The organism is Pseudomonas aylmerensis (assembly GCF_001702265.1).
GTDB classification, from domain to species: Bacteria; Pseudomonadota; Gammaproteobacteria; order Pseudomonadales; family Pseudomonadaceae; genus Aquipseudomonas; species Aquipseudomonas aylmerensis.
Map to the genome: position 1 here is coordinate 171,352 of NZ_MAUE01000013.1, position 46,982 is coordinate 218,333.

The window sequence follows — 46,982 nt, forward strand, 5'->3', positions numbered from 1 at the left end:
CAGGGCCGTCAGCTCGGTCATCATGTCGTTGAAGCCGGTTTCGACTGCGCCGAATTCATCCTTGCGCTCCAGGTTCAGGCGCTTGCTCAGGTCGCCGGTACGCATGGTTTCGAGGATGTCGACGATGCGCTGCATCGGCGCCATGATCGCGCGCATCAGCAGCAGGCCACACAGGCCGGCCGCGAGGATGGCGATGATCAGCGAAACGGCCATGCTGATCTTGGCCGACAGCACCGACTCGTCGATGGCCGCCGTGGCACGGTCGGACACGTTCTTGTTTTCCGTGATGATGTCATTGAGCTTCATGCGACCTTCGGTCCAGATCGGCGTCAATTGCTCCTCGAGCAATTGGTTGGCCCCCGGCAGGTCATTGGCTTGCACGCGCTCCAGCACCTGCGCCAGGACTTTGTTGTAGTTGATGTGCGCCGCCTTGAAGTTATCGAACTCCATGCGGTCAGCCTGGCCATGAATGGTTTTTTCGTAGTTGGCCATCTGCAGTTCAATACGCGTCTCGAAGGACTTGTAGTCGTTCTTGTCGGTATTGGTGAAGGTTTTATCCTCGCGCAGGCCAATGATGTCGATGGTCTGCAAATAGCTGTCGACCCAGGCGCTGCGGATCATCGAGCTGAGGTACACCCCTGGCACCGCGTCGTCGCGGACCGCTTCCTGGCTGGCTTCGATCTTCAGCAACCGTGAGTAGGACACCACGACCATCAGCAGCATGATCGCGATAATGACCGCAAAGCTCGCCAAAATCCGTTGGCGCAAGGTCCAGTTCTTCACAGTAATTCCTCGAAGGGCCATTCAAATGGAGGGGAGTATAGCTGAGCAGAAGCCCTCATTAATCAACGGGTTTTGCTGTAGTGATCACAGAATGCAAATGTGGGAGAGGGCCTGCTCGCGAAGGCGCAGGGTCAGTCAATAGATTCGATGACTGACCAGCGCATTCGCGAGCAGGCCCACTCCCACAGTTTGATCGCTTCAGGGCAGGCGTTTATTGCGCCAGCCGCACCTGTTTTTCCAGCTCGATCTTCAAGCCAGGCTCCAGCTTGAGTTGCCGCGCCAGCTCATCGAGGTAGGCCTTCTCCATGAAATTCTCCTCATCCACCAGCATCACGCTGGCGATGTACATCTCCGCGGCCATTTCCGGGGTGCTGGCGGCGCGGGCCACATCGGCCGGGTCCAGGGGTTTGTTCAGTTCAGCGTGCAGCCAGCTGTGCAACTCGCGGTCATCGTCCAGCTTGGTGAATTCGCCTTCGATCAGCGCGCGCTCGCGCTCATCCACATGCCCGTCCGCCTTGGCGGCGGCTACCAGGGCCTTGAGGATGCCCTGGCTGTGTTGCTCGACTTGGGCCGGTGGCAAACGGTCGATGGTTTGCGGTTCGCCTTGAGGTGCGCTGGCCTGGTTTGCCTGCCAGTTGCCATAGGCTTTATAGGCAATGACGCCCAACGCGGCGAGCCCGCCGTAGGTCAGGGCCTTGCCGCCGAACTTGCGGGCTTTCTTGTTCCCCAGCAGCAGGCCCATGGCCCCGGCCGCCAGGGCGCCGCCGCCGGCACCGCCGAGCAGACTGCCAAGGCCACCACCGCCCAGCAGTCCGCCAAGGGCGCCTTTGTCGTCCGGCTTGCGCTGGCCGCCGGCCTTGTTCTGCAACATGTCCTGGCCAGACTTGAGCATTTGATCGAGCAATCCACGGGTATTCATTCGCAGCCTCCAGACACTTGGGTTCGTAGGACCAATAGGCTCCCAGCGTAAAACTAAGTGCCAAAAAGCCCCGATCTAGAGTGCTTCCAGATGTAACGCCACTGCCGTTCGCTTAAATCGATATACACTCGAATAAATCTATAAAAACACCCCACTGGTAATTCCAGCATGATGACCTTGCGTCAAATCCGGCATTTCATCGCCGTGGCCGAGACGGGCTCGATCTCCGCCGCCGCGCAAACCGCGTTCATTTCCCAGTCGACCCTGACCCTGGCCATCCAGCAACTGGAGCAGGAAATCGGCGTCAACCTGTTCAACCGCCACGCCAAGGGCATGACCCTGACCCACCAGGGCCATCAGTTCCTGCGCCAGGCGCACCTGATTCTTGCCACCGTCGACAACGCCAAGCGCAGCCTGCAGCAGAGCACCGACCAGGTTGCCGGCCAGTTGATCATCGGCGTGACCAGCCTGGTTGCCGGGTATTACCTTGCCGACCTGCTGACCCGTTTCCAGCGCGCCTATCCGAATGTGGAAATCCGCGTGATGGAGGATGAACGCCCGTACATCGAGCATTTGCTGGTCAGCGGCGAGATCGATGTGGGAGTGCTGATCCTGTCCAACCTCGAAGACCGCCACGCCCTGCAGACCGAAGTCCTCACCCACTCGCCCCATCGCCTGTGGCTGCCGGCGCAGCACCCGTTGCTGGAGCACGACAGCATCAACCTGGCCGATGTGGCGCGCGAGCCGTTGATTCAACTGAACGTCGACGAAATGGGCCACAACGCCCAACGCCTGTGGACTGCAGCCGCGCTGCAACCACGCGTGACCTTGCGCACCGCTTCCACCGAAGCAGTGCGCAGCCTGGTGGCTGCCGGCCTGGGAGTGTCGATCCAGCCGGACATGACCTACCGGCCCTGGTCCCTGGAAGGCGACATTATTGAAGCGCGGCCGATTGCCGACCTCAGCCAGACCCTCGATGTGGGCCTGGCCTGGCGCCGTGGCACCGCGCGCCCGGCGCTGGTGGACCCGTTCCTGACGGTGGCCCGCGAACAGCCGCATCCGCGCAAGCCATCTATTTAATCGAATGCTGCATTCAGTATTTAGTATTTGTTGACCTCGCGCCCGACCTCTACTCTCAGCTCATCCATAAGAGAAGGTCAGGCGCCTTGTAAGAGAACGCCCATGGCCACACAAGAAAAGAGATCGCGAAAAATGTCCGGCGCGCCCACCCCGCTGCTCACTGCGTTGCTGATCGACGGCGAACTGGTCCAGGGCCAGGGTTTTGTCGAGCCGATCCTCAACCCGGCCACCGGTGAAGTTCTCACCCAGATCGCCGAAGCCAGCACCGAACAGGTCGAAAGCGCCATCCTCGCAGCGCACCGCGCGTTTGCCGGCTGGTCGCGGACCACGCCGCAGCAACGCTCGATCATCCTGCTGGGCATCGCCGACGCTATCGAAAAACAAGCCGACTACCTCGCTCGCCTCGAATCACTCAATTGCGGCAAGCCCCTGCACCTGGCGCGCCAGGATGACTTGAGCGCCACCGTCGATGTGTTCCGCTTCTTCGCCGGGGCCGTGCGCTGCCAGACCGGCCAGCTCAGCGGCGAATACCTGCCGGGCTACACCAGCATGGTGCGCCGTGACCCGATTGGCGTGGTCGCCTCCATTGCGCCGTGGAACTACCCGCTGATGATGGCCGCGTGGAAGATCGCCCCCGCCCTGGCCGCCGGTAATACGCTGGTGTTCAAGCCGTCGGAACATACGCCGCTGTCGATCCTGGCCCTCGCCCCCGTCCTTAAAGAACTGCTGCCGCGCGGGGTCATCAACATTCTGTGTGGCGGCGGCGAAGGCGTCGGCAGCCATTTGGTCAGCCACCCCAAGGTGCGCATGGTGTCGCTGACCGGCGATATCGTCACCGGGCAGAAAATTCTGCAAGCCGCATCGAAAACCCTGAAACGCACGCACCTGGAACTGGGCGGCAAGGCCCCGGTGATCGTCTGCAACGACGCCGACCTGCAAGCCGTGGTCGAAGGCGTGCGTGCCTACGGCTATTACAACGCCGGCCAGGACTGCACCGCGGCCTGCCGCATCTACGCCCAGGCCGGTATCCACGACAAATTGGTCGCCGAGCTTGGCGCGGCCGTCAGCAGCCTGCGCTTTGCCGGCAAGCGTGATGCCGACAACGAACTCGGCCCGCTGATCAGCACGCGCCAGCGTGACCGCGTCGCCAGTTTTGTCGAGCGCGCCCTCGGCCAGCCGCATATCGAGCGGGTCACGGGTGCCGCCGTACATTCCGGTGCCGGCTTCTATTACCAGCCGACACTCCTCGCCGGTTGCAAACAAAACGATGAGATCGTACAGCGCGAAGTCTTCGGCCCGGTGGTCACCGTGACCCGCTTCGATGAACTGGAACAGGCAGTGGACTGGGCCAACGACTCCGAATACGGCCTGGCCTCGTCGGTATGGACGCAGAACCTGGACAAAGCCATGCAGGTGGCGGCGCGCCTGCAATACGGCTGCACCTGGATCAACAGCCATTTCATGCTGGTCAGCGAAATGCCCCACGGCGGCTTGAAGCGCTCGGGGTATGGGAAAGATCTGTCCAGCGATTCGCTTCAGGACTACAGCGTGGTGCGGCACATCATGGCTAGACATGGACATCAGCTATAAGCGGCAAGCTGCAAGCTGCAAGTAAAAGCGGATCTGCGTTTGCGTTTGCGTTTGCTTTTGCTTTTGCTTTTGCTTTTGCTTGCGGCTTGCGGCTTGCAGCTTGCGACTTGCAGCTCAGCCCTTAGAGCTACGCTAAAACAATAATCAACCCGTATACCTGTTTTTACTGCCCCGACCATAATTAAAGAAGAGGGAATCCCCATGTCCGCGCACAAGACCGCACTGCTCAGTGCCCTGACCACCGCGCTGCTGGCCAGCGCCAGCCTTCAGGCCGCCGAACCGCTGAAAGCGGTGGGGGCAGGTGAAGGCCAATTGGATATCGTCGCCTGGCCCGGCTATATCGAACGTGGCGAAAGCGACAAGGCCTACGACTGGGTCACCGGTTTCGAGAAGGAAACCGGTTGCAAGGTCAACGTGAAAACCGCCGCCACCTCTGACGAAATGGTCAGCCTGATGGCCAAGGGCGGTTATGACCTGGTCACCGCATCCGGCGATGCCTCGTTGCGGTTGATCGTCGGCAAGCGTGTGCAGCCGATCAACACGGCGTTGATCCCCAACTGGAAAAACCTCGACCCGCGCCTCAAGGATGCGCCGTGGTACGTGGTCGGCCAGCAAACCTACGGCACCCCGTACCAGTGGGGCCCGAACGTGCTGATGTACAACACCAACGTATTCAAGACCGCGCCCACCAGCTGGAACGTGGTGTTCGATGCGCAGAACCTGCCTGACGGCAAGCCGAACAAAGGCCGCGTGCAAGCCTACGACGGTCCGATCTACATCGCCGATGCGGCGCTGTATCTCAAGTCGACCAAGCCGGAGCTGGGCATCCAGAGCCCTTACGAACTGACCGAAACCCAGTACAAGGCCGTGCTCGAACTGCTGCGCGCCCAGCAGCCGTTGATCCACCGCTACTGGCACGACACCACTGTGCAGATGAGCGACTTCAAGAACGAAGGCGTAGTGGCCTCCAGCGCCTGGCCGTATCAGGTCAACGGCCTGGTCAACGAGAAACAGCCGATCGCCTCGACCATTCCCAAGGAAGGCGCCACCGGCTGGGCCGACACCACCATGCTGCACACCGAGGCCAAGCACCCCAACTGCGCCTACAAGTGGATGGACTGGTCGCTGCAGCCGAAGGTCCAGGGCGATGTCGCGGCCTGGTTCGGCTCGCTGCCGGCGGTGCCTGCGGCGTGTAAAGAGAGCGAGCTGCTCGGCGCCGAAGGCTGCAAGACCAACGGGTTCGACCAGTTCGAAAAGATCGCTTTCTGGAAAACCCCGCAGGCTGAAGGCGGCAAGTTCGTGCCGTACAGCCGCTGGACCCAGGATTACATCGCGATCATGGGCGGGCGCTAAGCCCTCCCAGGCGACACCGGCCCCATGTGGGAGCGGGCTTGCTCGCGAAAGCGGACTTTCAGTTGATTCATCGGTGACTGACACACCGCATTCGCGAGCAAGCCCGCTCCCACATTTCGACCGAGTCGCCCTCAACACCGTGTTAATTTTTTCAGAAGTCCAGGCCGGGCCGCTGCGACGACCCGCGCCTTTTTGGAGCACCGCACCATGACGCTTGCAGTCCAATTCACCCACGTTTCCCGTCAGTTCGGCGAAGTGAAAGCCGTTGACCGGGTTTCCATCGATATCCAGGACGGCGAGTTCTTTTCCATGCTCGGCCCTTCCGGCTCAGGCAAGACCACATGCCTGCGCCTGATCGCCGGGTTCGAGCAGCCGAGCGCAGGCTCGATCCGCATTCATGGCGAGGAAGCCGCCGGCTTGCCGCCGTATCAGCGTGACGTCAACACCGTGTTCCAGGATTACGCGCTGTTCCCGCATATGAATGTGCGCGACAACGTCGCCTACGGCCTCAAGGTCAAGGGCGTCGGCAAGGCCGAGCGCCTCAACCGCGCCGAAGAAGCCCTGGGCATGGTCGCCCTCGGCGGCTACGGCGACCGCAAGCCGGTGCAACTCTCCGGCGGCCAGCGCCAACGGGTGGCACTGGCCCGCGCACTGGTCAATCGCCCGCGTGTGCTGCTGCTCGATGAGCCGCTCGGCGCCCTCGACCTCAAGCTGCGCGAGCAGATGCAAAGCGAGTTGAAGAAGCTGCAACGCCAACTCGGCATCACCTTTATCTTCGTGACGCACGATCAGACCGAAGCGCTGTCGATGTCCGACCGGGTGGCGGTGTTCAACAAGGGCCGCATCGAACAGGTCGACACCCCGCGCAACCTGTACATGAAGCCGGCCACGTCGTTCGTCGCCGAATTCGTTGGCACCTCCAATGTGCTTCGCGGCGAGCTGGCCCAACGCCTCAGCGGCACCCCGCAGCCGTTCTCGATCCGCCCGGAACACGTGCGCTTTGCCGAAGGCCCGCTGGGCGTCGGTGAGGTCGAAATCAGCGGCCTGCTGCACGACATCCAGTACCAGGGCAGCGCCACCCGCTATGAACTGAAACTGGAAAACGGCCAGGCGCTGAACATCAGCCAGGCGAACAACCAATGGCTGGATATCAGCAGCGGCCACCAGGTCGGCCAGACCGTCACCGCGCGCTGGGCGCGGGAAGCCATGACCCCGCTGACCGACATCGCAGGCGAGGTGTGAGATGACTTCGGCCCTTTCCCAACCGCCGATGCGCAGGTTTTCCAACCTGCTGTACCGCAAGCCCAACCTGTACCTGGCAATGCTGCTGGTACCGCCGCTGATCTGGTTCGGCGCGATCTACCTGGGCTCACTGCTGACCCTGCTGTGGCAAGGTTTCTATACCTTCGACGACTTCACCATGGCGGTCACGCCGGACCTGACCCTGGCCAACTTCGCCGCCCTGTTCCAGCCGTCGAACTTCGACATCATCGTGCGCACCCTGAGCATGGCGATCGTGGTGTCGATCGCCAGCGCCATCGTCGCCTTCCCGATCGCCTACTACATGGCGCGCTACACCACGGGCAAGACCAAGGCGTTCTTCTATATCGCGGTGATGATGCCGATGTGGGCCAGCTATATCGTCAAGGCGTATGCCTGGACCTTGCTGCTGGCCAAGGGCGGCGTCGCACAGTGGTTCGTGCAGCACCTGGGGCTGGAACCGCTGCTGCAGTTCGTGCTGGGCATTCCCGGCGTGGGCGGCAGCACCTTGAGCACCTCGCACCTGGGGCGCTTCATGGTGTTCTTGTACATCTGGCTGCCGTTCATGATCCTGCCGATCCAGGCCTCGCTGGAACGCTTGCCGCCGTCCCTGCTGCAAGCCTCGGCGGATCTCGGGGCCAAGCCGCGCCAAACCTTCATGCAGGTGATTTTGCCGCTGTCGGTGCCGGGCATTGCCGCCGGTTCGATCTTCACGTTCTCGCTGACCCTGGGCGACTTCATCGTGCCGCAACTGGTGGGCCCGCCGGGCTACTTCGTCGGCGGCATGGTGTACGCCCAGCAAGGTGCCATCGGCAACATGCCCATGGCCGCCGCGTTCACCCTGGTACCGATCGTGCTGATCGCGGTTTACCTGTCCATCGTCAAACGCCTGGGGGCCTTCGATGCACTCTGAAAAAGCTTCGTGGAGCCTGAAAATAGCGGCTTGGGGCGGGTTGGTTTTCCTGCACTTCCCGATCCTGATCATCTTCCTCTACGCCTTCAACACCGAAGAAGCCGCGTTCAGCTTTCCGCCCCAGGGCTTTACCCTGAAGTGGTTCAGCGTGGCCTTCGCCCGGCCCGACGTGCTCGAAGCGATCAAGCTGTCGCTGCAGATCGCGGCCATCGCCACGTTGATCGCCATGGTGCTCGGCACCCTGGCCTCGGCGGCGCTATATCGGCGCGAATTCTTCGGCAAGCAAGGCGTGTCGCTGATGCTGATCCTGCCGATTGCGCTACCGGGGATCATCACCGGTATCGCACTGCTGGCGACGTTCAAGACGCTGGGCATCGAGCCCGGGATGTTCACCATCATCGTCGGCCACGCGACCTTCTGCGTGGTGATCGTCTACAACAACGTGATCGCGCGCCTGCGGCGTACTTCCCACAGCCTCATCGAAGCCTCGATGGACCTGGGTGCCGACGGCTGGCAGACCTTCCGCTACATCATCATGCCCAACCTCGGCTCGGCGCTGCTGGCCGGCGGCATGCTCGCGTTTGCGCTGTCGTTCGACGAAATCATCGTCACCACCTTCACCGCCGGCCACGAGCGCACCTTGCCGCTGTGGCTGCTCAACCAGCTCAGCCGGCCACGCGATGTGCCGGTGACCAACGTGGTCGCGATGCTGGTGATGCTGGTGACGATGTTCCCGATTCTCGGTGCCTACTACCTGACGCGCGGCGGTGAAAGCGTGGCCGGGAGTGGCGGTAAATAACTGACAACCCATTGCTACTGTTGAAACACGGTCAATGTGGCAGCTGGCGTGCCTGCGATAGCGGTATCAACTCAACCACCGCAATCGCAGGCAAGCCAGCTCCCACAGTCGAACCGGTTTCTCCAGAGATAGAACTGTCGCTTTGAGGAGGAATTAACCATGCAAACCAAACTGTTGATCAACGGCCACCTGGTCGAAGGCGAAGGCCCGGCCCAAGCCGTATTCAACCCGGCGCTCGGCCGCGTGCTGGTGGAAATCAAGGAAGCCAGCGAAGCCCAGGTCGACGCCGCCGTGCGCGCCGCCGATGCCGCCTTTGAAGGCTGGTCGCAGACCGCACCCAAAGACCGCTCCTTGCTGCTGCTCAAACTGGCGGACGTGATCGAGGCCCACGGTGAAGAGCTGGCCAAGCTGGAATCGGACAACTGCGGCAAGCCCTACAGCGCCGCACTGAACGATGAGATCCCGGCGATTGCCGACGTGTTCCGCTTCTTTGCCGGTGCCAGCCGTTGCATGAGCGGGTCGGCTGGCGGCGAATACCTGCCCGGTCACACCTCGATGATCCGTCGCGACCCGGTGGGCGTCATCGCTTCCATCGCGCCGTGGAACTACCCGCTGATGATGGTCGCCTGGAAAATCGCCCCTGCCCTGGCTGCCGGTAATACCGTGGTGCTCAAGCCGTCGGAACAAACCCCGCTGACGGCGTTGCGCATGGTCGAACTGGCCGCCGATATTTTCCCGGCCGGTGTCCTCAACCTGGTGTTCGGGCGTGGTCCGACCGTGGGCAGCCCGTTGGTGAACCACCCGAAAGTGCGCATGGTGTCGCTGACCGGCTCCATCGCTACCGGCGCGAACATCATCTCCAGCACCGCCGACAGCGTGAAGCGCATGCACATGGAGCTGGGCGGCAAGGCCCCGGTGATCATCTTCAACGATGCCGATATCGACGCGGCCGTCGAAGGCATTCGCACCTTCGGCTTCTACAACGCCGGCCAGGACTGCACCGCGGCGTGCCGCATCTATGCCCAGGCGGATATCTACGATGCGTTTGTCGAGAAGCTCGGCGCGGCAGTCGCCAGCATCCAGTACGGCCTGCAGGATGACCCGGCCACCGAGCTCGGCCCGCTGATCACCGCGCAGCACCGCGACCGCGTCGCCGGTTTTGTCGAACGCGCCGTGGCCCAGCCGCACATCCGCCTGGTGACCGGCGGCAAGGCGGTGGAAGGCAATGGTTTCTTCTTTGAACCGACGGTGCTGGCCGATGCACAGCAGGACGACGAAATCGTGCGCCGCGAGGTGTTCGGGCCGGTGGTGTCGGTGACTAAATTCACCGATGAAGCGCAGGTGCTCGGCTGGGCCAACGATTCGGACTACGGCCTGGCGTCATCCGTATGGACCGCCGATGTCGGACGCGCCCATCGCCTGGCCGCGCGTTTGCAATATGGCTGCACCTGGGTCAACACCCACTTCATGCTCGTCAGTGAAATGCCCCACGGCGGTCAGAAACTGTCCGGGTATGGCAAGGACATGTCCATGTATGGGCTGGAGGACTACACCACCGTACGCCATGTGATGTTCAAGCACTGACGCTTTACCCCTGTGTGCGGGCTTGCCCGCGATGGCGGCGTGTCTGTGCCGACGCTATCGCGAGCAAGCCCGCTCCCACAGGGGACCTCCTCATAACAATAAATAATTCGTAGGTTCCCATGGACATTACCCGCCGCGACTTCCTCAACGGCGTCGCCATCACTATTGCCGCCGGCATGACCCCGCTGCAAATCCTCCAGGCCGCGCCCGACGGCCGCTACTACCCGCCCGCCCTCACCGGCCTGCGCGGCAGCCATGTCGGCTCGTTCGAAGTGGCGCACCAGATGGGCTGGGAAAAGAAGGTCTTCGACACCGACAAACTGCCGATCACCGAGAACTATGACCTGGTGGTGGTCGGGGGCGGCCTGAGTGGTCTGTCGGCGGCGTGGTTCTACCGCGAGAAGCACCCCAAGGCGAAGATCCTGATCCTGGAAAACCACGACGACTTCGGCGGCCATGCCAAGCGCAATGAATTCCAGGCCGGCGGCCGCATGATCATCGGCTACGGCGGCAGCGAGGCGTTCCAGTCGCCCAACCACCTCTACAGCAAGCAAGTAAATGGCCTGCTGAAAAAACTCGGGGTGAACATCAAGCGCTTCGAGACCGCCTTCGACCGCCAGTTCTACCCGGGCCTGGGGTTGTCGCGCGGGGTGTTCTTCGACAAGGAGAACTTTGGCGAAGACAAACTGGTGACCGGCGACCCGACGCCGATGGTCGCCGACGACATCGCGCCCGACCAATTGCATGCGCGCTCCATCAGCGACTTCATCAATGACTTCCCGCTGCCACCCGCCGACCGTCAGGCGTTGATCGAGCTGCACACGGCGCCCAAGGATTACCTGCCGGGCAAGACGGCCGAGCAAAAGGCCGACTACCTGGCGGTCACCAGTTACCGCGATTTCCTGCTGAAGAACGTCGGATTATCGGAAGGCGCGGTGAAGTACTTCCAGAGCCGCACCAATGACTTCATGGCCTTGAGCATCGATGCCGTGGCATCGTCCGACGCCTATAACGTGGGATTCCCAGGTTTCGGCGGCATGAACCTGGCACCGATCAGCGAAGAAGCCGCTGCCGAAATGGAAGAGCCCTACATCTACCACTTCCCGGATGGCAACGCGTCACTCGCACGCCTGCTGGTGCGCAGCCTGGTCCCCGGCGTGGCACCCGGGCACACCATGGACGATATCGTGCTGGCAGCGTTTGACTACGCCAAGCTCGATCAACCCAAGGCGCCGGTACGGGTGCGCTTGAACAGCACGGCGGTCAGCGTGCGCAACGTGGGCGACAGCGTGCATATCGGCTACAGCCGTGGCGGACAACTCGCACAGGTGCGTGGCAAACGCTGCATCCTGGCCTGCTACAACATGATGATCCCGTACCTGCTCAAGGACCTGCCGGCCCCCCAGGCCCACGCCTTGAGCCAGAACGTGAAATTCCCGCTGGTGTACACCAAGGTGGTGATCCGCAACTGGCAATCGTTCCAGAAACTTGGCGTGCATGAGATTTACGCGGCCACCCAACCGTACAGCCGCATCAAACTGGACTACCCGGTGAGCATGGGTGGCTACGACCACCCGCGCGACCCGACGCAGCCGATTGGCTTGCACATGGTCTACGTGCCCACCAGCCCCAACAGCGGCATGAACGCCCGCGACCAGGCGCGCGCCGGGCGCGGCAAGTTGTATGCGCAGACCTTCGAGCAACTGGAAACGCAATTGCGTGACCAACTGCAACGCATGCTCGGCCCGGGTGGGTTCAACCACGAGACCGATATCCTCGGGATCACGGTGAATCGCTGGTCCCATGGCTATGCATACTTTTCCAACAGCTTGTTCGACAACGCCGGCGAGAGCGAAGCGCTGATGAACCTGGCGCGCAAGCCGCTGGGGCACGTGAGCATCGCCAACTCGGATGCGGCGTGGAGTGCGTACGCCCATGCGGCGATTGATGAGGCGTACCGGGCGGTCGGCGAGGTGAGTTGAAGGCCACGTGTGGCGAAGGCTTCCTGTGGTAAGCGGGGCGTGGCCCGCGTTGGACTGCGCAGCAGCCCCTTCGAGGCAGCGGTGCTCTTTGAGACACACCGAATGTCGGGTATTGGGGCTGCTTTGCAGCCCAACGCGGGGCAAGCCCGCTCGCCACAGGGGGACTGTCTGCTCCTGAGAAATACCTTGTTTCATATGCAACGCCATCACGCCGCTATCAATCATTTTTCCTACGTCATCGAACCGCTTAAGCTATCCGGCGTCTGTTTATTGTCCGTTGCGTTTGGCCGAAGGCATGTCCGAACCGTACTTTCTGATCCAGCACGTGCCAGGAACGGCGCGGGATTTGCTCACGACAGGTTGTCTCTATGCACCGTAGGAATTTGCTCAAAGTGTCCATGGCCATTGCGGCTTACACCGGTTTGTCGGCCAGCGGCCTGCTCGCCGCGCAGGCTTGGGCCGGGAATCGCGCCGCCGATGGCAAGGCCGTGGCGTTTGATTTTGAAACGCTCAAGGCCCAGGCCAAGCAGCTCGCCGGGACCGCGTATAAAGACACCAAACAGGTACTCCCGCCCACCCTGGCGACCATGACCCCGCAGAATTTCAACGCCATCGGGTACGACGGCAACCATTCGCTGTGGAAGGAATTGAACGGCCAACTGGACGTGCAGTTCTTCCACGTCGGCATGGGGTTCAAGACGCCGGTGCGCATGCACAGCGTCGACCCCAAGACCCGTGAAGCCCGCGAAGTGCATTTCCGCCCTTCACTGTTCAACTATGAAAAAACCACCGTCGACACCAAACAGTTGACCGGCGACCTGGGTTTCTCCGGCTTCAAGCTGTTCAAGGCACCGGAACTGGATCGCCACGACGTGCTGTCGTTTCTCGGCGCCAGCTACTTCCGCGCGGTGGATTCCACCGGCCAGTACGGCCTTTCCGCACGGGGCCTGGCGATTGATACCTACGCGAAGAAGCGCGAAGAGTTCCCCGACTTCACGCAGTTCTGGTTCGAGACCCCGGACAAGAACGCCACCCGCTTTGTGGTCTACGCCCTGCTCGACTCGCCGAGCGCCACCGGCGCCTATCGCTTCGATATCGACTGCCAGGCCAACCAGGTGGTGATGGCGATCGACGCCAACATCAATGCGCGCACCGCCATCGAACAACTGGGCATCGCGCCGATGACCAGCATGTTCAGTTGCGGCACCCACGAACGCCGCATGTGCGACACCATCCACCCGCAAATCCACGACTCGGATCGCCTGGCGATGTGGCGTGGCAATGGCGAGTGGATTTGTCGCCCGCTGAACAACCCGGCCAAGCTGCAGTTCAACGCATTCGCCGACACCGACCCGAAAGGCTTCGGCCTGGTGCAGACCGACCATGAGTTCGCCAGCTACCAGGACACTGTGGACTGGTACAGCAAGCGCCCAAGCCTGTGGGTAGAACCGACCACCGCCTGGGGCGAAGGCTCGATCGACCTGCTGGAGATCCCCACCACCGGCGAGACCCTGGACAACATCGTGGCCTTCTGGACACCGAAAAAACCGGTGGCGCCTGGCGATTCGCTCAACTATGGCTACAAGCTCTACTGGAGCGCCCTGCCCCCGGTCAGCACGCCGCTGGCACAGGTCGACGCGACCCGTTCGGGCATGGGCGGCTTCACTGAAGGTTGGGCACCGGGCGAGCATTACCCAGAGGTGTGGGCGCGTCGGTTTGCCGTGGACTTCAAGGGCGGCGGCCTCGATCGCCTGCCGGCCGGCACCGGGATCGAGCCGGTGGTGACCTGCTCCCACGGCGAAGTGAAAGACTTCAGCGTGCTGGTGCTCGACAACATCAAGGGCTATCGGATCCTGTTCGACTGGTACCCGACCAGCGACAGCGTCGAGCCGGTGGAACTGCGCCTGTTCATCCGCACCCAGGACCGCACCTTGAGTGAAACCTGGCTGTATCAGTACTTCCCGCCGGCACCCGAGGCGCGTAAATACGCGTGATGCCACCTGTGGGAGCGAGGTTGCTCGCTCCCACAGGACTCAAATGCCCGCCTCAGAACCGCGACACACTCTTCATTGCCCCAATCAGATATCGCATCGCCACCTGGTCACTCTCGTTCAGGGCGCGATACTGCGCGAGTAATTCAGCCTCGTCCGAACTCAACCTGCAGCCACGCATGAACAACCTGCGGGCCAGAAAAGACACCACTGCACCCGCAACACCATAGGACTTGGCCATGGACTGTTTCTCCTGATATCGATCAAATACTCCTGGCGCCCATCACCTGCATCCCCTTAAGCACAAGGCCTGCGCGGACAAACGGACTGACTCCCTGGGCCAGAAATCAGACTTACCCTAAGCGTAGAAACAATCTGGTCACGTGTGGGATTTTTTTAGAGCTTTCACTTAAAAAATCTCTTGAGTAACAATCACCTACGGACTTTTCCCACAGCATCATGCAAAAAAAACCCACCGATTCATGGTGGGTTTCGAGTGCGGCGCGAGGCGGATCAATCCCTCAAGTCAGACTCATGAATCGGCTGGTCTCGATGGGTTGCCCGTTGATACTGCGCCGGCCAGGTCGCCTTGCGCCCGCCGAGGTCATCATCGGCATGCAGCGGCCAGTACGGGTCCCGCAGCAGTTCACGGGCCAGGAAGATAATATCGGCCTGGCAGGTGCGCAGGATGTGCTCAGCCTGTGCCGGTTCGGTGATCATGCCCACCGTGCCGGTGGCGATGCCTGACTCTTTGCGTACCCGTTCGGCGAAGCGCGTCTGGTAGCCGGGCCCCGTCGGAATCTCGGCATTGGCGGCGGTGCCACCAGAGGACACGTCGATCAGGTCCACACCCAAATCCTTCAAGCGGCGCGCCAATTCCACGGTTTCATCAGGGTTCCAGCCATCTTCCACCCAGTCGGTGGCCGACACCCGCACAAACAGCGGCAGGTCCTGAGGCCAGGCCGCACGCACGGCTTCGGTGACTTGCAGCACCAGGCGGATACGGTTTTCAAAAGAGCCGCCGTATTGGTCCTGGCGTTGATTGCTGATCGGCGAGAGAAATTGATGCAGCAGGTAACCGTGAGCCGCATGGATTTCCACCACTTCAAACCCGGCCGTGAGCGCGCGCTTGGCGGCGGCGACAAAGTCGGCGATCACCTGTTGGATCTGCCCTTCGTCCAACTGCCGGGGCTGTGTGTGATTGGGGTCAAAGGCAATCGGCGACGGCCCCACCGGCACCCACCCGCCGTCCTCCGGGTTGACGCTGCCATGCTTGCCGATCCATGGCCGATGAGTACTGGCCTTGCGCCCGGCATGGGCCAGCTGGATCCCGGCCACGGCGCCCTGGGCTGCGATAAACCGCGTGATGCGTTGCAGCGGTTCGATCTGTTCGTCGTTCCACAGGCCCAGGTCTTCGGCAGTGATACGGCCATCGGCGGTCACCGCGGTGGCCTCGGTGAAGATCAGCCCGGCGCCGCCGACTGCGCGACTGCCAAGGTGGACCAGGTGCCAGTCATTGGCCAGGCCATCGACGCTGGAGTATTGGCACATCGGCGACACGGCGATGCGGTTGAGCAGGGTCAATTGGCGCAGGGTATAGGGTTCGAGCAGCTGACTCATGGCGCACCTCTTCTGGGCTTTTTGGGCTCTTTTAACTGAGCAGGCTTGCTCGCGAAAGACTCACCGGCGCCGCGTGTATTCAGGATCAACGCGTTTTAATTGACGTTTTTCGCGAGCAAGCTTGCTCCTACAGCCTAGTCGACAACGTTGGATTGCACAGGGTTCAGAACGAAAGCGGGAGCCGATTACCGGCTCCCGTCGTGCACAGGCTTACATCTCGACCTGGGTGCCCAGTTCGATCACGCGGTTGACCGGGAGCTTGAAGAACCGCAGGTTGCCGTTGGCATTCTTCAACATGAACGCGAACAGCGCTTCACGCCAACGGGCCATGCCCTTGATGCGCGAGGCGATCACCGTTTCACGGCTGAGGAAGTAGGTGGTGCGCATCGGGCTGAAATCCAGCTCGTCGAGGTGGCACAGCTTCAGCGCTTCAGGCACGTCCGGCTCATCGGTAAAGCCAAAGTGCAGGATCACCCGGAAGAACCCCTCGCCGTAGGCATCCACCTCGAAGCGCCGGGCGGCCGGTACGCGTGGAATATCCTCGTAGACCACCGTCAGCAGCACCACTTGCTCGTGCAGCACCTGGTTGTGCAACAGGTTGTGCAACAGCGCATGGGGCACGGCGTCCGGGCGCGCGGTGAGGAACACCGCCGTACCCTGCACGCGATGCGGCGGTTGCACACGGATGCTGCTGATAAAGATCGGCAACGGCAGGCCGCCTTCGTCGAGGCGCTCGACCAGCAACTGCTTGCCGCGCTTCCACGTGGTCATCAGCACAAAGAGCACGATCCCCGCCAAGACCGGGAAGGCGCCGCCCTGGATGATCTTCGGCACGTTGGCGGCGAAGTACAGCCCGTCGACCAGCAGGCAGCAGACCAATACCGGCACGGCCAGGATCGGTGGCCATTTCCACAGCAGCAGCATCACCGCCGACACCAGGATCGTGGTCATCAGCATGGTACCGGTCACGGCTACACCGTAGGCCGACGCCAGTGCGTTGGAGGACTCGAAGCCCAGCACCAGCAGGATCACGCCGACCATCAGCGACCAATTCACCGCGCCGATGTAGATCTGGCCCTGCTCGGCACTGGACGTGTGTTGGATGTGCATGCGCGGGATATAACCCAACTGGATCGCCTGGCGCGTCAACGAGAACGCACCGGAAATCACCGCCTGCGACGCAATCACCGTGGCCAGGGTCGACAGCACCACCAGCGGGATCAGCGCCCAACTCGGCGCCAGCAAGTAGAATGGGTTGCGCGCAGCTTCCGGATCGCCGAGCAGCATCGCGCCCTGGCCGAAATAATTGAGCACCAACGCCGGCAGCACCAGGATGAACCAGGCGCGGGCGATGGGCTTGCGGCCGAAGTGCCCCATGTCTGCGTACAGCGCCTCGGCACCGGTCAAAGCCAGCACCACCGCCCCCAGGATCGCCACGCCAATGCCGGGGTGAGCCTCGAAGAAACGCACGCCCCACATCGGGTTCAAGGCGTTGAGCACTTCAGGGTGCAGGGTGATGCCATACACACCAAGGCCACCCAGCACCAGGAACCAGGTCACCATCACCGGTCCGAACAGCTTGCCGATGCGGTCGGTGCCGTGTTTCTGGATCAGAAACAACGCCACCAACACGACCAGCGCGATGGGCACAACCCATTTATCCAGGCCATCGAATGCCAGTTCCAGGCCTTCAATGGCCGACAAGACCGAAATCGCCGGGGTGATCATGCTGTCGCCGTAGAACAGCGCAGCCCCGCACAAGCCACAGACCACGAGGAAATTGCGCAGCTTCTTGCGCTCCCCCGCCGCCCGGCGCGCCAGCGCGGTCAGCGCCATGATGCCGCCCTCGCCCTGGTTGTCCGCACGCAGTACAAACAGCATGTACTTGATCGACACCACCCAGATCAGTGACCAGAAAATCAGCGCCAGGATCCCCAGCACCCCATCATGGTTGACCTGAACCCCATACCCCCCATTGAACACCTCTTTAAGGGTGTAGAGCGGGCTGGTGCCGATATCGCCGTAAACCACCCCGACCGCTGCCACCAGCATGCCAATCGGCTTGGCGTTTGAATGCTCGGCACCTGCTGCCTGACTACTCGCGTGACCCATCAACCACTCCTGCCCTTTGACCTGAGGTCTTTTATAAACAACGCGCCTAAGCTGACCCTAGCATGCGCTGTTTTACTTCTCGTAACAGACGTTTTATTGACCCAGGGGTTCTACCCATGTGCAACGGCGCGAAGCATAGCGCAGCACTCGTCGCATTTCCCTGCTCAAGTGATAAGGGTGGCGTTTTCTGCCGTCATTAAAAGAGATCAAGGCATTTTGGGGCCTATTTGCCTGCATTGAGCGCATCACGGCCGACCGTATATTTTGGGCCCGGCTTAGTAATGCTGCCTTTAGGGGTGCAAGCGGGGTTTCCTTGACCGGCTTACCTGATCCATCAATCGTGCCCCTGCGGCGCGCAGTCGATACAAAAACTCAATCGTCGACCTGTCTCTTTTAAAGTACATTCCTTATGTACGAAGTGAAACACGTCCTGTCAGTCAACGGCGTAGACATCTACCAAGCTTGGCTGGACACCGTGCAAAACACCCGTTCAAAGGTAAGAATCACCACCAGAGTGGACCGAGCATGCCTTGGTCACTTTGGGGTGGCGGAGCCGGTGGGTGATGGGGTCTTTGAGATGAAGCTCGACTTCGGACCCGGGCTTCGCGTGTATTACGCAATCGTGGATCGAAAAATTGTTTTCCTGTTGGGTGGTGGCTCAAAGGCCAGACAGCAGAACGACATCGATCAGGCCAAGGCTCTCTGGAAATCCTACAAGGAGCAGCAAAAATGACCATTCGTACTCGTTCTCATGAAGAGAGTGTTCTTGAAATGCTCCGAGACGACGAAGCATTTGCCCTGGAATATCTGTCCGTCGCACTTGAGGAAATCGATGAAGCGGGGGGTGAGGACGCGTTCCTTGTCGCTATTCGTCGAGTGGCGGAAGCTCGTGGCGGAATGCTCAGCTTGTCGCAGAACACCGGGCTCAATAGAGCTAATCTCTACAGATCCATCGCCGTCGGCGGCGACCCAAAACTTTCCACCCTGCTGAAAGTGCTCCAGGCGTTGGGGGTGGGCCTGTCCAAAGTCGTCGCGCACCGCACGGAGCAGGACGTGCGGGCTTGAGAGCGTGGAAGGGCTCTGCGAATTACCCAACGCAGCACTCGTCGCATTTCCCTGCATAAAGCTGGTCAAGTGCGTTGCCCGTCGCTAGAATTGCGCACTTTTTGATCAGAGGCACACCAAGTGCCCGTCCGCAGCCCTGTCGTGCCCGACTGGCGGCGTCATTCAATACCGAGGTTAGACATGTCCACCACCATCGCAAAGGCCAACCCCAAGGTTGGCTTTGTTTCCCTGGGTTGCCCGAAGGCTCTGGTCGACTCCGAACGCATCCTGACCCAACTGCGCATGGAAGGTTATGACGTGGTGTCCACTTATCAGGACGCCGACGTGGTGGTGGTCAACACCTGCGGCTTCATCGACTCGGCCAAGGCGGAGTCGCTGGAAGTGATCGGCGAGGCCATCAAGGAAAACGGCAAGGTCATCGTGACCGGCTGCATGGGCGTGGAAGAAGGCAATATCCGCAACGTGCACCCAAGCGTGTTGGCCGTGACCGGCCCGCAGCAGTACGAGCAGGTGGTCAACGCCGTGCACGAAGTCGTGCCGCCGCGCCAGGACCACAACCCGCTGATCGACCTGGTGCCGCCGCAGGGCATCAAGCTGACCCCGCGCCACTATGCGTACCTGAAGATTTCCGAAGGCTGCAACCACAGCTGCAGCTTCTGCATTATCCCCTCGATGCGCGGCAAGCTGGTCAGCCGCCCGGTCGGTGATGTACTGGACGAGGCCCAGCGCCTGGTCAAATCCGGCGTGAAAGAGCTGCTGGTGATCTCCCAGGACACCAGCGCCTACGGCGTCGACGCGAAATACCGCACCGGCTTCTGGAACGGCGCGCCGGTGAAAACCCGCATGACCGAGCTCTGCGAAGCCCTCAGCAGCCTCGGCGTGTGGGTGCGCCTGCACTACGTTTACCCGTATCCGCACGTGGACGAGCTGATCCCGTTGATGGCCGCCGGCAAGATCCTGCCGTACCTGGACATCCCGTTCCAGCACGCCAGCCCGAAAGTCCTGAAAGCCATGAAACGCCCGGCCTTCGAAGACAAGACCCTGGCACGCATCAAGAACTGGCGCGAGATCTGCCCGGAGCTGATCATTCGCTCGACCTTTATCGTCGGTTTCCCCGGCGAAACCGAAGAAGACTTCCAGTACCTGCTGGACTGGCTGACCGAGGCCCAACTGGACCGCGTCGGCTGCTTCCAGTACTCGCCGGTGGAAGGCGCTCCGGCCAACCTGCTGGACCTGGCCGTGGTGCCGGATGACGTCAAGCAGGACCGTTGGGAGCGTTTCATGGCGCACCAGCAGGCCATCAGCTCGGCGCGCCTGCAATTGCGCATCGGCAAGGAAATCGAAGTGCTGATCGACGAAGTCGACGAGCAAGGCGCGGTCGGCCGCTGCTTCTTCGATGCCCCGGAGATCGACGGTAACGTGTTTATCGACGATGCCAGCGGTTTGAAGCCGGGTGACAAGGTCTGGTGCACCGTGACGGACGCCGACGAATACGACCTGTGGGCCGAGAAGCGTGACTGACGTGTAATATTTTGAAAAAGCCCTGCCTCTGGACAAGATGCGGGGCTTTTTTAGGTCTATCGTTTTGCCCATCAGCGCACATCAAGGCAAAGGGGCAGCGGGCATGCGTCAGCATTCGGTTATCCACACACCTAAAATCAGCGATTACGCCGAATTGGCACACATCTGGGAGGCATCGGTGCGGGCCACCCACGATTTTCTGCCAGACAGTTACATCGAGTTGCTGAAAAACCTGGTGCTGACCCGCTACCTGGACGCGGTGATGCTGATTTGCACCAAGGACTCGCGCCAACGCATCACCGGGTTTGCCGGCGTCGCTGCGGGCAAGGTCGAGATGCTGTTCATCGACCCGCAACACCGGGGCCAGGGCCTCGGCCGCCAACTGCTGCGCTACGCGATCGAGCGCATGAATGCCGACGAACTGGACGTGAACGAACAAAACCCGCAGGCCCTGGGGTTTTACTTCAAGCAGGGGTTCGAGGTGATCGGACGCACGGAGCATGATGGTCTTGGGCAGCCGTATCCGTTGCTGCACATGCGCTTGCGCCAGCAGCAACAGCTACGCAGTGGCTGACACAGCGCAGAACACCTGTGGGAGCTGGCTTGCCTGCGATGCAGACAACTCGGTGTATCGGGTGTACCGAGGCGACGCCATCGCAGGCAAGCTCCGACAAAAAGCAGCAGCACTGAAATGGGGCCGGGATTAACCGGCGCCAGGCAGGTACAATAACCGCCCCCTTTTGTTACGGCCCTTGTCATGACTGACCCCATACGCCTCTCCAAACGCCTCATCGAACTGGTCGGTTGCTCCCGTCGGGAGGCTGAGCTGTTTATCGAAGGCGGCTGGGTCTCGGTGGACGGCGAAGTGATCGACGAGCCGCAGTTCAAGGTCACCACGCAGAACGTCGAGCTGGACCCCGAAGCCAAGGCCACTGCGCCGGAGCCGGTGACCATACTGCTGCACGCGCCTGCCGGCGTGGATGCCGAGACGGCATTGGCGTCGATCAGCGCCGAGACCTTGTCCGAAGAGCATCGCTTCGGCAAACGCCCGCTCAAGGGCCATTTCCTGCGCCTGAGCGCCAGCGCCGACCTGCAAGCCAAGGCCAGCGGGCTGCTGGTCTTCACCCAGGACTGGAAGATCCTGCGCAAGTTGACCGCCGATGCCGCCAAGATCGAGCAGGAATACGTGGTCGAGGTCGAAGGCGACATGGTTGCGCACGGCCTCAACCGCCTGAACCACGGCCTGACTTACAAAGGCAAAGAGCTGCCTGCCGTGAAAGCCAGCTGGCAGAACGAAAACCGCCTGCGCTTTGCCATGAAAAACCCGCAACCGGGCGTGATCGCCCTGTTCTGCGAAGCCGTTGGCCTGAAAGTCGTCGCCATCCGCCGCATCCGCATCGGCGGCGTGTCCATCGGCAAAGTGCCGGTTGGCCAATGGCGTTATATGTCCGGCAAAGAGAAGTTCTAAGCCGCGCACCTTTTCTCGATACCGCCTCACCCGGCGGTGTCCACCGTTGAAAACCAGGATTGCCCACCATGATTCACAATGACGTACTGCGCAGCGTGCGCTACATGCTCGATATCAGCGATAACAAGATGGTCGAGATCATCAAACTCGGCGGCATGGACGTAACCAAGGAAGACCTGCTGACCTACCTCAAGAAAGATGAGGAAGAAGGCTTTGTGTTCTGCCCGGATGAAGTCATGGCCCATTTCCTCGACGGCCTGGTGATTTTCAAGCGCGGCAAGGACGAAAGCCGTCCGCCGCAGCCGATCGAGACCCCGGTGACCAACAACATCATCCTCAAGAAGCTGCGCGTGGCCTTCGAGCTGAAGGAAGACGACATGCACGCCATCCTCAAGGCCGCCGAGTTCCCGGTGTCCAAGCCGGAGCTGAGCGCGCTGTTTCGCAAGTTCGGCCACACCAACTACCGCCCGTGCGGCGACCAGTTGCTGCGCAACTTCCTCAAGGGGCTGACGCTGCGCGTCAGAGCTTAAATCAGCTACAAGCTTCAAGCGCCAAGAGCTTGCAGCTTGCCACTTGAGGCTTCAAAAATGAGTTACAGCGTCTCGCCCATCGGCTTTGTCCGCTCCTGTTTCAAGGAGAAGTTCGCCATCCCGCGCCAGCCGCAACTGGCACCTGCCGCACGGGGCGTGCTGGAATTGGTCGCGCCGTTCGACCAGGGTGAGGCGGTGCAGGGCCTGGAGCAGGTCAGCCATGTGTGGCTGTTGTTCCTGTTTCACCAGGCACTGGAAGACAAGCCGCGCCTCAAGGTGCGCCCGCCGCGCCTGGGCGGCAACACGTCCATGGGCGTATTTGCCACCCGCGCGACGCATCGGCCCAACGGCATTGGTCAATCGGTGGTCAAGCTGGACAGGGTCGAGCCGGGCAAACTGTGGATTTCCGGGCTCGATTTGCTCGATGGCACGCCGGTATTGGATATCAAGCCGTATGTGCCCTATGCCGACATCGTCGACACGGCCACCAACCACATCGCCAGAAGCGCGCCGCCGCTGATTACGGTGCAGTGGCTGAAGACCGCGTTGCATCAGGCACAAGGCCACGCCCAGCGCCTTGACGAGCCGTTGGTGGCGCTGATCGAGCAGTGCCTGGCCCAGGATCCGCGACCGGCGTATCAAACCCCGGGGCCGGAGCGTGAATATGGCGCGCAGTTCTGGGATGTGGATGTGCGCTGGCACTATCCCGAGGCCGGGATGATTTGCGTGCTGGAAGTGGTTGCGGCCCAGTAAACCGCAGTCATGAAAAAGCCCGCGCTGCCTTCAGGCAACGCGGGCTTTTCTTTTTACTGTAGGAGCTGGCTCCTACACGGATTACTTCTCGACGAAGGCACGTTCGATCAAGTAGTCACCCGGCTCACGCATGCGTGGCGAAACCTTCAGGCCGAAGCTGTTCAGCACTTCGCTGGTCTCGTCCAACATGCTGGGGCTGCCGCACAGCATGGCGCGGTCGTCCTCGGGGTTGATCGGTGGCAGGCCGATGTCGCTGAACAGCTTGCCGCTGCGCATCAGGTCGGTCAGGCGGCCTTCGTTCTCGAACGGCTCGCGGGTCACGGTCGGGTAGTAGATCAGCTTGTCACGCAGCGCTTCGCCGAAGAATTCGTTCTGCGGCAGGTGTTCGGTGATGAACTCGCGGTAGGCGACTTCATTGACGTAACGCACGCCGTGGCACAGGATCACTTTTTCGAAACGCTCGTAGGTTTCCGGGTCCTGGATCACGCTCATGAACGGCGCCAGGCCAGTACCGGTGCTGAGCAGGTACAGGTGTTTGCCCGGCTTCAAATCGTCAAGCACCAGGGTGCCTGTCGGTTTTTTGCTGATGATGATCTCGTCGCCTTCCTTCAAGTGCTGCAATTGGGAAGTCAGCGGGCCATCGGGCACCTTGATGCTGAAGAACTCCAGATGCTCTTCCCAATTCGGGCTGGCAATCGAGTAAGCGCGCATGAGCGGGCGGCCGTTGGGCTGTTGCAGGCCGATCATCACGAACTGACCGTTCTCGAAGCGCAGGCCCGGATCGCGGGTGCACTTGAAGCTGAACAGAGTGTCGTTCCAGTGATGAACACTGAGGACACGCTCGTGGTTCATGTTGCTCATGTACGGGGGACTCCTGGAAATGGGTCTGCGCCAAATGATAGGTGCGCAATTGCACAGCATTCTAATGGCGGCGACAATATCTGTTAACTGGATTATTAAGATAAGGGTTATCGGTTATATCGATATGCGATTTACTCTCCGTCAACTGCAAGTCTTCGTCGCCGTCGCCCAGCAGGAAAGCGTCTCGCGCGCTGCTGGCCTTCTGGCCTTATCGCAATCCGCCGCCAGCACCTCGATCACCGAGCTGGAGCGCCAATCCAGCTGCCAATTATTCGACCGCGCCGGTAAGCGCCTGAGTCTCAACGCCTTGGGTCACCAGCTGTTACCCCAGGCGGTGGCGCTGCTGGACCAGGCCAAGGAGATCGAGGACCTGCTCAACGGCAAGTCCGGCTTCGGCTCGCTGGCGGTGGGCGCCACCCTGACCATCGGCAATTACCTGGCCACGTTGCTGATCGGCAGCTTCATGCAACAGCACCCCGAGAGCCAGGTGAAGCTGCATGTGCAGAACACTGCACATATCGTGCACCAGGTGGCGCACTACGAAATTGACCTGGGTCTAATCGAAGGCGACTGCAGCCACCCGGACATCGAAGTACAAACCTGGGTAGAAGATGAGCTGGTGGTGTTTTGCGCGCCGCAGCATCACCTGGCCAAGCGCGGTGTGGCGAGCATGGATGAGCTGACCCACGAAGCCTGGATCCTGCGCGAACAAGGCTCAGGTACGCGCCTGACGTTCGACCAGGCCATGCGCCATCACCGCAGCGCGCTGAATATCCGCCTGGAGCTGGAACATACCGAGGCGATCAAGCGGGCGGTTGAGTCGGGATTGGGGATTGGCTGCATCTCTCGCCTGGCGCTGCGCGATGCATTCCGCCGTGGCAGCCTGGTACCGGTGGAAACCCCGGACCTGGACCTGGCCCGGCAGTTCTACTTCATCTGGCACAAACAGAAGTACCAGACCTCGGCGATGCGCGAATTCCTCGAGCTGTGCCGCGCCTTCACCGCCGGGGTTCAGCGCAGCGACGAGATCGTGCTGCCGAGCATTGCCTGAGGGTTAGATCAGGATCACGGCCCACACCAGCGTGATCATGGTCAGTGCTACAAATTGCGCGGCGCTGCCCATGTCCTTGGCATTTTTCGACAACGGGTGGCGGTCCAGGGAAATACGGTCGATGGCCGCCTCTACCGCCGAATTGAGCAATTCGACGATCAGCGCCAGCAGGCACACCGCGATCAGCAACGCCCGCTCCACCCGGCTGACGTGCAGGAAAAAGCTCAGCGGGATCAGGATAACGTTGAGCAGCACCAACTGACGGAAGGCCGCCTCGCCAGTGAACGCCGCGCGCAGGCCATCCAGGGAGTAACCCCCTGCATTGAAGATACGTTTGATACCGGTTTGACCCTTGAAAGGCGACATAGACGTAGGCAACTGAACCAAAGAAGTGGGGAAACTAGATCACGCCAAGTCAAAAAAGCGTGAATCGCTGACAGCTTAGTGCTGCGAAATTGACTCAAGTTGTTGCAAGAGCAGCGCCGCCTGGGTGCGTGTACGCACTCCCAACTTGCGGAAGATCGCCGTCACATGGGCCTTGATCGTCGCTTCGGACACGCTCAGCTCGAAGGCAATCTGCTTGTTCAACAAGCCTTCGCAGACCATGGTCAGCACGCGGAACTGCTGGGGTGTGAGGCTGGCCAGGCCATCGCGGGCGGCCTTGGCTTCGTCGGACACGTTGATTTCTTCAAACGCCTGTGGCGGCCAGGACACATCGCCATCCAACACGGTGCGTACTGCTTTCTGGATATCTTCCATCGAGCTGGACTTGGGAATGAAACCGCTGGCGCCAAACTCCTTGGAGCGCACCACCACATCGGCTTCTTCCTGGGCCGAAACCATCACCACGGGAATCTGCGGGTATTGCCCGCGCAGCAGCACCAGCCCGGAGAAACCGTAGGCACCCGGCATGTTCAGGTCGAGCAGCACCAGGTCCCAGTCGGATTTTTCGGTGAGGCGGGCTTCCAGTTCGGCAATGCTGGCCACTTCGACCAAGCGTACGTCAGGGCCCAGGCCCAGGGTGACGGCTTGATGCAGCGCACTGCGAAACAGCGGGTGGTCATCGGCTATCAGGATTTCGTATGTGGCCATTGATTAAATGATCCTGTTTTTTATGGCAGCCCTGATGGGTTCAGGGTTCACCAAGACACAAGGCGACAGCCAGGCAGCCGACGCCACAGGGTACGTTCAACGTCAAAAGCACTTGGAACGACGTCGAAAATTCACGGTTGCACCCCAATCGGCGCCCAGCATGCCCAGCGCAGCCTGGGGGGTCAAGCACTACGCCCGCGGGCATTTTAGCGGGGCGCGGGTTTACGGTGCCATCATGCAAACGTCGTCTGGTTATACCGCAGGTATATAAGGTGCCAGACGAGTATGGACGATGTCGGTCGGGTCCAGGGGCAGCTGGAACTTGGCAGCCAGGTAATGGCTGCTGAAGACGTCGAGGTAGGCGTCCAGCACTTCGCTGGCGGCGCCATCGTCGGCCAACTCAAGGCACAAGGCCGCGACTTCGGCGGTGCAGAAATGGTCATCGCGCTTGGAGCGACGCAGTTTGTAGCGCGAGAGCTGCTCGGGCGCCAGGCTCAATACCGGCAAATGCTCCAGGTACGGGCTTTTGCGGAACATCTTGCGCGCTTCGCTCCACGTGCCATCCAGCAGGATGAACAACGGGCGCTTGCCCTCCTCCACCGCCACAGCGCTGACGACGCGCTCGGGCGCGACAAATTCGCCGGGGAACACGATATAGGGTTGCCACTGCGGGTCAGCCAGCAAGGTGAGCAAATCCGGGTCGACTTCAGTGCGCGACCAGGCAAACGCCGTGGTGTCGTCGATCACATCGGCAATCAGCCAGCCGGTGTTGCTGGGCTTCATCGGCTCGACATCATGCATCAACAGGCACATCGCCGACCTGGCCGCGACCTTGGGTCGCCAGGCGCACAAGCAATACTTGGGGATCACGCGGCAGCCGGGGCAGCGTTCGGCCCGCGAGCCACGATTCAGAAACGGCCTGACGGCCCGCGCCAGGCGCTGGGTACGCAGGCGGGAAACGGCGTGGCTCATTGGGTGGGCCGTAAAGAGGGGTAGATCAACACGGAAAAACTCGTGGAAGACTGAAGTGGCGGCAGTTTACCAGCGATACGCCTGGCTGTAGTGGCAACGGCTCACCTATAATTGCGCGCCACTGAACGCACAGCGCAGTGGCTGGTCTATGCACCAGTAACCGAATCAGGAGAGTTTCATGCTGCGTTCCATGCTGCGTCTTGCCGCCCCTTCCATCGCCCTTGCGCTGGTATTGCCCGTGGGCGCCCAGGCAGCCTCGCTGCTGGAGGCCCAAATGAACCGGAAGCTGCAAAGCGTCGCGGCCGAGAGCAACAAGGACCTGCCCCGGGAAATCGACGAAAAAACCCTGGAAGTGGCCTACACCGTTGAAGGCATGCAGTTGATCGATCACTTGAGCGTGTTGCCCGACCGCGCCGAACAGATGCGTGCCAACCCCAAGGCGGTGTATTTCCAACTGGGCCAGAGCGTGTGCCTGAACAAAGGCTACCGCGAGCTGATGGCCAAGGGTGCGGTAATGCGCTACGAAATCACCGAGAACAAGACCAACCGTCCTGTGGCATCGGTGAAGTTCGTGGAAGCGGACTGCCCGGCACCGGCTGCCGCCAAGAAGAAAAAGTAACCCTTGCCTGCCCCCAGCGCGCTGCTTTTCGGTGGCGTGCACTCCCCCGCGTCAACTCCCTTTACACGGCTAAACTTGCTGATGAGTGACCAATAAGCGGTTGCCAGCCAAGGGTTTTTCGGCCCATGATCAAGCTATCCCAACCGCCCGTCCACAACGGTTTCCACGCCGTTCTGTAACATTTTCAGGGCAAAAGAGGGTTGCCCTCCTGCGACTTGCAGTGCAAAGGTTTTTAAATCACAAGGAACATACAGAGCCCGTTTGCTGCCTGGCGAACACGTGCAATGCATTGGGTATGCAGCGACACATGCAGTGTCGTGGCCCCCGGACGAATCTCTCGCCGATGGCCCGGTCTCTGTGAAGAAGGAGAAGTTGAATGCCTTACGAACCGAATGACCGCCTGCTCCGTCATTTTGAAGAAAACGGGACCGACCTTACACAACAGGTCGAAGCACAACTCCAACTGGTCGCTCCCAACAGCCCGAACATTCCCCTGTATCGCGACATGATCCTGACCGTGCTGCGCATGGCCCAGGATGACCGCAACCGTTGGAACGCCAAGATAACCTTGCAAGCCATCCGCGAGCTGGACCATGCCTTCCGTGTACTGGAACAGTTCAAGGGCCGGCGCAAAGTCACGGTGTTTGGCTCGGCCCGTACCCCGGTGGAAAGCCCGCTGTACGCGCTGGCCCGGGAAGTGGGCGCGGCCCTGGCACGCTCGGACCTGATGGTGATTACGGGCGGCGGCGGCGGCATCATGGCGGCAGCTCATGAAGGTGCCGGCCTGGAACACAGCTTGGGCTTCAATATCACCCTGCCGTTTGAACAGCATGCCAACCCGACTATCGATGGCACCGAGAACCTGCTGTCGTTCCACTTCTTCTTTACCCGCAAGCTGTTCTTCGTCAAGGAAGCCGATGCGTTGGTGTTGTGCCCGGGCGGTTTCGGTACCCTGGATGAAGCCCTGGAAGTACTGACCCTGATCCAGACCGGTAAGAGCCCGCTGGTGCCCGTGGTATTGCTGGATGCACCCGGAGGCGGCTTTTGGCTGGGCGCCCTGGACTTCATCCGCAGCCAGCTGGAAGCCAATCGCTATATCCTGCCGACTGACCTCAAGCTGGTGCGGCTGGTCTACAGCGCCGAAGAGGCGGTGGAAGAGATCAATCAGTTTTATGCCAACTTCCACTCCACACGCTGGCTGAAACGCGAGTTTGTGGTGCGCATGAATCACCCGCTCAGTGATCGAGCGTTGGCCCATTTGCAAAGCGAGTTTGCCAGCCTGCGATTGAGTGGGGAGTTCCAGCAACTTGCCTACACAGGCGAGGAGCATGACGAGCCAAGGTTCAGCCATCTGACGCGGCTGGTGTTCAACTTCAATGGCCGCGATCAGGGCCGCTTGCGAGAATTGGTGGATTACATCAACTTGCCGGAGAACTGGGCACAGGCTCAGGGGAAGGCGCAGCAGCGGTTGGCGCCGGAGCCGGCTTGAATTTTTGAAGGAACGACAAAAGGCTCACTATTTTCATAGTGGGCCTTTTGTGGGGATCATTTGGGGATCATTTTGGGCGGGTGGAGGGGATTGGGGCTGCTTCGCAACCCAACGCGGGGCAAGCCCGCTCGCCACAGAAGCCCTTTTGCCATAGGCGCCCTTTTGCCATAGACGGCCGCTTGCCATAGACGCCCATTTGCCACAGACGCCCATTTGCCACAGACGCCCGTTTGCCATAGACGTCGGTGTACCACAGAGGCCGGTTTGCTACAGAAACTCGTTTGCCACGGGAGACGGAGTATCAGAGCAGGCGAGGCATCAAGGTGTCAGTCGTCCATGGCCTTACCGCTGAGCAAGCGGCTGATCATATCCATCGAAAACCCGCGATAACTGAGGAAGCGCCCTTGCTTCGCGCGCTCTTTGGCATCGATGGGAAGATGGCCCGAGAACTTGCGACGCCAAGTGTCCTCCAGTTGCGACTGCCAACTGATCCCGCACTCTCGCAGGGCCAGGTCAATATCCGCGCGTTGCAGGCCTCGCTGGCTCAGTTCCTCACGAATGCGCGCAGGGCCGTAGCCCGAGCGGGCTCGGTAGGACACAAAGCTTTCAAGGTAACGGGACTCGGAAAGCAGCCCCTCTTCCGTCAATCGGTCGAGGGCGGTTTCGATCATCTCAGGCTCCGCACCGCGCTGACGCAGCTTACGCGTCAGCTCGACTCGACCATGCTCGCGGCGAGCGAGCAGGTCCATCGCAGTGCGCCGAACGGCGACGAGTGTATCCAGTACAACTGTCATCGTTTGCTTCAGATGTCGGTGTCGACTTCTTCTACTTCTTCAACCGGCTCACGGTTGGCGGCAGCTTTCACGTCTGGCGCTGCAGTCAGCAGCTTGTCGCGAATCTGCTTCTCAAGCGTGGCGGCGATATCCGGGTTGTCCGCCAGGAACTTGGCCGAGTTGGCCTTGCCTTGGCCGATCTTGCTGCCGTTATAGGCATACCAGGCACCGGACTTCTCGACGAAGCCGTGCAGCACGCCCAGGTCGATCATCTCGCCGTTCAGGTAGATACCCTTGCCGTAGAGAATCTGGAACTCGGCCTGACGGAAAGGCGGGGCCACTTTGTTCTTCACGACTTTAACGCGGGTTTCGCTACCCACCACCTCGTCACCTTCTTTCACCGCGCCAGTACGACGGATGTCCAGACGGACCGAAGCGTAGAACTTCAACGCGTTACCACCGGTGGTGGTTTCCGGGCTGCCGAACATCACGCCAATCTTCATACGGATCTGGTTGATGAAGATCACCAGGCAGTTGGCGTTCTTGATGTTACCGGTGATTTTACGCAGCGCCTGGGACATCAGGCGGGCTTGCAGGCCCACGTGCATGTCGCCCATTTCGCCTTCGATCTCGGCCTTCGGCACCAGGGCAGCCACGGAGTCGACCACGATCACGTCGATGGCGTTGGAGCGCACCAGCATGTCGGTGATTTCCAGGGCTTGCTCACCGGTGTCCGGCTGGGAAACCAGCAGGTCGTCAACGTTGACGCCCAGCTTGCCGGCGTATTCAGGATCCAGGGCGTGCTCGGCGTCGACGAACGCGCAGGTCGCGCCCATTTTTTGCGCCTGGGCAATCACCGACAGGGTCAGGGTGGTTTTACCGGAAGATTCAGGACCGTAGATTTCAACGATACGGCCTTTTGGCAGGCCGCCAATGCCGAGCGCGATGTCCAGACCCAGAGAGCCAGTGGAAATAGCCGGGATCGCCTGACGGTCGTGATCGCCCATACGCATTACGGCACCCTTGCCGAATTGACGTTCGATCTGACCCAGGGCCGCAGCCAAGGCTTTCTTCTTGTTGTCGTCCATTAAAGTCCTCACGTAATCAATAAGGCCTGACGGCCAACACCTGTATAAGTAGACAGTATTGTTCCACAAAGATCAGAGATCGCCTACCCCTGATTGTCTATTTCTGCTGCAGCTCGTCGCATCAAGCCTTCAAGGGCGGCCTTTACCGTCTGTCGGCGGACTTCGTCGCGACTGCCAGGGAAGTGCGCAAGCTCGGCCGTAACCTCGTCACCCACGCCAAACGCGAGCCACACCGTGCCCACCGGTTTGTCCGGCGAACCACCATCCGGCCCGGCCACTCCACTCACCGCCACGGCGAACCGCGCCAGGCTTTTTTCCTGGGCGCCGCGCACCATCGCTTCGACCACTTCCTGGCTGACCGCACCGACCTTGGGAAACAACGCCTCGGGCACATTCAACTGTCGTGTTTTCTGACGGTTGGAATAGGTGACATACCCTGCCTCGAACCACGCCGAACTCCCGGGAATCCGCGTGATCGCCTCGGCGATACCGCCACCGGTGCAGGATTCGGCCGTGGTGACGTGCGCATTGAGTACCTGCAAGCGGCGACCCAGTTCAGCGGCAAGTTGAGTGATTTCCTTCACGGTCGTCTCCAGAAGTGGGTGGGGGTTTGCCTACCCTACAGGAGCAAATCGCGCATGCAAGCGACAGACTGGATCAAGAGATTAGCGGGCGACGGCGCGCACATACGCCTGGCAGGCGCGCAAGGCAATCAGGGCGTTATCACCGTCGTCGGTGATGCCGATAATTCGCTGAGCATGCGCCGGGTCAAGTCGGGCTCGCGCGGCTGCATGAACCACGCCGCCGGCGGTGGCGGTGGCTGGCACTGGACAGCCACTGGAGGCGTCGAGAAGGACTGACAACCGCACATCAGCAGTGGCCAGGCGATCACGCAGAGCTGCCTGATGACGTTGGGCATCGCTCAATTCCCGGGCATGTTGTTGGTCACTGGCACTGAGCTGTTGCTCCAGGGCCAGCCGTTTGTCCTGTTCAGCCTGTTGTTGCTGCAAGATTGCCTGTGCCTGCAGTGCCGACAAGCGTTCAATCTGCCCCCCGTACCGCCATGCCTGCACCTGCCAGACAACAGCCACCAGCAGGCAGATACCGATCAGGCGGCACACGCCTAAGACACGCATAACACCGCCTTGGCGCGCGCCCACAGGCGCAAACGGTCCTCCAGCCCATTGAGCCCACCGTTGATACGCCGTGTGATGGTGGTGAACTGGTCGTGATCCGCCAGCTCGTTCAGGCCGTTGCTCTGCCAGAACCAGGCGGCCGATTCGACCGCCCATTGCGGCTGCTCCAACAATGTCGGCTCCCGCAACAGACGATCATCGCCGAACAGTGCCTGGCTACAGGCCAGGTAGTTACGACGCCCGGTGATCTGGATCAGCCCCCGCCCCCGGTACTGTTGGCCGTCACCATCCGCTTCGGGCGTGTTGCCCAGGCGCACAGCCAATGCCCCGGTATCGTACTTGCTCAAATACGCGTCACTGCCCAGTTCGCGCACGTAGTGCAATTCGCCGGACTCGTGGCCGATCTGGGCGAGAAAGGCGGCAGCGCGCTGCACGCTGCTGATCTGATACCGGATAAAGGCGGCATTGAAAGCCGCTAAAAAAATGCCCGCTACACGGCGGGCTCCAGGCATGATTTGGATCAATTGGGGCTGAGTTATCACCACCACGTTCACCTTCAAAGGTCCTTATGTAGACAAACCACCGGCCGTGATCGTGCTGCGATAGCCCTTTACCGGGTCCCCCGCATTGATCACCTTGGTTATCGACCACTGGCCTTGCATATACGCCGGCCAGGTTTCATCCAGGCGCAGCAGCCCTTCGGCAGCCACCAACGGGTTACCAGGGCAATCAATCACCATCTCCAGCCCCTCTCGCCCGACGCGACGCAGTTCACCTTCAGCGACCGCACGCGCTTCCTCTTCGTTCTGGCAACGCTGGCGCAGGGTCTTGAAAGGCGCGACCCCGACCTCGACCACGTGCTGTTTGCCACCGGCAACATCCCACCAGGTGACACGGCTGCCCATGTATTTGGAGCGGGTTTTATCGTTGAGCGTGGCGGTTATGAAGGCCTGGTCACCGGGACGGTTATCCTGGGTCACGGACAACTTCACCTCCGGCAATTGTTTAAGGGACACCGATTTGGCTTGCCCCGCTTCGGCCAGCACATACAACTCGTTGAACGGCTTCGTCACCGCGTGGTAGCGACTGGCCAGTCGCGTGATAAACGCCATGTCGCTTTCATTGGATTGGTCGATATGAGCAATCGCAATCCCCTCCAGCGACGGCGCCACACGCGGCGAAAAACCATGCCGGCCGACCAATTGCCGAAACAGTGCCCCCAGGGTCGTAGGCCCGTAACTGGCGGAGCGCCGCTGACGGTAGCCGCGCGGGTCGCCCACGCTGAAAGGTGCGGCCGTCGCGACGATCATCAGGCGCATGGGAAACAGGACGGGGGTACGTTGGGTAATCACGAACTCGCCCTTCTCTACCAGTCCCGACTCTGAGTAACCGACGCGCATGCCGATCTTGCCGCTCAAGCTCGGCAGACCTTCAAGGTCTTCGATATTGAGCGTCAGCTCCAGCCGGTCAGACTCGATACCCGCCGCGTCGGTGTGACTCCAGCTCATGATCCGTTGATTAAGCAATGCCGCATTGGCGCCGTAAAACTCCACGATCGGCGTAAATCCCTGAGCCATAAAACCTCCTCAATCCCACGCCAGGACAGGCCGCAACGCAGCCGGCCGTGATTGCATCTCCGGCACGATTACCCACACGCCCGCCGGTAGCACCGGGCCGTACTCGGCAAGATCCGGGTTCAAGCGCCACAGGGTTTCTTCAGCCACATCGTCGCAACGCCCCAACTCACGGTAGAGCAGCAGATTGACCGAATCACCGGCGATACTTCGCACTCTACGCATTGACGAACTCCTCCAGTTCAAGGATCCAAGTCATGACCATGGCGGTGCCGTCATCAATCACATTGCTCTGGTTTTCCTGCACCGAATTGATACGCCACAGGCCCCAGTTTCGGCCGATCCCATCCACCAGAGGCAAAGGCGCCCGCTTGTTTTGCAGCGCGCGCAGTTCATCCAGTCGCTGCATGCCTATGCCGTACATGGCGGCGCCGGTAAACGTGAGTTTTTCCAGCTTCTGTCCGCTTTGCCGCGACTGCGGCTTGCTGGCGATAATCGCCAGGTCGCTCCAGCCGCCGTCGCTGCCACGGGACAACGTGGAGTAGGCAAACCCTCGGGAAAGGCCAAAGATAAAGTCGCCCAGTACCATTTGCTGTCGCATCAATCACCTCCTGGGTCGGTCAGTGCCGCGTTGCGCCGGATCCCCAGCGAGTCGGTGAGCATTGGCACGCATTGAAATTGCAGGGCCTGGATCACTTGATTGGCCACTTGCTGGGCGTCTGCCGGGTTGACACCGGTGATCTGGATACTCGGGGCAATCGAAACTTGAACGTTGTCGGCGCGAGCGCTGTTGAGCTCTTTGCCGACCGCGTTCGGCGGCGGCAGGCGGTCACTCGAACCGAACAGTTTTTCACCCAGCCAGGCGCCTGCCTCACTGCCCAATAAGCCACCCAGGGCCCCGCCGACCACGGTGCCTGCGCCGGGGAAGACCAGAGTGCCAATTGCCGCGCCGGCAGAAGCGCCCGCCCAGGCACCGCCGGCCGTACTCAGGCCGGTGCCGATGGCTTTGGCGTCGCCGTTGCGTACGCCCTGAATCACGTCCAGGGTGGCTTCGGCGGTTCTCAATGGCGCCAGCCGTCGAATGCCGGTAGACCCGAGCGTGGCAAAGGCATCGTTCAGGGCACCCGAAGACAGGTTTAGCCGAGATAACGTTGGTGCTGCAACGCTTGCCCCGGCAAAGGATTGAAAGCTTTGCGTGGTCGCACCCGGTTGAATGCCTGGTGGCGAAGCAACCAAGGCCTGGCGTTTTTTTCCGAACGGGTTCGTTAGGCCTGAACCACGCCAACCCCGATTTTTGATACTTTTGGCGCCCTTAGTGATTAGGTCAAAGGTCAAATCAATCGTTTTTTCAGCAGCTTTGCTTTTCAACGCGTCCCATAACTCGCCTCCAACCGCCTTGGCCGCGCTCGCAAAAGGACCATCAGCGGGCTTCTCGGGCTTATCTTTCAATGCGCTCGTGGCAACATCAGCCGCTTTGGGCACCAGAGAGTCGCCATTGATGGACAAGGTGCTGTTAAGCGTCTTCAGCGTCTCGCGCAGTCGCACTTGCTCCTGGATCAAGGCGTTGATGTCCACGCTGAGGGTGACCAACGCGGAGCGCAGTTCGAACGGCAGCTGCGAGGCCGCCTCCAGGCTTACAGGTGCCGCAGCACTTGTGGAAAACGGTGCCAGCACATTGCCTAGATCGGCCTCGCCGAACATCCAGCGAAAGTCCTCCTGGGCTAGCCTGAGCCCATATTTAGTCTCTTGCATCCCGCTCTACTCCTGTTTAACGCCAAGGCGAGTCATCGCGATGTCGTAGCGGCGCAATGCTTTTGCGGCATCCCAATCGAGGATCTCCGCTTCATTTACCGAGTAAACCAGCGGCACCACATCGAGGATCACTTCGATGTCGCGTTGCGAAAGAAGGCCGCCGGTTGATTTAAAAAATGGTCGATGCGCTCCTGCAATTCGGTCCAGTCGGGCACGGTCAGGCAGGCGAGATCGGGGATCATCAAGCCGCTGCAATGCGCGGTGATGAATTCGGCGCGCTCCTTGTTGGTGGCGAGTTTCTTCATCACCTTGGTGGCGCGCAGGGCGGGCATTTCCAGGACCAGTTCAGTCAGGGTGCGGCCCGCTGCGTCGAGGGGCAGCAACAGCTGGACGGGCTGGTCGTGGGTCGATTCCGTTTGTTCGCCAAGGAAGAATGACGCCGGACGAGTCGACATCTCGTGTACGTATTGGGCGATGGTCACGTAGTCCGGTCGCTTGAGTTGGTCGAGCTCTTTTTCCGACAGGCCGGTGGCGAGTTTCGCCAGTTCGAAGAACTGGTCATCCTCGTCGTCACCGGCCCGGGCCAGCGCGTCTTTTTGCGCGGCGTAGTACAGCGGTTTGAGTTGAACCTGCTGGATCGTCGCGCCGGTATCGGCGGTGATCGGGGACAGCAGGACATGCAGCGGTGGCATCCAGGCCATGGGACAATTCCTTGTTTAAGCGATGTTGAAAGCAGCGCAAATCTAAAGCTGCGCGCGGTCAATGGGGGAGCTGGCTTGCCTGCGATGGCAACAGCTCGGTGCACCAGGCACACCGAGTCGCCTGCATCGCGGGCAAGCCCGGCGCCCACATTGGCTGTGTCCACTTCAGGTCACGGTAGCCCTTACGGCATCAATACAGCGCGGCGCGCGTCGCCGAGGATGTCGACGCCGTTGAGTACGAACTTCTGGGTGCGCACGTCGATGTCGATCACCGAAATACCGTTTTCCAAGCGGTTGTAAGTACGGCAGGACAGCTCCAGGGTGGTGGTGACCTTTTCGCCCATTTTCAGCTTGGCCTCGGTCAGGGATTTCAGCTTGCCGCCGACTGTGTGGTAAGTGAAATAGGTCTTGCCGTCCTGGTCCTGGCCGGCTTCGCGCACGTTCAGCAGGATGTCATCACCCAGGCGCACGCCCAGCGCCAACATGACTTCCGGGCCGGCGCCTTGCAGCACCAGGGTTGCGCCGAGCACTTTGCCGCTCTTGGCCATTTCTTCGGCGATGAAGCGCCCGCCGGACATGGGCTCCATTTCGAACTCGATCTTCGGCGGGGAGAACTCCTCCACCGTCGCGGACAACGGCAGGCCTTGAAGGGTGGCCGCAATGGCCTGTCTGACTCGATTGGTAAACATTAGAGAACGTCCTCCAGGAACTGCTCGATGATTTCATCGCGGGCATTGAGTTGATAAATCATGTGTTCGTTCGGCGCGTAGCGGCCGTAGTCGATGACGATGTACCAGGTGCCGTTCTTGTACTTCTCGACACTGTTCAATTCCGGGTGCAGGTACACGCTGCCGCCGGGGATGGTTTCGTCGGCGACCAGGGTTTGCAGCCAGTCGTTGATGCGCTTGACTTCCTGGTCCATGAAGGACTTGGTGAGGTTCTTGGCCATGGCTTTCTGGCCGGCCTTGACCAGCTTGCGGCTGATCGCATCTTCAAGGCCCACATAGCTGATGAACTTGCCGGTGATCGAGCGGTTGCCCAGCAGCGAGAAGCCGCCAAGGATGGTGCGCGCGTAGTAGCTCACGCCGTAGCGGTTGAGCAGGTCGCCCTCGGTGGAGGTGTCGAGGATGTTGTACTCGACCACGCGGGACACGTCCTCGGCGAACGTCACCTGATTGCCCGGGCTTTCCCACTGCTTGACCTTCGCCAACGCGGCGATAGCCAGGGACGAGGGGGCGAGGAACACGTTTTTCTTCGCCGCCTTGGAGTACACCGACGGCATGTTGTGCACCAGCAGGCAACGGTCGAAACCGAGGTCGGCACCGCCCAGTTCGCCGCTGTAGGTCACCTGGTCAGCCACTGCTGCGTCCTTGCCATCCAGCACCACGCGGGCCTTGATGCGCTTGCCGAACGCGGCAAACTCGCCGGCCACGGCCTTGGTGCCGGTGAAGCCCGGGGCACCGATGATGGTCAGGTCTTCCGGCACATTCGCCAGTGCCGCCAGGCCCAACTTGCGACCGGTGATCGGCTCGTCACCGCCAATCACGTTGTTGAGGGTGTCGGCCGGTGTCGCGCCCTCCTCCACGATCACCACGTACACCGGTACCTTCACCACTTTGAGGATCTGGTAGACGGCGTGAAACAGCGTGCCCGACTCAGCACCGGTGGGGTCCAGCAGCGCCTGGGTGGTGAAGCTGTTGATGCGCAACGGCGCGTTCTTGGGGATCGACGCATGCGCATTCGGCGCAGTGCCGACCAGGCCGATCACGTTGTCGCCAAGGCCACCCATGGCCTCGGGGGATTCAGTGGCATTGACGGTGATGCCGTTGTGCTCGAAGTTCAAAACCTCAGCCATGATTAGTCAGCCTTCTTGGTGGTGGCCTTTTTGGCCGGGATGGTTTGCTGCGTAGCAAGGACGCTGGAGAGTTCCAGGCGGCCGGCGGTGCGCAGGGCAGATGCTTCGACGTCCAGCAGTTCCAGTTGCTCGCCGGCGGTGGACCAATGGCCGGCGCCGGTGGGGAAAGGGATGAGGACGGTGTAGGTTTGGCGGTTTGCCATGTGGGGTAATCTCCAGGCGAAAAAAAACCGCTCAGCGCGGCAGGTATTCAGAGAGGGGATGAAAACGCCCCGCGGTGCGGGGCGTTATTCAGTTTGGTTGGCGATCCAGGCCGGGGCTAGGGGCCGATGCTCAATATCCGGGAAATTCGGCGATTGTGGCCAGTCGCGCAGGGCTTGGATGTACAACAACAGCTCTTCGAACTGTGCATCGGACAACGCTGTACCAAAGCCGATTTCCTTCTGGTCACGGTGGCGCTCGCGCAACCATATGACAGCGGCCAACTCAGTATCGCGCCTCTCACGTTCGAACCTTGCGGGGTCCTCCAGAGGAACAATTTTGGGATGTTTGGATAGCACCCTGTCATCGCTAAAGTGCCATGTATAGCCAATGTTCTGTGTGACCTCATACCAGCGCTCCGCATCAATCAAGACGGCGTCTGATGGAATTTCATGCACGCCCTCAATCAAGTGCGCAATCACTTCTCGAGCGTCATTCAAAGCTAGGTATTTACGCATAACGCCCCCTCAGTAACCGAAGCAAAAGAAATAGTAAGGATTTGGTGTTCCCGAAGTGTCCGGCGTGTAGTGCGGGCGATTGTTGATAGTGATCTGACTTAGCGTTGTCGATACGGTGGCCGAGTTGTTACCTTGGGCGCGACGAAAAGCCCCTGGGCAGATCGCGGCCGTAGGGAAAGGTACGGTGTAATTAAATGTAGCCGCTGTAGCGTTAGGGATATCGGGGGTGGATCCCCATTGAATAATCCATCCTCCTAGCCAGGTTGGGAAAATAATCGCTCCATTGACCCCCTTAATGAATTGAAAGCCGAAGCGCAGTTTCTTCGGCGTTACGATAGTGGCGTCATCGAGCCCAGCGTCCGTCATCGGCTGCGTTGCGATCTTGGCCGTGCCTTGATTGTTTTCGGTGGCTTGCGTTGCCAACAGTGCTAGCGCTGCAATATCGATGTTTCCCTGATTGATTGATGCGTTCCATGCCTTGATGCACCACATCACAGCAATGCTTCGGGGACGGGTTTCGCTAGCAACACGGGGCTCCCCGTTCACACCATCATTAATTGGAGCAGACACTGTAGGAGCAAGAATCGTATCGCCTGCTTTGTTTGATACGAATGGCCCATTTGACGATTCACTGATTACGCCCGTCCTCCCACGCAGCTCATGGCTATGGCCTTGGAGCGCGTCCGCACTCCAGCTACCGATACCACGACCTGGATCTATCCCACGGCCATGATCCCAACCCCGCAAAAACTCCCCACGCGACTCCGGCAGCCGGAAATTCCCCGCCCCTTCATCCCCCTTATTGAACGCCGCGCCCAGGAACTTCGCCAAATCGGGATAAGCCGAGGCACTCTTCACGCTGCCATCAATTTCCAGGAATCCCACCGGAACCTTGTCAACCGGAAACGCAACCATGGACCCCACCGGCAGCGCCGAGGACTGAGCAATCATCGCCTCAATCTCAGCCTTGGAATACGTCCCCTGCTTCAGATAATCCATCACCCAAGCCCGAGTCGCCTTCACCACCGTGTCATCAATCAACAACGTCACGATCGCCGCATTACTCGTCTCGAAGATCGAGCGAATATAAAACTCTTTCCCCGAGCCCGACGTCGCCAACACCGGCTTATACGACTCTGGATACTTGACGATGGCATACAAGATTCCGGTGTCCGTCCACAGCCCGGCTTCGCGCACATACCAGCCGCCGACATCCGATGGAATGGTGACTTCGGCCATCAGCCAGTTGGCGTTTTTCTCGTCCTGGAACAGCGCATTCAGCGGCCCGCGCCAGACTTCGCGTTTCAGCGCTTTTGCGCTGGCATCGGGGTTGTAGACGGCGCCGTTGCCGTCGCCGACGGAAATCTGCGCCAGTTTGATCGGCACGCCAGCCGCCTTGCAGGCGGTTTCGTAGGCGATCCCCGCATTCGTGAGCAGGGTGTAATAGTCAGCCATTTAGTGCTCCTGTGGATAAAGGGTAGTGGTTTCGACGCTGTACAGACCGGCCACCATAAACGCGCGGCCCGCGGCCTCGACGCCAGCCAGCACGCTTGGGTAGATCGTGGTGAGTTCGCCGCACAGCGTGGCGGCGCCAATGACATGGCGACCGAAAGCACTCAGGCCCACCGAGATCGACAGAATGTCGCGCTCGCTTTTGGCATCGGCCAAGCGGCGGTCGAGTCGGGCATCGATGGTTTCGCTGTAGGGCAAATCGGTCCAGGCGCGTACGGCAAAGCTGTAGGGCACACCCGGTGGTTTCTGTTCGTACCAGGCGCGCACTTCGGGGCTCAGTTGCAAGCCCTTGGCCGCATTTTCCAGGGCCTGGCGGGTACCGGCCTGTCGCGCGGTGGGCCAGGCAAGTTTGACGGTCAGGCGCTTCTCCGCCTCGGGGGCCGTGGTGCTCCATTCGTTCACCGCGCGGTCCGCTGCCAGGTAGGGCAAGAACGCCGAAGGCGTGTGATCCGGGTCCATCAACTGTGGGAAAGGCGGCGTGACCCGCTCCAGCAAATAGCCGAACCCCAGGTCCAGAGCTTTCTCAAGCGGTGAGCTGTTGGCGGGCAACAAGCTCGCTTTGGGTTCAGTCATAGCGTGCGCACCTCCACCTCGACGCCCGTGCAGTACGGGGCCTGGAATGCCGTGCTGATGATCGGCTGCAGCGGTTCGAGGATTTGCAGCTGCGCGGCGCCGGCACTGTGGATGGCGTAGTCGATCCAGCTTGGGTCGACGCGCCCTTCCAGGCGATGGCAGGAGTCGGCATAGGTTTGCAGCAGCTGTTGTGCAGCCACTTGGGTCAGGCCCGAATCCGGACCGGCATTGATCTTGGCCACCACGCGAATCTTGTAGTGTTGAATCTGTGCACCTTGGACTGTGACGAGGTCAGTTTCCGGTCGTACATCGGGCCGTGCGAAATGTCGACGCACACCGTCAAGCAAATCGGCAGAAGCACTGCCATCACCCTCCCTGGACAGCACAGTGACCATCACTTCACCGGGCGCGGTGCGTCGTGCGTTTCCGTCCTTGACCTGGGCCGCGTAACCGTCCGGTTCAAAGGTGTAGCTGACGGTCACCACGCCAGGGGTGGCGCTTTGCACCTTCACCGCCGGCCGCTCGCCGAGGGTGAACACCTCACGGCGATACTGCATGCGCGAGCCTGCTGCCGGTGCATGGGGCGCCAGGTAATAGCGCAGGCGGGCATCATCATCGCTTTCCAGCGTCGGCGGCACGGGCGGGAACGCGGCGGGATCGCCTGGATCGAGCACCTGGCGCTCAAGGCCCATGTCCGCCAGGCGTGCATCCAGGTTACTGCCGGTCGCCCACCACGCCAGCATCTGCTTGATGCGGGCGTTGTACTTGCGTTCGTGGGTTTGCAAGCGCACGCAAAACGCTTCCAGGGCCAGGGTCAACAGTTCGCTTTCATTGTCGAGGCTGACCTTGAGCTTGGCCGCGCTTTGCGGCGCTCGGGTGGCGACATAGTCGACGACAAACGCCTTGAACTCGGCGAGCAACGGCTCGAACGCGTCGACCGTGATAATCGCCGGTTCCGCCAGTTGGTTCTGGCCTGGGATCAACATGCTCATGTCACGACCTCAAAAGTTTGTTGGCGGTTTTTCCAGCTGCCGGCAAAACGCAGCAGCAGGCCGGCGCCCTGGCGAGTGGCGACGATGACCTGGGGTTGGAAGTCGGCGATGCCGTTCTGAGGGTTGAAAAAGGCTTGGGCGGCATGGCTTTGGGCGAGGAGCAAGAGGTCATCGCCGAGGTTCTGGCCGAGCAGTTGTGGGACCATCGAGCCGTACAACGGGCGCTTCTGGCGTGTCCCCACGGGGGTGGTCAGCGCTCGGGTGGCGCGCTGTACAAATTGCAGCCAGTCATCCACGGCTGCCCCGGTGTTCCTGTCGATTCCGATCATGGCAAATCCTTATGCGCTGCTGATCACGCGACCCTGGTGATCCACCACCGGGCCGCTCAAATGCACACCGGCGGCATCCAGCAATAAGCCGGTGGCGCCGAGCTGCAGAGTGATGCTCTGGGCATTCATGCTCAGGCTCGCGGCGCCGACCTTGAGGTCGACCTGCTCGCGGGAGCCGCTGAATGTGGTGGGGCCGTTGACCCAATTGAAAATGTGGCTGGCGTCGTCATAGTCGCTTTGGGTGCCGTCCTGATAACGACGACGTGTCAGCGACGCCACAGCGGACACGGGCGGAAACAGACCACTGTTGAGGCCGAACAAAGCCACAGACTGCGTCCCCCCTTCCCCGCCGCCGTAGTTGAGCAGCAGGCACTGCTCGCCCACTGAAGGGATGCGGGTTTCGGTTTGCGCCCCAGCGCTCGGGTTGAAAAACTGGATCGCCGGGCTGAGTAGGTCCCCGTGGCTGACCTTGCAGGTACCACTGGCGGCATCAACCTCCTGGCACACGCCAATCCGGCAGAAGCTTTCTGCGCGTCGATACAGGTCTTCCAGCTGGGCTTCCATTTCCGCCAGGCGTTCAACGATCGGCCCCAGTTGCATGCGTAGCAATGCATCGAACATGGGCTACTCCTGCAGGGGTCGATATTGATCTGGATCGTCGATGTCCGAAACTTCCCAGGTGCGGGCAAACAGCGGTTTGCCTGTGGGATCCTCGAGCAGTAACGGGCCGAGATAGAGGGTTTGGGTGAAGGAAACGATCCAGGTGTCGTAGTCCGTTTCGGTCCCGGTCAATCCGAAAGGCGCCGCGACGATAGCCGTCGGCAGGTCACACTGGTCGGGCGGCAGGCCCCAGCGGTTATCCAGGGCCAGGTCCATCAATTGGCTGGCCAGGTCGCAGGCTTCAAAGGCTGCCGCCCCGCTGGCGACCGTGGCCCTGAGTGAGACCGACAAGGCATGCGCCTTGCGCCCTTCAAGGGAGCGAACGGCGGGTCCGTTGCGCTCGACGCTGATCAGCACGCCGGTTTTATCCGCGACGCCGGTAAAGTCCTGATAATTGCCTACAGGCAAGTGTGGGAAGGCGCTCTTCAGCGCCGCTCCAATCGCCACGGGCAACTGGGAAGGTTTTTCGATAAGGCTCATGTGGTTGCATCCTTGCAGCGGTTACTGCTGGTCCGGGCGCGAGGTCGGGGTCTCGTTGACCCCGATGCGCTTGGCCGCCCAGCGTTCATAAAGGCCAATGGCGACATCCGCGCCGGCCATGGCGGTCAGGCAACCAATGGCGCCGGCAGTCCAGATCGACATGCCGGCGGCGTAGCACAGCATCAGTGCCGAGACTCCGCAGACCATGCATGCACCGGACCGCAAGGCCAGGCGCCGTACCAGTGACCAACCGCGCGCGCCCTCCTTGTCGGCGCGCCACATTTCACCGGACACCCCGCCGATCAGGGCCAGTACGATCACCAGCCAGATAGGCATTTCCGCTAACGCTTGCTGCTCGTTTGTCATGTCACGCCTCCTGGCTGAGCACTACCGGCGCAGGGCCGGCTCTTGGGTAAATCCATTTATGGGTAGGCATTCCAAAAAGCCCGGTTGCCCAGGCTTTTCAGTAATGCGGTCCAACATCGATCTTTCGGCGCTACTGGCGCGGTACGGATCTTTCCTCAATGTTTTTCCGACCACGATCCCTGTCTGCCGGATAACTGCTTCTGGTGCTTTACGCTGCACACCCGGGTCAGTTGCCAACCCTCTGAACCGTTATCAGGCCGGTTCATCGCTGCCTTTTTTGTTGAAGCTATACGACTAAAGAGCGTCGGCATCCTTGCCGGTGTTGCCTGGCCTCCCTGCCATCGCTCTGATGGCGTCCTTGCCGATGTTGCGTGCCTTCCTTGTCTTCCTTGGCAGCATCCTTGCCGCCTCCACCAGGCCTTGTTGGCTGGCTTGAGATGGAGAATATGCATGTATGCATATACAGTCAATGCACAAGTGCATTTATTTTCAGCCATCAAATGCACAGGTGCATTTCAGGCCTTGCAGCGCCAGGGTTTGCCGATTTTCTGCAGGCGAAAAAAAACCCGCTAATGAGCGGGCTTTGTCTTACGCAAGAAGCTTAACGGGCGTACATGCCCCACCAGAACACATGACCGAGGATGCTGATCTGCTCATCCTGGATATCCTGGAAGCTGTAGTCTTCATCCGGGTGTTCATCGCGATTAAAACTGCGCAGACGAATCCCGGAAGGCAGGCGGTAGAGCTGTTTCACCCGCAGTTGGCCATTGTGATTGATGGCATACAAGTCACCATCGACGATGTCACCAATGCCACTCTTGCCCGCATTCACCCCCACCGTGGCGCCATCACGCAGTACCGGCAGCATACTGTTGCCGCGCACGGTCACACACTTGGCCTGGTCGAACTGCACACCGTTGTGTCGCAGACTGCGTTTTCCAAAACGCAGACTGGCCTTTTCGCTTTCCTCGATGACGAATCTTCCTGATCCAGCAGCCAATTCAACCTCGCGCAGAAAGGGGATCGACACCTCGTCGTCATTCACGGGGGTGTCGTCGTCCCACAGGCTTATGTCCTTGAGTTCCGAATGCATCGGGTCGCGCCCGTCCTCGCGCAAAGCGCCCACCGCCGCGCGCCCGCGCAATTGGTCGGTACTCACGCGAAAGTACTCGGCGATGCGGGAGATGTGTTTATCCGACGGATCAACGATCTTGCCGCTGAGGATCCGGGACAGTGTGGATTGAGGCACGCCGGTACGCCGGTGAAGCTCCGTAGGGGAGATCCGGTCGCGATCCAGCAGTTCTCTTAAGACGATAGAAACGTTGCGTTTTTGCATAACGCGGATAGTGACGGGAGTTTTTAGGGTTGGCAAATGCTAATTTGCATATTCCATGCACATCAGCTGAAATTCCGGGAAAAATAATGTCAATTTGACATGAGTACCACGGTACTTGATGCAATGTGCTCAAACAGCGCCAGGCTGATTCCTGGCGAGCCAAGGAAGAAAGTAATGAAACTCGTGCTTGCCATTTTGTTGATGTTCAGTGGGTACACCTTTGCGGCAAGTTGCACCAGCATCAGTGACTCTGACCAACGAGCGTACTGCAACGCCCAGCAAAGTGGCTCCAGCTGCTACAGCATCAGCAATAGTGAGTTACGGGCGCAATGCAACGCAGAGATGAGCGGTAGCCCGTGCGCCGCTATCAGTAATCCTGACAAGCGAGCCTACTGCAACGCCAAACAAAGCGGTTCCAGCTGCGAAAACATCAGTAATTCTGAGATGCGTGCCGCCTGTAACGCAGAGATGAATGGGAGCTCTTGTGAACTGGTCAAGTAATCTTGGACACCGATTAAGGTTTCACGCCACCAGCTTCTCCCTGGCGACTGGTGACCGATAGTCGTTGTAGCTATGCGGCCTGGTGATGTTGTAGCGCGATACATAGCGCTGCACATCCGCTCGGGCCTCATGTTCCGACCCGTAGCCTGCTTCTGGCACCCACTCTGATTTCAAACTTCCAAAGAAACGCTCCATCGGAGCGTTATCCCAGCATTCGCCTTTACGGCTCATGCTTTGTCGGAGTCCATGTTCCAGCAGTTCATTTCTGAATTTATGGCTGGTGTACTGGCAACCTTGGTCGGAGTGAAACAGTACGTCTTTTGGGCGACCGCGCAGTTCAATCGCCATGCGCAGGGCTTCGCAGGTCAGCGTGGCATCAGAGATCATCGAAAACGACCAGCCCACAATCCGGCGAGCGAACAAGTCCAGAACCGCCGCAAAATACAGCCAACGCTTGCCGACTTTGATGTACGTCACGTCCCCACACCACACCTGATTGACCGTCGCAACATCAAACTTGCGTTTGAGCACATGCGGTGCCACCAAAGCCTCCACGCCAGGTGACTTGTACTTATGGCGCCGGCGTTGACGGCTGACAATGCCTGCTTCTCGCATCAAGCTGCGAGCCATGAACCGCCCGACATCATGCCCGCCGGCTTGCAGCTGTTTAGCCAAGGTACGAGCGCCCGCAGACTCTCTCGACGCCCTGTGGTGCTTGACCAGCATAGCCTTGAGTTTCTCTCGCTTAGGGCTCACCTTGCCTTGGCGCTGACGCCATGCGTAAAAGCTACTGCGGTTTATTCCGAACACACGACAGCAATCGTTAACGCCGTACTGCTCGCCCAGCTCACAGATCAACGAGAGTGATCTTTGGCGTCCAAAAGCAGGAGAGCACTGGCCTTTTTTAGGATTTCGATATCCCGGTCTCTTTGCCTGAGCAAGGCTTTAAGTTCCTGGATCTCTCGCTGATCCGCGGTAATCGCCTTGGCTCCCACCGGAGTCGAGCCCAAGCGTTCCTTGCGAACTTGATCGACCCAGCGGCGCAAGGCCGTAGGGCCAATATCCAAGCTGGCACAGACCTCGGGAACCGACTGCCCCTCGTCCAGCACCATGCTGGCAGCCTTGAGTTTGAACTCACATGAATAAGATTTACGCATATCCAAACACCTCAGATTTGGACGCCATCATAGCGCCCGATTGAGGTGTCCAAAATCATTAGGCCAGTTCA

At 60.4% G+C, this 46,982-nt stretch carries 54 protein-coding genes (1 of these 54 running past the window's edge); 19 read left to right on the forward strand and 35 right to left on the reverse strand.

The features are described from left to right. Together BBG20_RS11520 and BBG20_RS11525 are read right to left on the reverse strand one after the other, a co-directional pair. Positions 1-783 carry the 5' end (the start) of a methyl-accepting chemotaxis protein gene (locus BBG20_RS11520; RefSeq protein ID WP_065903210.1) on the reverse strand. 840 nt of this gene lie to the left of the window's left edge, so 783 of the gene's 1,623 nt are visible here — the first part of the coding sequence; its start codon is at positions 781-783; the stop codon falls past the left edge of the window. 211 nt (positions 784-994) lie between these two features. Further along, positions 995-1,702, reverse strand: coding sequence for a tellurite resistance TerB family protein (locus BBG20_RS11525; protein ID WP_065903211.1), 708 nt, complete (start codon positions 1,700-1,702; stop codon positions 995-997). Positions 1,703-1,870: 168 nt separating this feature from the next. Here BBG20_RS11525 and BBG20_RS11530 point away from each other — a divergent pair, with 168 nt between their 5' ends. The 9 genes from BBG20_RS11530 to BBG20_RS11570 all read left to right on the forward strand — a co-directional run bounded on the left by BBG20_RS11530 (position 1,871) and on the right by BBG20_RS11570 (position 14,257). Beyond that, positions 1,871-2,782 carry a LysR family transcriptional regulator gene (locus tag BBG20_RS11530; protein WP_065903213.1) on the forward strand — a complete coding sequence of 304 codons (912 nt, stop codon included), beginning with the start codon at positions 1,871-1,873 and terminating at the stop codon, positions 2,780-2,782. 132 nt (positions 2,783-2,914) lie between these two features. Further along, positions 2,915-4,372 carry a gamma-aminobutyraldehyde dehydrogenase gene (locus BBG20_RS11535; protein WP_065903215.1) on the forward strand — a complete coding sequence of 486 codons (1,458 nt, stop codon included), beginning with the start codon at positions 2,915-2,917 and terminating at the stop codon, positions 4,370-4,372. Positions 4,373-4,573: 201 nt separating this feature from the next. Next, on the forward strand, positions 4,574-5,725 hold the full coding sequence (gene ydcS, locus BBG20_RS11540) for a putative ABC transporter substrate-binding protein YdcS (RefSeq protein ID WP_065903220.1): 1,152 nt from the start codon (positions 4,574-4,576) through the stop codon (positions 5,723-5,725). Between the two features lie 207 nt (positions 5,726-5,932). Next, entirely contained in the window at positions 5,933-6,967 is a 1,035-nt protein-coding gene (locus BBG20_RS11545) for an ABC transporter ATP-binding protein (RefSeq protein ID WP_065903225.1), read from the forward strand. A 1-nt stretch (position 6,968) separates the two neighbouring features. Continuing rightward, a complete protein-coding gene (locus tag BBG20_RS11550; RefSeq protein WP_065903230.1) occupies positions 6,969-7,898 on the forward strand; it encodes an ABC transporter permease in 930 nt (309 codons plus the stop codon). Continuing rightward, a complete protein-coding gene (locus BBG20_RS11555) occupies positions 7,888-8,697 on the forward strand; it encodes an ABC transporter permease (protein ID WP_065903232.1) in 810 nt (269 codons plus the stop codon). Before BBG20_RS11550 ends, BBG20_RS11555 begins: the two co-directional genes overlap by 11 nt. A gap of 159 nt (positions 8,698-8,856) precedes the next feature. Further along, a complete protein-coding gene (locus BBG20_RS11560; RefSeq protein WP_065903235.1) occupies positions 8,857-10,281 on the forward strand; it encodes a gamma-aminobutyraldehyde dehydrogenase in 1,425 nt (474 codons plus the stop codon). A gap of 119 nt (positions 10,282-10,400) precedes the next feature. Further along, the gene (locus BBG20_RS11565; protein ID WP_065903239.1) at positions 10,401-12,263 is read left to right on the forward strand and encodes an NAD(P)/FAD-dependent oxidoreductase; all 1,863 of its coding nucleotides are present in this window, start codon (positions 10,401-10,403) and stop codon (positions 12,261-12,263) included. Between the two features lie 368 nt (positions 12,264-12,631). Continuing rightward, a complete protein-coding gene (locus BBG20_RS11570) occupies positions 12,632-14,257 on the forward strand; it encodes a glucan biosynthesis protein D (RefSeq protein ID WP_065903242.1) in 1,626 nt (541 codons plus the stop codon). A 52-nt stretch (positions 14,258-14,309) separates the two neighbouring features. Here the strand turns inward: BBG20_RS11570 and BBG20_RS11575 are convergent, their stop codons facing one another. The 3 genes from BBG20_RS11575 to BBG20_RS11585 form a co-directional block, all read right to left on the reverse strand. Then, positions 14,310-14,495: a hypothetical protein gene (locus BBG20_RS11575; protein ID WP_065903245.1), complete on the reverse strand. Its 186-nt coding sequence runs from the start codon at positions 14,493-14,495 to the stop codon at positions 14,310-14,312. Positions 14,496-14,767: 272 nt separating this feature from the next. Next, a complete protein-coding gene (locus BBG20_RS11580) occupies positions 14,768-15,874 on the reverse strand; it encodes an NADH:flavin oxidoreductase/NADH oxidase (RefSeq protein ID WP_065903248.1) in 1,107 nt (368 codons plus the stop codon). Positions 15,875-16,084: 210 nt separating this feature from the next. Then, a complete protein-coding gene (locus BBG20_RS11585) occupies positions 16,085-17,986 on the reverse strand; it encodes a potassium transporter Kup (protein ID WP_065903251.1) in 1,902 nt (633 codons plus the stop codon). A gap of 409 nt (positions 17,987-18,395) precedes the next feature. Between BBG20_RS11585 and BBG20_RS11590 the strand changes: the two genes are divergently transcribed. The 7 genes from BBG20_RS11590 (at position 18,396) to tsaA (ending at position 23,323) form a co-directional block, all read left to right on the forward strand. Beyond that, on the forward strand, positions 18,396-18,719 hold the full coding sequence (locus BBG20_RS11590) for a type II toxin-antitoxin system RelE/ParE family toxin (protein WP_065903254.1): 324 nt from the start codon (positions 18,396-18,398) through the stop codon (positions 18,717-18,719). Continuing rightward, positions 18,716-19,051 carry an addiction module antidote protein gene (locus tag BBG20_RS11595; protein WP_065903255.1) on the forward strand — a complete coding sequence of 112 codons (336 nt, stop codon included), beginning with the start codon at positions 18,716-18,718 and terminating at the stop codon, positions 19,049-19,051. Before BBG20_RS11590 ends, BBG20_RS11595 begins: the two co-directional genes overlap by 4 nt. 180 nt (positions 19,052-19,231) lie before the next feature. Beyond that, positions 19,232-20,572, forward strand: coding sequence for a 30S ribosomal protein S12 methylthiotransferase RimO (gene rimO / locus BBG20_RS11600; protein ID WP_065903257.1), 1,341 nt, complete (start codon positions 19,232-19,234; stop codon positions 20,570-20,572). Between the two features lie 103 nt (positions 20,573-20,675). Next, entirely contained in the window at positions 20,676-21,146 is a 471-nt protein-coding gene (locus BBG20_RS11605; protein WP_065903260.1) for a GNAT family N-acetyltransferase, read from the forward strand. 183 nt (positions 21,147-21,329) lie between these two features. Then, positions 21,330-22,040 (forward strand): rRNA pseudouridine synthase, encoded by a 711-nt coding sequence (locus tag BBG20_RS11610; RefSeq protein ID WP_065903263.1) that lies wholly within the window; start codon positions 21,330-21,332, stop codon positions 22,038-22,040. A 68-nt stretch (positions 22,041-22,108) separates the two neighbouring features. Then, positions 22,109-22,570: a YehS family protein gene (locus BBG20_RS11615; protein WP_043048901.1), complete on the forward strand. Its 462-nt coding sequence runs from the start codon at positions 22,109-22,111 to the stop codon at positions 22,568-22,570. A gap of 57 nt (positions 22,571-22,627) precedes the next feature. Continuing rightward, positions 22,628-23,323: a tRNA (N6-threonylcarbamoyladenosine(37)-N6)-methyltransferase TrmO gene (gene tsaA, locus BBG20_RS11620; protein WP_065903267.1), complete on the forward strand. Its 696-nt coding sequence runs from the start codon at positions 22,628-22,630 to the stop codon at positions 23,321-23,323. Positions 23,324-23,404: 81 nt separating this feature from the next. Here tsaA and fpr read toward each other — a convergent pair whose 3' ends face one another. After that, on the reverse strand, positions 23,405-24,184 hold the full coding sequence (gene fpr, locus BBG20_RS11625) for a ferredoxin-NADP reductase (protein WP_003189055.1): 780 nt from the start codon (positions 24,182-24,184) through the stop codon (positions 23,405-23,407). A 124-nt stretch (positions 24,185-24,308) separates the two neighbouring features. Here fpr and BBG20_RS11630 point away from each other — a divergent pair, with 124 nt between their 5' ends. After that, on the forward strand, positions 24,309-25,235 hold the full coding sequence (locus BBG20_RS11630; RefSeq protein WP_010212678.1) for a LysR family transcriptional regulator: 927 nt from the start codon (positions 24,309-24,311) through the stop codon (positions 25,233-25,235). A 3-nt stretch (positions 25,236-25,238) separates the two neighbouring features. Here the strand turns inward: BBG20_RS11630 and BBG20_RS11635 are convergent, their stop codons facing one another. The 3 genes from BBG20_RS11635 to BBG20_RS11645 all read right to left on the reverse strand — a co-directional run bounded on the left by BBG20_RS11635 (position 25,239) and on the right by BBG20_RS11645 (position 27,299). Further along, the gene (locus tag BBG20_RS11635; RefSeq protein ID WP_017137081.1) at positions 25,239-25,601 is read right to left on the reverse strand and encodes a diacylglycerol kinase; all 363 of its coding nucleotides are present in this window, start codon (positions 25,599-25,601) and stop codon (positions 25,239-25,241) included. Between the two features lie 75 nt (positions 25,602-25,676). Further along, on the reverse strand, positions 25,677-26,327 hold the full coding sequence (gene erdR, locus BBG20_RS11640) for a response regulator transcription factor ErdR (protein ID WP_065903269.1): 651 nt from the start codon (positions 26,325-26,327) through the stop codon (positions 25,677-25,679). A 252-nt stretch (positions 26,328-26,579) separates the two neighbouring features. Then, positions 26,580-27,299, reverse strand: a complete 720-nt coding sequence (locus BBG20_RS11645; RefSeq protein ID WP_065903271.1) for a tRNA-uridine aminocarboxypropyltransferase — start codon at positions 27,297-27,299, stop codon at positions 26,580-26,582. A gap of 178 nt (positions 27,300-27,477) precedes the next feature. Here BBG20_RS11645 and BBG20_RS11650 point away from each other — a divergent pair, with 178 nt between their 5' ends. Continuing rightward, a complete protein-coding gene (locus BBG20_RS11650; RefSeq protein ID WP_065903274.1) occupies positions 27,478-27,918 on the forward strand; it encodes a PA3611 family quorum-sensing-regulated virulence factor in 441 nt (146 codons plus the stop codon). A gap of 376 nt (positions 27,919-28,294) precedes the next feature. Next, positions 28,295-29,407, forward strand: a complete 1,113-nt coding sequence (locus BBG20_RS11655) for an LOG family protein (RefSeq protein ID WP_065903276.1) — start codon at positions 28,295-28,297, stop codon at positions 29,405-29,407. A gap of 326 nt (positions 29,408-29,733) precedes the next feature. On the opposite strand, the gene recX is transcribed toward BBG20_RS11655, so the two are convergent. The 26 genes from recX to BBG20_RS33120 form a co-directional block, all read right to left on the reverse strand. Then, complete coding sequence (recX, locus tag BBG20_RS11660; RefSeq protein ID WP_065903279.1) at positions 29,734-30,201, reverse strand: recombination regulator RecX; 468 nt, start codon at positions 30,199-30,201, stop codon at positions 29,734-29,736. Positions 30,202-30,209: 8 nt separating this feature from the next. Continuing rightward, positions 30,210-31,268: a recombinase RecA gene (gene recA / locus BBG20_RS11665; protein WP_010170065.1), complete on the reverse strand. Its 1,059-nt coding sequence runs from the start codon at positions 31,266-31,268 to the stop codon at positions 30,210-30,212. An 83-nt stretch (positions 31,269-31,351) separates the two neighbouring features. Then, entirely contained in the window at positions 31,352-31,852 is a 501-nt protein-coding gene (locus BBG20_RS11670; protein ID WP_065903282.1) for a CinA family protein, read from the reverse strand. An 81-nt stretch (positions 31,853-31,933) separates the two neighbouring features. Then, the gene (locus tag BBG20_RS31745; RefSeq protein WP_083221364.1) at positions 31,934-32,404 is read right to left on the reverse strand and encodes a lysis system i-spanin subunit Rz; all 471 of its coding nucleotides are present in this window, start codon (positions 32,402-32,404) and stop codon (positions 31,934-31,936) included. Continuing rightward, positions 32,392-32,949, reverse strand: coding sequence for a glycoside hydrolase family 19 protein (locus BBG20_RS11685; RefSeq protein ID WP_065903347.1), 558 nt, complete (start codon positions 32,947-32,949; stop codon positions 32,392-32,394). The genes BBG20_RS31745 and BBG20_RS11685 overlap by 13 nt, the downstream gene beginning before the upstream one ends. Positions 32,950-32,970: 21 nt before the next feature. Beyond that, positions 32,971-33,981, reverse strand: coding sequence for a contractile injection system protein, VgrG/Pvc8 family (locus BBG20_RS11690; RefSeq protein ID WP_065903292.1), 1,011 nt, complete (start codon positions 33,979-33,981; stop codon positions 32,971-32,973). Positions 33,982-33,990: 9 nt separating this feature from the next. Continuing rightward, complete coding sequence (locus BBG20_RS11695) at positions 33,991-34,203, reverse strand: tail protein X (RefSeq protein ID WP_065903295.1); 213 nt, start codon at positions 34,201-34,203, stop codon at positions 33,991-33,993. Then, the gene (locus tag BBG20_RS11700; protein WP_065903298.1) at positions 34,196-34,579 is read right to left on the reverse strand and encodes a phage tail protein; all 384 of its coding nucleotides are present in this window, start codon (positions 34,577-34,579) and stop codon (positions 34,196-34,198) included. Before BBG20_RS11700 ends, BBG20_RS11695 begins: the two co-directional genes overlap by 8 nt. After that, positions 34,579-35,730: a hypothetical protein gene (locus BBG20_RS11705; RefSeq protein WP_065903301.1), complete on the reverse strand. Its 1,152-nt coding sequence runs from the start codon at positions 35,728-35,730 to the stop codon at positions 34,579-34,581. The genes BBG20_RS11700 and BBG20_RS11705 overlap by 1 nt, the downstream gene beginning before the upstream one ends. Before the next feature lie 6 nt (positions 35,731-35,736). After that, positions 35,737-35,862 carry a hypothetical protein gene (locus BBG20_RS33315; RefSeq protein ID WP_034102430.1) on the reverse strand — a complete coding sequence of 42 codons (126 nt, stop codon included), beginning with the start codon at positions 35,860-35,862 and terminating at the stop codon, positions 35,737-35,739. After that, on the reverse strand, positions 35,859-36,431 hold the full coding sequence (locus BBG20_RS11710; RefSeq protein ID WP_065903304.1) for a phage tail assembly protein: 573 nt from the start codon (positions 36,429-36,431) through the stop codon (positions 35,859-35,861). Before BBG20_RS11710 ends, BBG20_RS33315 begins: the two co-directional genes overlap by 4 nt. 182 nt (positions 36,432-36,613) lie before the next feature. Next, positions 36,614-37,120: a phage major tail tube protein gene (locus BBG20_RS11715; RefSeq protein ID WP_065903305.1), complete on the reverse strand. Its 507-nt coding sequence runs from the start codon at positions 37,118-37,120 to the stop codon at positions 36,614-36,616. Next, complete coding sequence (locus BBG20_RS11720) at positions 37,120-38,286, reverse strand: phage tail sheath protein (RefSeq protein ID WP_065903306.1); 1,167 nt, start codon at positions 38,284-38,286, stop codon at positions 37,120-37,122. Before BBG20_RS11720 ends, BBG20_RS11715 begins: the two co-directional genes overlap by 1 nt. A 2-nt stretch (positions 38,287-38,288) precedes the next feature. Next, positions 38,289-38,489: a hypothetical protein gene (locus BBG20_RS11725; protein ID WP_065903307.1), complete on the reverse strand. Its 201-nt coding sequence runs from the start codon at positions 38,487-38,489 to the stop codon at positions 38,289-38,291. An 84-nt stretch (positions 38,490-38,573) separates the two neighbouring features. Further along, positions 38,574-39,005: a phage tail assembly chaperone gene (locus tag BBG20_RS11730; protein ID WP_065903308.1), complete on the reverse strand. Its 432-nt coding sequence runs from the start codon at positions 39,003-39,005 to the stop codon at positions 38,574-38,576. 9 nt (positions 39,006-39,014) lie between these two features. Beyond that, positions 39,015-40,460 carry a phage tail-collar fiber domain-containing protein gene (locus BBG20_RS11735; RefSeq protein WP_065903310.1) on the reverse strand — a complete coding sequence of 482 codons (1,446 nt, stop codon included), beginning with the start codon at positions 40,458-40,460 and terminating at the stop codon, positions 39,015-39,017. Further along, positions 40,461-41,090, reverse strand: a complete 630-nt coding sequence (locus BBG20_RS11740; RefSeq protein WP_065903313.1) for a phage tail protein I — start codon at positions 41,088-41,090, stop codon at positions 40,461-40,463. Further along, positions 41,087-42,082 carry a baseplate J/gp47 family protein gene (locus BBG20_RS11745; RefSeq protein ID WP_065903315.1) on the reverse strand — a complete coding sequence of 332 codons (996 nt, stop codon included), beginning with the start codon at positions 42,080-42,082 and terminating at the stop codon, positions 41,087-41,089. The genes BBG20_RS11740 and BBG20_RS11745 overlap by 4 nt, the downstream gene beginning before the upstream one ends. Then, the gene (locus BBG20_RS11750) at positions 42,079-42,411 is read right to left on the reverse strand and encodes a phage baseplate protein (RefSeq protein ID WP_065903317.1); all 333 of its coding nucleotides are present in this window, start codon (positions 42,409-42,411) and stop codon (positions 42,079-42,081) included. Before BBG20_RS11750 ends, BBG20_RS11745 begins: the two co-directional genes overlap by 4 nt. 9 nt (positions 42,412-42,420) lie before the next feature. After that, positions 42,421-43,032, reverse strand: coding sequence for a phage baseplate assembly protein V (locus tag BBG20_RS11755; protein ID WP_065903319.1), 612 nt, complete (start codon positions 43,030-43,032; stop codon positions 42,421-42,423). Between the two features lie 3 nt (positions 43,033-43,035). Next, a complete protein-coding gene (locus BBG20_RS11760) occupies positions 43,036-43,551 on the reverse strand; it encodes a hypothetical protein (protein ID WP_065903322.1) in 516 nt (171 codons plus the stop codon). Positions 43,552-43,572: 21 nt separating this feature from the next. Next, positions 43,573-43,917 (reverse strand): phage holin family protein, encoded by a 345-nt coding sequence (locus BBG20_RS11765; protein ID WP_065903324.1) that lies wholly within the window; start codon positions 43,915-43,917, stop codon positions 43,573-43,575. A 601-nt stretch (positions 43,918-44,518) separates the two neighbouring features. Next, a complete protein-coding gene (locus BBG20_RS11770; RefSeq protein WP_177343939.1) occupies positions 44,519-45,262 on the reverse strand; it encodes a LexA family transcriptional regulator in 744 nt (247 codons plus the stop codon). 80 nt (positions 45,263-45,342) lie between these two features. Further along, positions 45,343-45,495 carry a hypothetical protein gene (locus tag BBG20_RS32920; protein ID WP_158267382.1) on the reverse strand — a complete coding sequence of 51 codons (153 nt, stop codon included), beginning with the start codon at positions 45,493-45,495 and terminating at the stop codon, positions 45,343-45,345. A 280-nt stretch (positions 45,496-45,775) separates the two neighbouring features. Continuing rightward, positions 45,776-46,612, reverse strand: a complete 837-nt coding sequence (locus BBG20_RS11780; RefSeq protein ID WP_065899479.1) for an IS3 family transposase — start codon at positions 46,610-46,612, stop codon at positions 45,776-45,778. Continuing rightward, a complete protein-coding gene (locus BBG20_RS33120; protein WP_065899480.1) occupies positions 46,609-46,911 on the reverse strand; it encodes an IS3 family transposase in 303 nt (100 codons plus the stop codon). Before BBG20_RS33120 ends, BBG20_RS11780 begins: the two co-directional genes overlap by 4 nt. Positions 46,912-46,982: the final 71 nt, after the last annotated feature.

Excerpts from the sequence above, each read along its gene's own strand:
- BBG20_RS11525 (WP_065903211.1), bottom strand. The coding sequence starts at position 1,702 with ATGAATACCCGTGGATTGCTCGATCAAATGCTCAAGTCTGGCCAGGAC.
- BBG20_RS11530 (WP_065903213.1), top strand. The coding sequence starts at position 1,871 with ATGATGACCTTGCGTCAAATCCGGCATTTCATCGCCGTGGCCGAGACG.
- BBG20_RS11535 (WP_065903215.1), top strand. The coding sequence starts at position 2,915 with ATGTCCGGCGCGCCCACCCCGCTGCTCACTGCGTTGCTGATCGACGGC.
- ydcS (WP_065903220.1), top strand. The coding sequence starts at position 4,574 with ATGTCCGCGCACAAGACCGCACTGCTCAGTGCCCTGACCACCGCGCTG.
- BBG20_RS11545 (WP_065903225.1), top strand. The coding sequence starts at position 5,933 with ATGACGCTTGCAGTCCAATTCACCCACGTTTCCCGTCAGTTCGGCGAA.
- BBG20_RS11550 (WP_065903230.1), top strand. The coding sequence starts at position 6,969 with ATGACTTCGGCCCTTTCCCAACCGCCGATGCGCAGGTTTTCCAACCTG.
- BBG20_RS11555 (WP_065903232.1), top strand. The coding sequence starts at position 7,888 with ATGCACTCTGAAAAAGCTTCGTGGAGCCTGAAAATAGCGGCTTGGGGC.
- BBG20_RS11560 (WP_065903235.1), top strand. The coding sequence starts at position 8,857 with ATGCAAACCAAACTGTTGATCAACGGCCACCTGGTCGAAGGCGAAGGC.
- BBG20_RS11565 (WP_065903239.1), top strand. The coding sequence starts at position 10,401 with ATGGACATTACCCGCCGCGACTTCCTCAACGGCGTCGCCATCACTATT.
- BBG20_RS11570 (WP_065903242.1), top strand. The coding sequence starts at position 12,632 with ATGCACCGTAGGAATTTGCTCAAAGTGTCCATGGCCATTGCGGCTTAC.
- BBG20_RS11575 (WP_065903245.1), bottom strand. The coding sequence starts at position 14,495 with ATGGCCAAGTCCTATGGTGTTGCGGGTGCAGTGGTGTCTTTTCTGGCC.
- BBG20_RS11580 (WP_065903248.1), bottom strand. The coding sequence starts at position 15,874 with ATGAGTCAGCTGCTCGAACCCTATACCCTGCGCCAATTGACCCTGCTC.
- BBG20_RS11585 (WP_065903251.1), bottom strand. The coding sequence starts at position 17,986 with ATGGGTCACGCGAGTAGTCAGGCAGCAGGTGCCGAGCATTCAAACGCC.
- BBG20_RS11590 (WP_065903254.1), top strand. The coding sequence starts at position 18,396 with ATGTACGAAGTGAAACACGTCCTGTCAGTCAACGGCGTAGACATCTAC.
- BBG20_RS11595 (WP_065903255.1), top strand. The coding sequence starts at position 18,716 with ATGACCATTCGTACTCGTTCTCATGAAGAGAGTGTTCTTGAAATGCTC.
- rimO (WP_065903257.1), top strand. The coding sequence starts at position 19,232 with ATGTCCACCACCATCGCAAAGGCCAACCCCAAGGTTGGCTTTGTTTCC.
- BBG20_RS11605 (WP_065903260.1), top strand. The coding sequence starts at position 20,676 with ATGCGTCAGCATTCGGTTATCCACACACCTAAAATCAGCGATTACGCC.
- BBG20_RS11610 (WP_065903263.1), top strand. The coding sequence starts at position 21,330 with ATGACTGACCCCATACGCCTCTCCAAACGCCTCATCGAACTGGTCGGT.
- BBG20_RS11615 (WP_043048901.1), top strand. The coding sequence starts at position 22,109 with ATGATTCACAATGACGTACTGCGCAGCGTGCGCTACATGCTCGATATC.
- tsaA (WP_065903267.1), top strand. The coding sequence starts at position 22,628 with ATGAGTTACAGCGTCTCGCCCATCGGCTTTGTCCGCTCCTGTTTCAAG.
- fpr (WP_003189055.1), bottom strand. The coding sequence starts at position 24,184 with ATGAGCAACATGAACCACGAGCGTGTCCTCAGTGTTCATCACTGGAAC.
- BBG20_RS11630 (WP_010212678.1), top strand. The coding sequence starts at position 24,309 with ATGCGATTTACTCTCCGTCAACTGCAAGTCTTCGTCGCCGTCGCCCAG.
- BBG20_RS11635 (WP_017137081.1), bottom strand. The coding sequence starts at position 25,601 with ATGTCGCCTTTCAAGGGTCAAACCGGTATCAAACGTATCTTCAATGCA.
- erdR (WP_065903269.1), bottom strand. The coding sequence starts at position 26,327 with ATGGCCACATACGAAATCCTGATAGCCGATGACCACCCGCTGTTTCGC.
- BBG20_RS11645 (WP_065903271.1), bottom strand. The coding sequence starts at position 27,299 with ATGAGCCACGCCGTTTCCCGCCTGCGTACCCAGCGCCTGGCGCGGGCC.
- BBG20_RS11650 (WP_065903274.1), top strand. The coding sequence starts at position 27,478 with ATGCTGCGTTCCATGCTGCGTCTTGCCGCCCCTTCCATCGCCCTTGCG.
- BBG20_RS11655 (WP_065903276.1), top strand. The coding sequence starts at position 28,295 with ATGCCTTACGAACCGAATGACCGCCTGCTCCGTCATTTTGAAGAAAAC.
- recX (WP_065903279.1), bottom strand. The coding sequence starts at position 30,201 with ATGACAGTTGTACTGGATACACTCGTCGCCGTTCGGCGCACTGCGATG.
- recA (WP_010170065.1), bottom strand. The coding sequence starts at position 31,268 with ATGGACGACAACAAGAAGAAAGCCTTGGCTGCGGCCCTGGGTCAGATC.
- BBG20_RS31745 (WP_083221364.1), bottom strand. The coding sequence starts at position 32,404 with ATGCGTGTCTTAGGCGTGTGCCGCCTGATCGGTATCTGCCTGCTGGTG.
- BBG20_RS11690 (WP_065903292.1), bottom strand. The coding sequence starts at position 33,981 with ATGGCTCAGGGATTTACGCCGATCGTGGAGTTTTACGGCGCCAATGCG.
- BBG20_RS11695 (WP_065903295.1), bottom strand. The coding sequence starts at position 34,203 with ATGCGTAGAGTGCGAAGTATCGCCGGTGATTCGGTCAATCTGCTGCTC.
- BBG20_RS11700 (WP_065903298.1), bottom strand. The coding sequence starts at position 34,579 with ATGCGACAGCAAATGGTACTGGGCGACTTTATCTTTGGCCTTTCCCGA.
- BBG20_RS11705 (WP_065903301.1), bottom strand. The coding sequence starts at position 35,730 with ATGCAAGAGACTAAATATGGGCTCAGGCTAGCCCAGGAGGACTTTCGC.
- BBG20_RS11710 (WP_065903304.1), bottom strand. The coding sequence starts at position 36,431 with ATGGCCTGGATGCCACCGCTGCATGTCCTGCTGTCCCCGATCACCGCC.
- BBG20_RS11715 (WP_065903305.1), bottom strand. The coding sequence starts at position 37,120 with ATGTTTACCAATCGAGTCAGACAGGCCATTGCGGCCACCCTTCAAGGC.
- BBG20_RS11720 (WP_065903306.1), bottom strand. The coding sequence starts at position 38,286 with ATGGCTGAGGTTTTGAACTTCGAGCACAACGGCATCACCGTCAATGCC.
- BBG20_RS11725 (WP_065903307.1), bottom strand. The coding sequence starts at position 38,489 with ATGGCAAACCGCCAAACCTACACCGTCCTCATCCCTTTCCCCACCGGC.
- BBG20_RS11730 (WP_065903308.1), bottom strand. The coding sequence starts at position 39,005 with ATGCGTAAATACCTAGCTTTGAATGACGCTCGAGAAGTGATTGCGCAC.
- BBG20_RS11735 (WP_065903310.1), bottom strand. The coding sequence starts at position 40,460 with ATGGCTGACTATTACACCCTGCTCACGAATGCGGGGATCGCCTACGAA.
- BBG20_RS11740 (WP_065903313.1), bottom strand. The coding sequence starts at position 41,090 with ATGACTGAACCCAAAGCGAGCTTGTTGCCCGCCAACAGCTCACCGCTT.
- BBG20_RS11745 (WP_065903315.1), bottom strand. The coding sequence starts at position 42,082 with ATGAGCATGTTGATCCCAGGCCAGAACCAACTGGCGGAACCGGCGATT.
- BBG20_RS11750 (WP_065903317.1), bottom strand. The coding sequence starts at position 42,411 with ATGATCGGAATCGACAGGAACACCGGGGCAGCCGTGGATGACTGGCTG.
- BBG20_RS11755 (WP_065903319.1), bottom strand. The coding sequence starts at position 43,032 with ATGTTCGATGCATTGCTACGCATGCAACTGGGGCCGATCGTTGAACGC.
- BBG20_RS11760 (WP_065903322.1), bottom strand. The coding sequence starts at position 43,551 with ATGAGCCTTATCGAAAAACCTTCCCAGTTGCCCGTGGCGATTGGAGCG.
- BBG20_RS11765 (WP_065903324.1), bottom strand. The coding sequence starts at position 43,917 with ATGACAAACGAGCAGCAAGCGTTAGCGGAAATGCCTATCTGGCTGGTG.
- BBG20_RS32920 (WP_158267382.1), bottom strand. The coding sequence starts at position 45,495 with ATGCTGGTGCAACTTGCCGCAAAGGTGTACCCACTGAACATCAACAAA.
- BBG20_RS33120 (WP_065899480.1), bottom strand. The coding sequence starts at position 46,911 with ATGCGTAAATCTTATTCATGTGAGTTCAAACTCAAGGCTGCCAGCATG.